This is a genomic window from Bacteroides bouchesdurhonensis, from assembly GCF_900155865.1.
GTDB lineage: Bacteria > Bacteroidota > Bacteroidia > Bacteroidales > Bacteroidaceae > Bacteroides > Bacteroides bouchesdurhonensis.
Window position 1 is genome coordinate 2,671,947 of the sequence record NZ_LT707006.1, and the last position, 57,671, is coordinate 2,729,617.

The following is a 57,671-nucleotide window of genomic DNA, read 5'->3' on the forward strand; positions in this document are numbered from 1 at the left end:
TTGCAATGGAATGAAACTCCATTGATTTCGACATCAAAAGATGTTGTAGTATTAATATTGACACTAAGAGCTTCATAAGTCTTATCTACGAAGTTTTTTGTACCAGGAATTATTGAAATACACTGATTTTGGATGCTATTAATTTCGTTTTTGAGGCTATTATCAAGAACGAAGTAAACAGCATCCATATATTTGGCAACCTCAGGATAATCATTATTAAAGTTCGCATTTGAGTATCTAAATGCAAACATATATTTCAAGAATTCTGGATCTCTTTGGTCAAGAGATGAATAGTTTGAATCAAATGCATAATCAGTACCGAAACATAGCTCCTTTGATATAGCATACTCGTTATTAGCTGTAGAAAAAAATAGTGTTGCAGGTGAAGTAGCCCCAATGATGTGCATCTGTTTCTGTCCTGATCCCTTATATTTAAGAATATACATATTCTTCATTTTCCCAAAGTTGTATGGGTCATTTCCTAAGGCATCTTGCTTGAGGAACATGTCTAATGATCTACCAGCAACTTGGTGATTCGGATTAGGTGACAACAATAGCTTCTGCAATTCTTGATTCATATTCCAAACAACAATGTCAACCTTATCTTGCATGGTTGGATATGAGAAAAATATTTGAGCTACATCCAAGGTGTCAGATACCATTTTATGATAAATTGTATTGCCTGATAGGTGCGATTTTACATCGTCAACAGACATTTGATTTAATGTGCCTGGAATAATCTTACCAAAAGCTTCCTTTACCAATTCTATTCTCGCAAAAGGAGAAGGAATTGAAGTTATCTCGTTTTGCGTAGTTGTAGCATCAGAGATTCCATCAACATACCCATGATTATATGTTGTTGCAGTTGAATTGCTCCAATCGACGATAGTAGTCTTTGTAGCAACAATACCTGCTCTTTTTAATCTGAAAATGTGTCCCATAATTACAATTTAAGTTTGTTTTCACATATTTCCTTAAGCGTAATATAGAATAGCTCAAGAAAAGATTGTAGTGGATTGAGATTAGCGGAGATTTTACCAATGTTATCACTTAGCTTCTTGTCTATATAGTCACAGCCTTTCTTTGACAAAAAGCCATAGTGAGGTGTAATACCTACAACAATATCTAAAGCATCTACAGAAGACTTATCCGGTCTAAATGGTTCAAAAGAAATATGATTTTCTTTCATCTCATTAAGCCATTCTTCAAAGCATTGCTTATATTTGTTGTATGTACTGAAATTGGAAGATCTCCAAAAAGAATCCCCCAAGATAGAACTCTTATCTTTTGCCCATTTCTGTGAAGAACGATGTGAGGCATCACGATTGTTCAGATATGAATTTAAAATCGCCATCATAGACAATGGCTTACGTATTATGTTATTTGTTTCAATTCCAAAGTCAGCAAACATAACACTTTGTGAATCACTTTCAAGACCAAATTCATGAAAATTGGTATTTTTCACAGTGTTCTGTTGAGATTGTTTTCCGGCAAAATCAATAATAGAAAGAGCCGCAAGCATTTCTACCAAATGAGCATTATTTTGTTGATTACCACCACCGTCACAATTATCGTAACCAGCAGCTGAAAAATCATCACCTAAATAATACATATCGTCTAAAGTGTTATTACCGGTGACATTTTTCTCATAATAGTTTAAAGCCGCTTTTGCTTTTGTAATGAAAGAATCTGCTTGGATTGAACTCTTTTTGTCTGTTTTAAGATTAAAATATGGAAGAAGAGAAACTGCTCCAATTGGTGCGTTTGCTAATGCAGTATTGGAATTTGTTCTCATATTCTTTAACAAAAGAGGAAAACCACTTGCACCTGTTCCTCCAAATATCGAACTGATAATAAATACCTTGTCGCCATTAACAAAATTCGTTGCGAAAGTATTGTAGTCTTTTGAGTCGGTGAATTGGTTAAGTACAATACTGCCAATATTAGGATTACCCTTAAAACCGACATTCATATCTGAAGCCAAATTTGCATTAGAAAACAACATTCTCATGATGGCTTGATTTTCTAAAGACATAGTGCTAAGACTCAGATAATTTTCAAATGATATTCCCGAAGTTCCAATCAATGGAAGTAGATAATTGCCATCGTTATTGAGAGCACTTATTGGATTTTTGAAGAATTCATTTTTTTCATTATTGTTAAAACTAAGAGCATTATGAATATTTTCATAAGAGCGCATAATATCAACAGTGCGAACCAAATCACCGTTTGATTGATCCGGATCGACAATCATAGGGACAATTTCGTAATCGGTATGTACACCTGAAGAAAGAAGCATTGTAAGCGATCTTAAAACACGCGACCCCGACCCGCCTATTGCAAAAACATAGAGCTTACTCATATATTATGATATTAAAATTTTTGAAAAGGTACATATTTTGCTGTGCTACCCCATTTTATGATTAGTGATGCAACCACAAAGAAGATAAATGACCAAATCACATTAGTGAAGCTAAACATGGTACAATCCAAATATAACCATTCTTCTGATGGGTCAACTTCATTGTTAATTAATGGTGTCATCGTGTACCATAATGCAAATACAAAATTGATGATAGCATTTATGCCAGAATATACAAACCACCACATAGTTTGCTTGCGCACTGGAGCTAAAACATAGTAGAATATCGCACACACCACAAAAGAACAAATAAGCATAAAAGCACCTATGTGCAGATAACCTGGTATGGTTTCATAGAGATATGAATCAAGTTCTACACTATAGAAGCCATTTGTGTAATAGTAAATCGAGTTAAATAAATCTTCCATATTATTTTAGACTTAAATTAATTGTAAAAATGTTATTGTCTTTATTTTGATAGGCATTGTTTACTCCCTCAATTAGTGATTTTATACCATAAGTTGTACTATCTTTAGGAAGTGAGTTATTTTCAAAATTAGATGTGATAACCCAATTCGGTAATTTTGTTGTATAGCCAATAGTTAAATCACATGCAAAAGGTCGTCGATTAGTTGCAATTGTATAGATATACTGTCCATTACTTTCAGATTTTATATTATCAATATAGTAATCATTAGGTACTATCGTGTATTTTTGAACATCTTTAATTTCCAAGTCAGAAATTATAACCTTTGATAAATCTACTTTTATATCAACCTTGTACAGCTTGTTTTCATAACGGTCTTCTTTCCAATGCTTAACAATTATGTCTTTACCTTTATCAGTCATTCGGGCATTGTTTGTAACAACCTTTGTTGCACATGTTTCCATTGGTTGCAAGAACATTTTTGCTTCATTTTCTAATGTTACTGGCAAGTTAACCACATCTTTAACCTTTCTACTAGGGCCAAAAATCCATAAATAAAGTGGTCGTTTACCTTTATACTTTATCTTACCAGGAAAATAATACCCGTCAAATGACGCTTCGTATTTATATATGGCAATAGATAAATCGTTATATTTATTTATTCCTTTGGTGAAAATCTTGGTGATTTCTGATTTTGCTTTATCTAAATTTCCGAACCTACTTTCAAAACAATAATCGGAAAGAACAATATTTACGGTATTGTCATTAGTGCCCGATAGAATTTGCTCAAGGACCTTATCTATATCTGAATAACTTGAATTACAATTTGTGTAAATCTGGTTGAGCCATGTATTTATGTCACTTTTTTGTGGAATAGTTTCATTATTGATATAGTTCAGCGAAATAGTATCGCCATTTCCTTTGTTTTCCTCTATTCTATCATAAAACTCTTTAAGGATATTACCAGCATCATTTACATTCCCTTTAAAATAACCTTTTACACTACCTGAGTTTTCAACGTAGAAATTATATGTAGTAGGTTCTATCTCTACTTTTTCTATGCATTTGGTATTATATTCACCTTTCGACTCACCACTGCGTGGATTTTTACAGCTAGAACATATCATTAAGTATATGCAACTCAGGCCAATAATAGAACCACGTATCATAACTGACTTTTTCATTTTTATGTTGGCTTATTTAAATATTTTACTCTTTTACAACTTCAAGAAACGCATTAGGAATGTATGCTGTAGCCATAGTTAGCAAACCATCTATAACTATTCCTACTCGCTGCTGTCCTTGATAACGAGCCACAATGCCTGTTACCCCCTTGAATTTCCCTTCAACTATACGAACCGCTTGTCCCTTTTGGAATTTTTGCACCTCATCAGTAGATACAATGATATCATCCGCATCTGCTTTACAGATTATGCGAAGACTCTCTATCTGATTGTCAGGGATAGTCAGTGGCTCCTTCTCGACTTTATTGCCGATGTGGAAGTGACGATAGTAAAAACGAAGATAAGGGAGGTTTACGTTATCGTAAACAAAAGACTTAATTTCTTCTTCTGTGCCATAAGTAAAGAAGAGGTTGGGAATACGCGATTCTTCTACTGTTTTACGTTTACCATCTACAAGTTTAACGGTGAAAAGTGTAGGATAGAAGGCTGTTCCACCTTTACTTATAATATAATCGTATGCTTTCTTTTCTCTTCCGTAAGTGGTACGTAGAGCGTACCAATGAGAATTGTCTGTTTGGGAGGTGGAATGTAATGAGGGGTGGGTTACCGACAGCGCATTTCTGGTGGACACCCCTGTATCTGAGTTCTCCACCATCGTAAGCTTTAGAACTTCGGGGAGGGCATCGGAGGTAAGTCCGGTGCAGGGAGGAACTATATCACCTCCATGAGTGTTTGCATATTTAGATGCAAGTTCATCGATATTCATATCGGTGCTAACTTTATTCTAGACAGAACTCAATTAATAGCACATAAAAAAAGCGTGGAATCGTTCTGCTGTCCGTTCCACGAGTCGAGGCTCTTGCATTGCCTATTGTTGTTGAACAGACAACGTCAGAGCCCACGCCGATATGAATATAGTCTTGCCGTTAAGAGACCTGTATGAACAAAACATTGTGCCCGAAAAGGTACAATTCGTGCTTACAAGGTCTCCACGGGGTTGATATAATCACACCCGGGACATCTACCGTTGCTAAGTTCAAGACAACAATTATGAATTTGCAAGATTCGACTCGTCTTAAACAGAGCGTTAGTAAACGCCTTAAATATGTAATGGACTATTATTATCCCACCCATAGCCCGCTTCATGCAATATTTGCACTTGGCTCGGCGTAGGCGTTTCATTTGTGGCCTTAGAAGAGTACATCTTCAATAGCAACATCTGAAACTTACATAGTCCAAATGCAAATATCGGAAGAATATTTCAAAATAGAGAAAGAAAAGGAAAGAAAATAACGATGGCAATCATTTGTGGGGCATTTTTTAAGGTTTAATTAGGATTGTTTGATACGTTAAGTTATAAATTTCTTCGATTATTCGTATTTCATGCGATGCCGAAAGTCATAAGCCATTTGGAAAATATCGTCAACTAACTTGTTCCATGTCCGCGACACCGAGCAAGTTTTAGTTGATTGGCTTTGCAACTGAAGGATGCCTCAAATCCATTGCCATAGAGAAAACCTACAAGACTGCACTTTGTTCCATTTTGCAGGTTCTCACAATGGCAATAGTCTTAGGGAAATAGGTTTAGATTTGAATATTTGTCTGCAAATGTAATCGGTAACTTTGTATCGTCAAAAATCGGAAAAGTAAAATCGACATGATTAGAAAAAATAGCATTGTAATTTTGTGGTGCTAACTACTAATTACAATGCTATGACCGAGACTTCCCAATTAAAGAAGTATCTGATGTGGTACAAAGTTAAAGAATTATTTTCAACTGGCCTAAACAAGACCCAAATAGGTCAATCCTTAGGTCTCCACCGTCAAACGGTGGCCAAGTATCTGTCCATGACAGAAGAAGAGTTCATTTCCAGCCAGAGCTATGACCGTCATTACGGTCATAAACTTGACGGCTATGAATCTTATGTAGTCAATGAGTTGCGCAAGTGGCCTTTTTTGTCCGCTCCGCAGCTCCATGACCGCTTGAAGGAGCATTTTTCGGATCTTCCGTGCGTGACTCCCAAAACGGTCTTCAACTTCGTCAACCGGTTGCGTTTAACGCACGATCTTCCCAAGGAGGTTGAGAAAGGTTACCGCCCCTATGAGAAACAGCCCGAGACGGCCTATGGCGAATACGCCCAATGCGACTTCGGTGAACGGTGGATGAAGACACCTCCGGGACAGTCTTTAAAAGTGTATTTCTTTGCGATGTGCCTGAGCCGCAGCAGGTATAAGTTCGTCTTCTTTAGCCGTACACCGTTTACCACCGCTCTTGCGGTTTATGCCCATGAACTGGCTTTCGAGTTCTTCGGGGGAGTACCCCGAAAAATAGTTTATGACCAGGACAAGGTGTTTCTTGTCAATGAAAACCTTGGTGACCTGGTGCTTACCCGCGGTTTCCGCACTCTTGTCCGTGAACATGGCTTTGAGCCCGTGTTCTGTCGCAAATCCGATCCCCAGAGCAAAGGCAAGATAGAGAACGTCGTCAAATATGTGAAGTACAACTTCCTTCGCGGCCGCGAGTTGGTTGACATAGGCCTGCTCAACAAGGAGGCCCTTGGCTGGTTGGAACGCACGGCCAACGGCACGGAACACCACGGCATACGTCGTGTCCCGTCTGAGGAGTTCGAGACGGAGAAAGCACACCTCACGCCTTATAAGGGAGTTCCGACAGTCCCTTGCGAAACCCTCTTGCCGCATCACGTGCGCAAGGACAACGTGATAACCTACAGGGGCAACTATTACAGCGTTCCCACAGGCACCTACCGCGGCCATCAGACACTGGTCTATATCGAAGAAAAGGAAGGCCGGCTATATATCTACAGCCATGAGACAGGCAAAACCCTTGCCGTTCACAAAATAAGCGGAGATAAGGGACGTCTGGTAAGCAACACCTCCCACCGGCGTGACCGCGAAGCCCCGCTGGACGATTATGAGGCTTTTGTACGCAAAGAACTTCCCGTAAGCACGGTGATTGATACATATTTGTCACAACTACGTGTGCATAAGGCCCGTAATTACCGCGACAACCTCCAGTTTATAGTGCGGCGCCACGCGGCATACTCGGACATCACGCTTACCGAAGCTTTTGCCGAGTGCCTCAAGGCAGGTGTCTTCAACGGATGCAGCCTGATGGAGGTAGCCGAGACCCTCAGGATCCGTAAGGGAGAAGCCCCCATCGAGGTCCGGACGGAAACCGGGCCGGTTCCCGGAGCCGACACATCCGCCATGATCCCCGAGAAAACAGACATATCCACCTTTAACACCCTTTTCGTATGATAACGAACGAACAAATCAAGAACCTGTGCTCGCGTCTGCGCCTGTACGCCCTGCCACGCCTGCTGGAATCTGAAGCTCATCTGGCGCAGGAGCAGGGAAAAACCCATGTCGAGTTCCTGCATGACCTGCTCTCCCGCGAGGTTCAGGAAAGAGACAGCAAGGACTTCCAACGGCGGCTGAAAGCGGCGGCTCTGCCGGCAAGACACGACCTCGACCTTTTCGACCACAACTACTCGCAAGGTATAACCGCACCAAGACTGCGTGAACTGCGCCGGCTGGGGTGGCTCGAACAGAACTACAACCTGATACTCATGGGACCTTCCGGAACAGGCAAGACCTTTATCGCCGCAGGACTCGTGTACGAGGCTGTGGGGCAAGGATACAAGGCTTACATGGTCACGATGGAGGATGTCATAAACACCATCAAGATGAAAACGCTGATGCCTTCGGCCATGAGTGCATACAACCGTCTGCTCAAAGCTGATCTGGTGGCCATCGATGATATAATGCTCTTCCCGGTGAAAAAAGAGGATGCCGCAGGATTCTTCAATCTGATCAACACGCTTCATGAGAAAGCCTCACTGATAATTACCACGAACAAGGCACCCACCGAATGGGCCAAAACGCTGGATGACGAAGTGCTGGCTTCAGCAATTCTGGACAGGCTGTTATATCACTGCGAGGTCATAAAACTCGCCGGGCAAAGCTACCGCATGGGAAACCGAAAATCCATTTTTGAAGAGGAAAAAGACGCATCTTTGGCTGGGGGTACCCCCAGCCAAAGATGACCAACATTAAAATGTAATCAATAGTATAAACTGGTAGTCTCAATTATTAAATGGTGATTTAACTTTACCGAAAAATGACGATTTAAAATTTGCTTATTACAGCAAAAGCCGACTTTTTCTCCGAAAGGATAAAAACATGCTTTTTCTGACAATCATTTGAACATCGTGGTCATGACGTTTTATCCGTGCAAAGGTACTGCGGACTGGAGAAACGCCAAGTGATGCCAATACTTTCGTTCGGAGGGCTTGACGGCAGCCTTCCACAAATTTTCTCGTGCCTCAAAAATTAGGGTATTCCGTCTGCACTCTCTGAACTCACACTTGTCTTATTCTCCCTTTAGTCCGCAGTATGGAGCTTGCACGAAAAACGGTTCACCCGACCACGAAGCTTAAAGGAGCTTTACAAAAGGGAAAAGAATTGAAACCAATCAATTAAAATTGTAACAATATGGATTATCAGGAATTATCAGGAGTGACAATCTCCGAACAAGACAAGGCTTTTGCCAAAGAGTTCGCCAACTTCGTGAACGGACGGATGTGTTCCGCCGAGAATACCGGCAGGGAACTGACCAGAGCGCACCGCTATCTGCAACAGCAGATGTTCAAGGTGTTTGTCGGTTTTATGCGCCAGTTGGCATACAACTATCAGAAAGGTACTTACGATGACCGCAACGAGTGGGCTTCACGGCTTGCATCGGAAGCGTACACCTGTCTGATTGAGAGTGATTTGATTTATGACCCTAATTTCAACAAGTAGTGCTATGAATGATACAGATTTCCCGGAATACGGACGGCAATGCGAGTTAATCACCCCTTGGCGTGGCTACCATAGGGGAACAATCATCGCCCGAACTGCAAGAGGCTTTATCGTGCAGTTCAGCAGTGGCGCAGAGATAGAAGTATATGAGGACGAAATAGAATTTGATTGATATGTGCAGATTATTGACAACCCAACTACAGGAAGCCTTGAAAGGCTTTCCGCTTTATTCCCAAGACGGCAAGGGAAAGGATGCCGTATGTCGTGCGATTTTCGCGCTCGGTTCGGTTCGCTGGTTCATTCTTGAAGGCGAAGCGGACGGCAGGGACACCATACTCTTTGGCATCGTCATCGGATTGATGGAGGATGAATATGGGTATATCTCGTTGAATGAGTTGTCGGAACTGAGTTTAGACCTTACATCACAAGGCTTGGGCAAACTTCAAGTACGGCAACAACCGAACTTTCAGCCAACCCCATTGAGGAACTTGAATGACCAAAGGCTTCAATGCTTTTTGGCAGAACTTGAAAAGTAGAGTAACAACCCGTCAGCCGTAGCATTTTTGTTACGGCTGACACAATACCTGTTTATTATGAGAAGAAAGGATTTGATAGAAAAGATAGTCCGGTGTGCCGAGGATAAGGGATGGAAAGTAGATGCGGACACCAAGCAAAGTAAAGGCTCGACCCTATTTGAGTTTTCCCAATACACTCCGGCTGGGCAGGATTTTTCTTTCAGGGCAACAATGAAAGCCAACCACCTTGACAGCCTGATTACAGATATGGAGGAATACTATGAAGGTTTTGACGTGGATAGCGAAGCCTATCTGTGGCTTGACAGCAACGGACACGGCAAGAATGGCGCACCCTATCGCATGAGGGATGTGCTGGATGACATGGAGGAAGCGGAAAAGATGATAGAAACGCTCCTTGATGCAATCAAAGCTCTGGAGTGATAACTAAAAAATCAGACATGGTTTTGCCGTACCCAACTTGGATATGGCAAAACCATTCGATAACCAACGGATAACGAATAATCCCAATATAAGAATGATAGATGATAAGATTTATGCGGTTGCAGCCAAGAATGGCTGGGACGTGTCGGTAAGGTTCAAAGGAGAATACCTCCACTTTGACTTTCACCGGAAAACACTCAGCGGTGTGCCTTTCAGTTTCACCGCTGAGATAACGGACGATAAGACGGAAAGCCTTGTTTCCGAAATCGTTTCTTTCGTGGATGCCATCGAACCTGAAATCTGTGCCGAAGAATGGATGATAAAGTCGGGAGTACTGACTGCAGACCGATATTTGCAAGCCGTTACAGATATGGAGAATATCCGCACTGAAGCGTGGCTGCTTGCTTGTGAACTCTCCGAAGCTATAAGCGGAAAACCGGTATGGGCAACACTTCCAAAGAACGGAATTAACTGATTCCGTTCTTTCGCTTGCGTCCCCTTTTGGGCAGACCTGATGCTTTGTAGGCAATCAAATCGCTTCCGTTAAACATGAGTTTCCCTGTTTCCGTTACTTTGATAAAAGGTAGCGGGCAAACCGGGTGGTTGATATAGGCATAGATTGTACACCGATGAACGCCAAGGTAACGTGCTGCCCTACTGATGGAATAAGTCTGTTCCGGTTCTATCTCATTTATGAATCTCCGTGTCACCATAATTCGTTTTTTTCTTGTAAAAATACTGATGGTGAATAGCTCCCACAAGAGGTTAAACATGGGAAAATGTGGAAAATCATGGGATTTTGTAGGAATTTGAGGGACACCTATTCATTTCGTGTAGTGATTTGTTCCATAGATGAAGCACAAAAAGGGTTGTGCGTTTTTCCCGGATAGAAAAAGGCATATATTTCAGGGTTGACAGCGTTGACAAAGGTGATAGCCTTAAATCAGGTAACGAAGGCTGTGTGAAAGTCCTTGTAATACAATATATTCCTTCTTTCTAAGAAAAGAAAGAATAAGAAATCTAACTCATGGTTTGTCAACACTTGGCTCCGATATTTTGATTGGCTCCTGATTTTGTCAACGCTTGTCAACGTTTGTCAACGCAGGCTTGGAGATTGATATGGTTGACACACAGTAGATTGTGGCTTGTCAACGCTGTCAACCTCAAAATGTGTACATTTTATATTCCGAGGAATGTTTTTGTCAAGCAGATGTTCGTGAATGGAAAGGTAATGAAAGTATCATGTTCCATCTGTTCATCTTGCCTCTCTGGATATTGTTTTGCAAAGTTGCCACAGGCATCATCAAACATCAAATCCGTAGTACAAAATCTTCCTCAATCAAGTTGAGCGTATTTTCCACTCCTTGATTTGCCTTATTGACTGCCTGCATTCTGAAAAGCAAAAAATATCCCTTCGGGCAAGCTGAAAACTTGCAGACAAAAGGGAAAAACAATCAGAATGTATGGCACAGATGGACGATACAATCAGAAAGCAGTTGGAAAAGCCGCAGACATGGTTCTGCAAATATTTTCCCAAGCGCATCCGAAACGTGGGTGAAAAGGAAATAGCCGACAGGCAAATGGTTTATGACTTCAAGGATGGAAGAGCCTTTGAAACGGTGGCGCAAATGACGGCATCAAGTATGGTGGCGCAATATGGCAATTTGTGTCGGGACATCGTTTTTGTTCCGGTTCCGGCATCGACACGTCAGAAGAACGAACTCCGTTACAAAGCGTTTTGTGAAAGGGTGTGCGAACTATCTGGTGCTGTCAATGGCTACGACCATGTAAGGGTGTGCGGTGAGCGGTTGGCAATACACGAAAATCGGAAATTAGAGAAGGGAATCCGCAAGGTGAACATCATAGAGTTTGATGAAGAATGGTTTAACGGCAAGACTATCATCGCTTTTGACGATGTTATCTCACGAGGCATCAGCTATGCCACTTATGCCAACCAACTTGAAAGTTTCGGTGCGAACGTGATTGGCGGCATCTTCTTGGCAAGAACCCATTATAAGGTAAAATGAATATGGAAACACTTGAACTGAAAAAGGCTGAGTCCATAGCCTTTACGGGGCATCGGAATATTCCGGTGTCCCAGATGGATAGGGTGAGAGAACGGCTAAGGACAGCTATTTTTCATGCTTACAAACATGGCAAACGCAATTTCTATTGCGGCATGGCTCTGGGGTTTGATATGTTGGCTGCTGAAACAATCCTTTCCCTCAAAGTGGAGCTGCCCAATATTCGGCTGATAGCAGTCGTTCCCTTTCAGGGGCAGTCCAGCCGATGGTCTGCCATTGAACAAAGGAGATATAGGCAGTTTATCGCCCAAGCGGATAAGGTCATCGTTTTGAGTGAACGCTATTATCAAGGATGCTTACTCAGAAGAAACGACTATATGCTGGCGCACACAAGCGGTGTGATAGCCTACTTTGACGGCAATCCGCAAGGTGGCACATATTATACTTGTAGGGAAGCCCGGCACAAAGGGATGGATGTGGTCAACCTGTATAGATGACGGAGGGTTGAAAATAAGCGTATAAACGAACGGTTTTATGTCTTTTTGAAAATTAAAGTGCGGCTCCTGTAATTGTATTGCAGGAACCGCACTTTAATTTACTCATCTGAAAATCAGATGATATACCTTGATATTATAGGAGCTTTTCCGGATTTTCCAATTCCATTACAAGCAAATCAACCGTTGTGCATGGCTTATGTTCCTTATAGTCTTCATCACCTTCGAAGAAGGAGCGAAGCCGTTCTGCATACCGTTTGGCCAAATCTTCATTACCGATAGTTGTCAGCATCTTATAGACAGATGCGTCATTCTTCTTGTATTCATAGTTTTCATATCCGGGATGCTTCCGTATTTCACTTTGCAATTTTTCGATGTAGTCATGTCGGCTGATGCCTGCATCCAGATATTGGAAATGTAAGAAATACCAAAGTTCAAAAGCTTCATTCGTCCATGCACTTTGAAACGAATAGGATGCGGCCAACTTGATGGCTTCATTGAAGTCCGTAAAATCATCCTTGTCAAAAACCACCCAGACACGGTCGAATGGCAACTGACGCTTGCGCTCCAGTTCATCCTTGATTTGGAGTGTCCGTTTTACGAGTGCACAGGTCGATTTGCCTTCACCTACTATTTTTTCATCCCGGACTTCCGAATACCGGTCTCTGACCAATGCCTGAAAATAGTTGGGTTCGGTACGTGAGCCTTCACAGACAATCAAGAAACGTACAATTTTTAAACGGGTGTTTTCCTTACGTTTCTTGGCTGCCTTGGCTTCCCGTTTCTCACGTTTGAGTTCTTCAATCTTATATTTCGGTAATAATCCCATGATAATATCATTTTAATTCAGGAAAGGGATAGCTCCATAACGTCCGTTGATATAATCCTTTTGCACACTTCGGTCATTTCTGATTTTCGTACCGTTTTCGTCCTTGAACTCAAGCAAGGAATAAAGGTCGGACGATTCAGTCTTGTCTTTCTCGGTAAACCAAATCTGATCACGACGCAGGTAAGCAAGATTGAGCAGATTCGTATCGTGGGTGGCAAAAATGAGCTGGGCACCGTGGGGGTTAGTCTCAGGGTTCATAAACAGTTGAAGGATGCTACGGGTGAGAAGGGGATGTAATTTGGCATCCAGTTCATCGACAATCAGCACTTTGCCTAATCTGAGCGTGTCAAAAATGGGACCGGACATTTCGATAACCTTTTTCGTGCCTTCCGATTCCATCTCGTCCTTGTCAAACGTGCCGATTCCGCTTACATTGCCTTGTTCATCATAGATGTTATGGGTAGTCTTGGCTTCCATTATCTTTTTACCCTTCAGTTCTTCCACCAACTTGGAACGCAACGCTTCAGGAATTTGCATCTTACCGGAAAGACTCTCATCAGAGAATGACTTTTCAGTAACCAACAGCTCGTTAAAACCGAGTTGGGCATGATGGAAAAATTCCAAAGCCTGCTTGCATCCCTCCAAACGGTTGCTGAACATTTGGAGAGTGAAACCTTCATATCCTTGGCTGTCCATTCCTGAAAGGTAATTGCAACTATTGAACCAGTCCAAGATGCGCATGGATTTTGCACCGTTTAATTGAGCCACCAATGAAACGAACAGACGATTGGAGGGGGTGGCTCCCTCTTTACCCAGTCCTTCCGGGAAACGGGTCTTGGACACTTCAAATTCATTGTCCACACGCAGAAACAGGTTGAACTCACGTTGTCCGGCACACTTCTCATACAGCCACTCCTTACAAATATGTGTCTTGTCATAATCAAATCCATACCGATATTTTACATCGTCCAGCAGGAATTGGATTTCAAAAGAAGTCGGAGCATTGGCCGAGGTCAAATCCAACTTGAAAGGCTGAAAATATAATTCATCGGTAGGGTTCAGACGGACACTGCCCAGCAAGACACTTCTCATGGTCATCAAGGCCAGCAGTACATTGCTCTTTCCGCTCGAATTGGCACCGTACATTACGGCAGTCGGCAACAAGCGGTAAGATTCCTTTTGGATAACAGACTCTTTCAATTCCTTGATTGAACCAGCTTCCATACTGAGCGTTTTTTCGTCTCTGAATGAACGAAAATTCTGGAAAGTGAAGTTTACTAACATTGCATTCGGGTTTAACGTTTGCACAAAGGTAGCGAATATAATCGGTTTTGGTATCATATTTCGTGAATATTTCTCATTTATTAGCATCTGCTATTCAGTTTCCAGTGTTAGCGACAGCGTTTTTTGAATAAATCAATGCGCATTTTCAATAATGTCCTTTACATGTCTTCTGAATCTTGGGTATCTGCCACTACTTCCGTTTCCAAATCCAATCCAAAAGAGTCTTTCAGTTGGAGATAATCGAAACACAGGGCTTTGGGACGGTTGACTTTTACTTTCTTCACTTGTTCGCCATTAATCAACTCAAACGAATAGTCCGGCAATCCGCTCGGTAGCAGGATGGTGAAACGGTCTTGTTTCAAGCCCAAGAAAGAGGAGTGCGATTTCAGATAGGATATGATAGTAGACCAGTTGGAACGATTGGCGGTGGTATTCATGTTCCGGCTATTGAACAATGAAGCCACTGCTGCCGTATTCAGATAGAGGATAGGACGTGCCTCCTGAAACTCTATATCTTCTCTGGCTGAGAGAGGACGAAATGCTTTCAAATACCGGATACGGTAATGTGCCTGTTCGATGCATTTCCCTGATGTCTGGAATCCCTGAAGCATATTCCAAAAGTCTGCCACTTCGGAACTCTCTTGTGCCAGTTCATTTTGATTGCGTACTCCACGAATGGCCGTATCAAACAGTTCGGCATAACTGAACGGCACATCAATGACGGTTTCCAAGGTGCGAAAGGTGGCCAAAGGGATGACCCAGTTACCGAAAATACGGTCATGAATGACTTCATTTTCCAGTTTGGTAGCCAGCTCACGTTTGGTGATGGAGTAGATTTCCGGGAAATTTTTCTCAAATAGCCCGCGATGGCTTAATATCTCAATGGTCAGATGCGTCAAACCGAGATTGCAGGTAGAAACCAAATCCTCATACTGCCGCTTCTCCTGTTGGCTGAACGAAGTCTTTGAGAAAGCCAAGAAGAGGACACGGGTGTAGAGTGCCATGTCTTGGGTGGGCTTGTCCTGTCCGCAAAGGGCTACACCTGTGGTGACAATGGTTTGTGCGGCCATGCCATCCGTATTGGTGTTCTTCTTTGTCTGTCCGCCACCTCCCCAAAGTCCTTTGAGGTAGGCTATCTTACGAATGTCGAGGTCGTTTTTGTATTCGTCCAATACCACCAATGTATTGACAGCCTGAGATACCCGGTCGTTCATGGCCGGTACCGATGTTACACCCAAATTGGGTGGGTCGATACCGTGCAAAAAGAACGACTGGAGCGATGTCGCCAACGTGGTTTTACCCGTTCCTTTTTCACCGAACAGGTTGAGTATGGGGAAATGACGGGTACGGTGAAAGACAATGTCCCGGAAAAGAGTCGATAACAAGTAGCAAAAAGCGATTCTTGCATTCTCTCCAAATACATCCGTCAGCCTTGATACAAAATCAAAAAATCTTACTCCGTTTCTGTTTTCATGAATCATTAATCGTTCAAACTGGAATATCTCCTGATTGTGGAGATAGATTTTGGAGGTTGCCGGGATGTAGAAGGCTTTTCCATTGATGCCCCGTACAATCCCCAAGTCATCGACAGGTCTGAACGTGCCGTCAGTCAAGATGCCGTTACCGAAAGCAAAGAAATCCTCATTTGCGTTCCAACCCAATTTCCGGATGCGTTCCGCCGTGTCTGTTTTTGAATAGAGGTATTCTTTGACACGGTTGAGTTTGTCAATCTTGGCAAGCCATACATAATTGCCCAACGAGCCGACTTTTTGTTGAAAGTTGCTCAATGAACATAATTCGGACTCTTTCAGTTCAACGACACGGCACACGTTGTACATATTCCGCATACGAAAAATACGAGTACCGTTGCTTTCATCTTCGATGTGGAATAGCGGATCCATGATGAAGTTGGATATTCTGGCTGGATCTTCCTCCTCTTCTCCGGTGGAGTAGTAGCAGTTCTCCCGGATGAACAACCCGAATTGGCGCAACAGTTCCGCTTCACGTTGCAAGTCATTCATGGAGGATACTTTCTCACTCTTCTTCTTCGCCTCTCCACGGGCTTGCGCCACAGCATCACGCCACAGTTTTACCTTGCCGTGAAGTTTCGCCAGTTGCTCAATACATTGGTCAAACACCAACTGGTCTTTGATGTAGCGGAGCAGGTCGGCTATCTCTGCCACATACTTCCGTTCTTCCATCAGCGAACCGGCTACCAAGAAACGTTTCTGGGCAAGCCATACGATGAAATGCTTTTCTTTGAGCGATGTGTAATCTTCCCTACAACGGATGTAGCTGTCCGCATCGTTCTTCAACATTTTTTCGCCCGAAGCAGGGTGTTGGGCGAACGGCAATTCCCGAACGGTTACATAGAAGCCTTTTCGTATGGCGGCGGTCCCATTGGTCATGACCGCTTCAAATCCAGGCCCGAAGGTTTTACCTTCCGCTACATCCGAATCAGGAATAAAACATAAGGAGGAGGTATATGGCTTCAGTTGGTCGAACTGGCTTTCACTCCATGATGTACCGAGGGTGGCAACTGTATTGTCAAAACCAACCTGTTGCATTCGAAGCACATCCGGCGCACCTTCTACGATAATATAATAATCCGTGTCACGTTGACGATAGGCGTGGTCGATGCCGAACAGTGTTTCCCCTTTGGAATAAAGAATACTGGTTGCCGAATTGATGTATTTGGGAGTATTCTTGTTTTCACCGATGTACCGTGCTGTGTAAGCGATGATTCGTCCCCATTTATTCCGTATCGGAATCATGATACGGTGACGAAACATCGCATACACACTACCATCTTCGCCACGTTTGAACAGTCCCAATTCAAACAAGGCTTCTTCATTGAGAGATTTATTACGGCAATAATCAATGAAGTCATGCCCGTCTTTAGGAGCATAGCCTATTCCTGCTGTGGAGCAGAACTCTTCCGTCCATCTGCCATAAGCGTAATCACGAGCCATCCGGCTTTCATCTCCCATGTTTGTTCTCAGATTCTCCAAGAAGTATTTCTGGACGCAATCCAAGATAACGAACAAAGACTCCTTGTGTCTGGTCTCGGCTCTCTGCTCATCCGTTTGTTCTTCATCTATGTACTCGATGGGGATATTGTGGTTCTTTGCTATGAACTTTATAGCCTCCCCAAAAGAAAGGTTCTCCTTTTCCATGATAAAGGTAATGGCATCACCGCCACGGTTACAACTGAAACAGTGGAAAAGATTCTTATGGGCAGTCACGGAAAATGAGGCTGTCCGTTCCGAATGGAAAGGGCACAAGCCCATTAACGTCAAACCCTTTTTTGAAAGTTCAACGTATGGTTTGAGGACATTTTCGATGGGAAGATTCCTGACTTTATTTATAGTGGACTCGCTAATCATAACTTACTCACAATGTCCCAGCAATCAATGATTGATTGTCCGGTGTATTTAGGGCGGCAAACATTAGTGGGGTTAATCGGTCTGATATAACCACACTCTTTGTATTTGTACAGCGTCTTGTTGCTGATACCCAATTCGGCACAGGTCTGTTTGACGGAATAAACGCCGTTTGGGTTACATGTCGGTCTTAATTCTTTCATCTAAAGACATTTTATTATGAATATTCCGGTTTGTCTATAAACCGAACATATTCCGATTGTAATACTATTTGCGACCCAATGGAAGAATTTTGCTATGACTGCCTATTGAAATGATTGTCGCTCAAAATGTAGCCATAATAATGTTTATTTCTTTGGCGCATTATACTCTTTCTTTACTTTTTAATGGAATTATTGAAATAATCCTGGGTGGTACGTTGAAGGAGCCGAAGGTCGGCAGTCCTATATTCAACTTTTCCCGGACGTTTGTAAGATACCACTTTCCCTTGTTGTTTCCAACGCTCTACATTTCTACGCCCGAATAGTTCATAAGCCTTGCGCTGGCTTATGAACTCAGGGTCATTGTTGTCTGATTTCAACAACCTGACAATTCGGGCAGAAAGGTCGTTAATGAATGTGTCATAGGATATAAGGTGATCCATAAACTGAAATGATGCCATACTACATAACTTTGGATTTTAAGAGATCCGTGAAACGGTAATTGTCTGGTTCTCGCGGTTGGTTTTCGTTTTGAACCTGCGATTGAAGATAGCACCCAGTTCAGAGGCTTGGGTACGGACGCTTTTCAGACGTGAGATAGGGAACACGACGGCATCGCCAACTTCGAGGGCGGTGAGAGCAGGACGGATTTTTTCCAAGTTTTCTACCATAATCTTTGGATGTTTAATATTTAATGTTTAACTTTGCACTCAGCAAGGTGAGTGTTAATGCTCGCAAAGTAACACAAAAAGGTTTATATAGCCAAATATTTATTTGATAGTTTCTATTTAATCTTTAATAATTGATGATTCTATTATGGATATAGACATAAAATTGGTGCATATTGGGCAAGCGATTGACAAACGCCGCAACGAGCTTGGACTTAGTAAATCCGAACTCGGTCGCAGGATTGGTGTGCCCCAGCAGCATATCAATCGCATCCTTGAACGGGAAACAATGGAAACCAGCAAACTTGTCAAAGTGAGCCAAGCCTTGGATTATAATTTCTTTGCGCTGTTCTGCTCGATGTCACATCAAATATCCGCATATCTTGCGGCTGTCACATTGAACGGTAATGCACATAATGCTATTGGTGATAATGAACTTGCGACACAGCTTTCCAAAGAGCAGGCTGTCGTTGAATCTCAAAAAGAAATTATCAAGCTATTAAAAGAACAGATTGATAATTTGAATACGCAGATAAACCGTCTTGATTCCAACTTGAATGATAAAGACGAAATCATAAGACTATTAAAAGAAAGGGGGCAATAACGGAAGGATACAATTATAACTAACATGTATAAAGAGCAGGTTGGTTTAGCATCTAAAAGTAGTGTAATGAAACCCTATATTAATATGTAGGGGTCTGAAAATTAAGAATGTTGTCATATTAGTGCCTTTAGAGAAAGGTTAAAACAATATTAAATCAATATTCGCTTACAAATAGCTTACAATGAGCTTTTAAGTATCTGAGTATTAGATTTATATTAATGAGGCGCAAGCAGCTATAGAGGGGTAACTCCCTCAGTTAAAACAATATTAGATAAATATTCGCTTACTGTAGGCTTACACCTAAAACCGAAATAATTGAATATCAAATCTGTATTGAAACGGCGCAGGCAGCAATTGAAGAATGATGATTAGCTTTGATAGTATTTAATATTAATAGGAAAAGGATTTGCTCTGAGAGTAAGTCCTTTTTTGAAAAGTATAATACCCAGAGGAATAAAATTATCAATTAGGGATTAAAGAAATGCAACAGGAAGGGCTTTAAAAAGCAGTTATATGACACTTGCATTATACGCTTGTAGCCTCTAATTCACAGCTTTTTCATTTAAGAAAAATTGTTCATCGCTTGTTATTGCAGTAAAAATCCTTATATTCGTGCGCGACGATGCTGAAGCACCGCCTTAGGTGTTTCTTCTTATCGTTCATTTTTAATTTTTTGTAGGCGGAATTCAATAAGATATGGTGTTGATATTGTCTTCCGCCTTTGTTTTTGCGATAGCAAAAATACGATTTATTTCATTGATATACAACTTTTTACACATAATACTGTAAAGAAGGGACACCTTGACTGTCTTCGTGGCAGCATCCTGACTCATTTGAGAGAATTTGTATCCTCAGTCCCTGAATACCGCAGAACAAGCAGGGGAAACTTCAAACACAAACTTGAAGGCATACTCATGCTTGTCATATTGGGAAGGCTCAGCAAGTGTATTACCAGAGCTGAAATACTTCAATTTGGCAAACGTCACTTGAAACGCCTGCAGGTCAAAGGGTTATTTCAGTATGGTTTACCGTCAGAAGCTACGCTTTGCCGTGTGTTTCAAAGCATAGACGATGAAAAGAAGGCTGATCGAATGTCTGCTTTTGCAGACGTTTTCCGCAAGGAAATATCCTCTTCGTCAACTGATATCATTTGTATTGATGGCAAGACCATGCGAGGTACCTTGTACGAAAACGGACGTAACCCTGATATCGTATCTGCATATTCACTTGGTTCGGGCTTTACTTTGGCTACTGATGTTTGCAAGGAGAAAAGTAATGAAATCAAATCCGTGCCCCGGTTATTGGACAAACTAGACGTGTCAGGATGTGTAATCACCGCAGATGCCATGTCATTCCAAAAGGTAATAATAGACAAGATTAGAGAGAAAGGAGCAGACTTCGTGATCGAACTCAAGGCGAATCAAAGATCTTTGCGCTATGGACTTGAAGACTCTATAAAGACCGCCACCCCGACTGATGTCTACAAGGAAGATTTCGACGAGGTACGTGAAGAGTCGAAGTTGGCCAACCGCCACCCCGACTGATGTCTACAAGGAAGGCCCATACTTGGAACACGGCAGGATTGAGTCAAGGATATGCCGCATATACCGTGGGGAAGAACTTATTGTCGACAAGGAAAAATGGAATGGCAATTTGACAGTCATAGAAATACTCACATCTACAGAAAAAAAGCCTGATAGTAAGACTGCATCTGAACAGCGACTGTACATTTCAAGCCTGGATAGCAGCAGAGCGGCTTAGTCAGATAACCAAACAGCATTGGGCTATTGAAAGCATGCACTGGGAACTTGACCGCAACCTCCGGCAGGACAGCATAAAACGTAAAGCCGAACGGGCGGCTAGGAACTTGGCAATTCAAAGGATGGTCTTGGCACTGATTGCTGTTTGGAAGAACAGAAGGAAAAAAATATCAGATAAGCGAAAAGGCACGGCTGAGATAATAAGGGAGCTATCGGTAAGCTTCACTAAGGTGTTACATTTTCTGGCTCAAAAATGAGAGAATTTTAGATTTGATATATTCGTAATTTGTTGATTATCAATAACAAGATCAGCACCCATGCCGTATTGGCATGGGTAGGGGGATTGTATCCATAAATCAAAGTTTAAATGAAAAAGCCGTGTTTACGTGAGATATGGAATGCAATCTTTTAGCTAGTGAAAACAGGGTGCCAACGGCGTATGCTTCCTTCTGATTATGCTCCGTGGGAGTTGGTTTACTATTATTATCGCAAATGGTGCTCTTTGGGTGAATTTGATTTGTTATTGAATAACTTACGAGAAAAGGTGCGTGTCCAAATGGGACAAAAAGCAGAAGCTAACTTTCGGCAGAGTCTTCTCTAGTTGTCAAACCATGCAAATGTCCTTTCCACCATCCATCTTTTTCCAATTGGTTTAAAGACATTAACCTTATCTCCGCTTACCACAACTTCAAGGATATATCCGAAAACTGTTTTTATTTTGTCTGCTATTTCCCCACGATAACCAGCATCAGCTAGTATGATTTTGATATTGCAACAAAGCTCTCTGAGATACCTTTCTAATAATTATGGCAGGCTATTGTGACCATCACAGTTAGTAGGAAACAATTCTTAGCAACTACTACATGACGTTTAACTCCTTTTATTTTCTTATTCCCATCAATGCCGCTGAGAGAACGATTATTATTACCCCAACGTACACTTTGACTATCCATAATACCCAGTTATGAATTGACATTTGATTCGGCAGAAGAAATGGTAAAACTAGCAGCTATTAGGATGCTATTGAATAAAATTTAAACAGGCTCTAAAAAAGTTGAAAAACTGATTTTTACTTCTGTATAGGTGTTTGTAGAGGAAATAGTTATAAAAATTTCTTTTTTTAGTCAGACTCACGATTATACTTTTATTTCAATTATAAATGCTCTCTTGTTAGGTTTTTATTTAATGACTACTATTCTTTTAAATTATATAATATTAGTATAGGATTTGACTCACTATTTACAACTTCGAAAGAAGTTTCTCTTAATTTGTTGAAGATGTTATCGGGTAATTCGCTTGGTACAATTTGGTATATAAGTTTTCCTTTCGAAATATTTATGATTTCAGGTAATGGTGAAACTATCGTTTTTTCATCATGAACAACATCAAAAGTATAAATTTTCATCTTTGAGTTTTTTAATGAGATATAGCAATTATATCCTTCATAAGGCATATTGTTACTAGAAGCATGGTTAAAAGAAAAGAATAAATGATCTCCATAAAGGTGAACATTGTGGATGTGTCCTTTATAATTATCTGTGTTTATGTCTTCTGATTCTTTGTTTTTACCAAAATCTAGCGCAATAAATGGAGTAATGCTATCTTTCTGTATTTTATAAATAGTATCATTATATTGATAATGAAATATTGATTCATTATTTTTTTCATTTTTAGAGAAATTATTAGTAGGGAGTAAGGGAAGAACTTTATCACTTCTAAAACATCCTTGCTTTATTTTTTGAAGATTTTTATCTAATAGTATTAAATTGTAATGATCTTCGTTTTGATGTGCATTAATTCCCCAACAACCTTCTGGCACCATATTAAATGTATATAAATAATATTTTGATTGAATTGAGGAAATAAATTTTCCATAGATATCGTATTTTATTATCCTTCGAGTTGCTACATCTAATATACAGATGGTGTCATTATTTATCTGAATATCTCCAATATTGATATATTCTTCAGGAGAAGGACCTTTACTTCCTATCGAACGTTGGTATTGACCTATGTTATCGAAAATTAAAACGTTATTGGAACCTTTATCCCATACAATAAGGGATGAATCAGTTAAGAGTACTTTTCCGATAGAAGTTATTAAGCATTCGTCTTTTGTTTCCAAAGGTATTATCCTATCGAGGTCCGCTATATCTTGTAAATTAAGTTTTGATACTTTGTCTGCGTTTATTTTAAAAGAATAAACCGGAGAAACTTGTTTTATTATATTTGAATGGTTATTACAAGCACTTATTATGCAAACCATAAAAACAAATAGGAGGTTTATAATTGCTTTCATCTTAGTTATATTGTATTCTTGCACTACTCAGTAGTGCAAGAAAGTCTTAATTTTTTGTGAATATTAATTCTCACATAGAGGATTAGTGCAGTCTAAGCTCCCATTAGCACAACATGATTGTTTGAATTTTTCTGTTCTAATCAATCTTCCTTGATCATTGTAAAAATATTTTGTAATTTCTTTAGATGTGGGTAAACCTTTCTGGTTTGTGCTTTCATCAAAGCTTGCCAAGGCTTCTATATTTGCTAGTGATAAATTGGTGAGCATTTTTTTATTAACTTTTTGATTGTAATGGGTTACTACTGCAATAGTACATAATAAAATAATGCTAATTGTTATAATTTTTAATTTCATAAGTATTTGTTTTTTATGTTAAATGATATTTCTAATAATTTGATAAAAATCGGTTTATCCAATCTTTCATTTAATACATTTGTGTATTATCCCTTTTTAATACATCTCCTTTTCTTTATTGTATTAAGTTAAGAATAACTTAAATGTTAGTGTGTTATATCATATACAAAAAAACAAGTTATAATTTTGCAATAAAACAATCACATTTACAAATGTATAACAAAAGTGTTGAATTTGCAAGCAAGAATAAGTAAATAATAAAATATATTTGGAAATGCGTTTCTATGACTGTCAAATTGCCATTCCATTTATCCTTGTCGACAATAAGTTCTTCCCCACGGTATATACGGCATATCCTTGACTCAATTCTGCCGTGTTCCAAGTATGGACCTTCCTTGTAGACATCAGTCGGGGTGGCGGTCTTTATAGAGTCTTCGAGCCCATAGCGCAAAGATCTTTGATTCGCCTTGAGTTCGATTACGAAGTCTGCTCCTTTCTCTCTAATCTTGTCTATTATTGCCTTTTGGAATGACATGGCATCTGCTGTGACTACACATCCTGACACGTCTGGTTTGTCCAATAACCGGGGCACGGATTTGATTTCATTACTTTTCTCCTTGCAAACATCAGTAGCCAAAGTGAAGCCCGAACGATGTGAGTATGCAGAAACGATATCAGGGTTACGACCGTTGTCGTACAAGGTACCTCGCATGACCTTGCCATCAATACAAATGATGTCAGTTGACGAAGAGGATATTTCCTTGCGGAAAACGTCTGCAAAAGCAGACATTCGCTCAGCCATTTTTTCATCGTCTATGCATTGAAACACACGGCAAAGCGTAGCTTCCGAGGGTAACCCATGCGGAAATAGTCCTTTCGCCTGCAGGCGTTTCAAGTGACGTTTGCCAAATTGAAGTATTTCAGCTCTGGTAATACACTTGCTGAGTCTCCCCAATATGACAAGCATGAGTATGTCTTCAAGTTTATGTTTGAAGTTTCCCTGGCTTGTTCTGCGGTATTCAGGGACTGAGGATACAAATTTTCTCAAATGAGTCAGGATGCTGCCACGAAGACAGTCAAGGTGTTTCTTCTTTAGTAATATTATGTGTAAAAAATTGTATATCAGGGGGGAATAAACCGTATTTTTGCTATCGCAAAAACAAAGGCGGAAAACAATATCAACATCATATTTTATTGAATTCCGCCTATAAAAAAAATAAAAATGAACGATAAGAAGAAACACCTAAGGCGGTGTTTCAGCATCGCTGTGCGCGAATATAAGGATTTTTACTGCAATAACAAGCGATGAACAATTTTTCTTAAATGAAAAAGCCGTGCCTCTAATTATAAAAAACTAACAAAAAATTTGTTTCATTAAAAAAAGAGGTATACTTTTGTAGCTCGAAAACAGCCCCATATTTATATGGGGTTTATTTGTTTAACTAAAATAAAAATGAGATGAAAAAAGGATTATTAGTATTAGTTGTATTATTAGCCACTTTGGCTGTAAAAGCACAGGGAGTTTATGTTGGTGGATCTTTTAGTATTTGGCGTGCAAGCACTGAAAACTCTACATCTTTCATGATTGCTCCAGAAATTGGTTACAACTTTAATGAGAAATGGGCGTTGGGAGCTGAGTTAGGTTATTCACACGATTATTTGAAAGGAGCATATATTAATTCATTTGCTGTGGCTCCTTATATTCGTTGGTCATACTACCAGAACGATATTGTACGTTTATTCTTGGATGGAACCGCTGCAATTGGTTTCAACAAAATGAAGGACAGTGATACTACTAAATACGGTCAGATTGGTTTAAGACCGGGGATTGCCGTTAAACTGAATGATCATTTTTCTTTTATTGCTAAATACGGCTTTTTAGGATATCAAAGAAACATGCGTTCTGACGGAGATGCTTTCGGACTTCAGCTTACTAGTGAAGATCTTTCCATCGGTTTCCACTACGAGTTCTAAACTATAAATAATAAAGATAGGAAAGAAGGTGTCCGACATGGATACCTTCTTTTTAGTTTATATCTAACTTTTATATTTCTCAGTCAGCTAGCTTTTTCAACTTTTTGAAATGCCTAATAACTGCTAGATAATCCTGATCTGAACAAGCGTCGAATCTGTTCCATAAATCTCCTAATATAGCAGCACCACCAAATCCAAAATCCTTTATTTCTAATAGATTATCAGCGTTGATCCCTCCCAGTGCTATCACTTTGGAATCAATTACTTTTGCTTTCTGTGCTTCGCGTAGTTCTTCTGCCGTATAGGTGGAATAGTAATTCACTTTGGAAATACTGTCATAAATGGGACTCATAAACACATAATCGTAAAAATGTTTTTTATTTTTCACTTCTTCCACAGAATGACACGAGCAACTGACGTGACCATCATAATCATGTGGTTCATTTGGGTTGCGGGCATTTAAGTGAATTCCCATTAGATTATATTCTTCTTTAAGATAAAAATGTTCATGTGTAACGATGCGTCGGTGATATTTCTCAGGAATAAGTGTCAATAAGCGTTCTGAATACATAGCCGGAGTTTCCGGTTTTCTAAGATGTAGAATATCCAGTCCCTCTTCAAAAAGAGCGGTAATAATCTTATCTTCTTCAACGAAGAAAGTAGGGGGAGTAACTACAATTAATTTCATTTCTTTTGTTAAACTGTAAAGTTTAGCAAAGTTAGTGATTAGGTACTTCAGAAACCAACGTTTATAGTGAAAATATGTTAGTTTGTAATGTCCGCAGATCAATTGTCCATAATTTACCTGACAAGGTATCACCAAATCCACAGATTACTTTCAAAACTTCGGTTGCTTCAATACTTCCCACTACAGCAGGTGTAATTCCTACGACACCTTTGAAAGGAGAAGGCATGCGTTTCATTTCTTCCTCATCAGGATATAGGTCGCGATAGCTTTTCCTGTTCTCTCCTTCGTTAAAAACAGAAACTTGTCCTTCAAATCCGCATATTGCTCCATAAACATATGTTTTTCCTAATGTGATACACGTATCATTCATGAGATATCGAGTAGTAAAATTATCACAACCATCTACTATTATATCATAGTTCTTAATGAGTTCGAGTGCATTATCGATACTAAGTTGTGTAGGATAAGAATGAAGGCGAATTTCACTATTGAGAGAAGAAAGTTTTTCTGCGGCACAAACTGCTTTGGGACGGTCGATATCAGCTTCGGTATACAATATCTGACGTTGTAAATTGCTGATACTTACCTTATCATCATCTATCAGCCCGATAGTGCCAACACCTGCTCCAGCTAAATAGAGAGCGATGGGAGAGCCTAACCCTCCCACGCCTACAATGAGGACTTTTGCTTCTTTCAGTTTGGCTTGACCTGCTTCTCCAATTTCAGGAAGCATGACTTGTCTGTTGTATCGCATAAGTAATAATGTTTTATGTTTGGAATGGCTATGAGATTCCAGAAACTCTCCCTTTTGGGAGTTGGTCGAAACTCTGATCCCAGTCTTTCCAGATCGGTTCACGTCCGAGTGTTTTTAAGTCACGTTCCACTTCTACCGCTTTTCGTTCATCACTTACGTGGAATTGTTCCAATGTCTGCGGATAGCTGTAATATCCTCCCGGTTCGGTTTTACTTTCTGCACTCATGGTTGTTACTCCCAAAGTTGCCATATGATTACGAAATTCTGCACTTTCACGGGTTGAATAGGAGATATCTACATCATGGTCAAAGATGCGCATGGCAAAAGTAAGCTGTGCCAGTTCCCGGTCATTCATAACGACGTTAGGCTGAAATCCTCCATTCTCAGATGGACGCATACGTGGAAAATTAACACTGTATTTTGTTTTCCAATAATGTTTTTGTAAATAACGGAGATGATAAGCCATCATAGTAACATCTGTCCGCCATTCTTCCAAACCGATCAACACTCCCATACCAATTTTATGGATACCTGCCTGACCCATCCGGTCAAAACCATTGACACGCCATTCGAATTTGGACTTCATACCTCTTGGGTGATAGATCTTATAATTAGCCTTGTTATAAGTCTCTTGGAAACAAATTACACCATTCAAACCGTGATGTGTCAGTTCCTCGTATTCTTCAGCTTTTAGAGGCATTACTTCAATTTGCAGATTGCTAAAGTAAGGTTTTGCCAAATCTAATGCACGAGCAATATATGGAACTCCCGCTGCGGCTGGATTTTCTCCTGTAACGAGCAATAAGTTTTCAAAAGGAGCTAGCTTCTTGATAGCTTTATATTCATTGACAATTTCTTCTTCGGTCAGTATGGTTCTTTTCATTGGATTACTGATATGGAAACCACAATAAACACATGAATTAGTGCATGAATTGGTAATATAGAGCGGTACAAACATAGAGATGGTTTTACCAAACCGTTCCATTGTATATTTTTGGCTAAGACGTGCCATAACTTCCAGATAAGGAGTAGCAGCAGGAGAAATCAGTGCCATAAAGTCATTGACATCCAAGTGCTCCTTTTTGCTTAATGCACGACGTACATCAACATCGGTTTTGGAATAGATGGCTGTTGTCGTCTCTTCCCAGGATATTTTTTCTAATTCGTCTGAGAACATAATAAAATATAGAATTAAAATTTAAATATGAAGAAATTAGGATTATTCCCTGTTCTTCTTTAAATCACGTGACAATCGCATAGCACAAAAGTTAGGACCACACATCGTACAATACTCTCCATCTATGTGATGTCCTGCACGAAAATAAGCCTGTGCACGTTCCGAGTCAAGAGACAAGTCGAATTGATCCTTCCAACGGAATTCGTAACGTGCTTTACTTAGTGCATTGTCCCTTACTTGTGCACCCGGGTGACCTTTTGCTAAATCTGCTGCATGGGCTGCTATTTTGTAAGTGATTACACCTACGCGAACATCTTCTTTGTCCGGTAGGGCAAGATGTTCTTTGGGAGTGACATAACACAGCATAGCAGTACCTAACCAGCCAATTTGTGCAGCTCCAATAGCTGAAGTGATGTGGTCATATCCCGGTGCTATGTCGGTTACCAATGGACCGAGGGTATAGAAAGGTGCATCGTGGCATTTCTCAATCTGGCGTTCCATGTTTTCTTTGATTTTGTGCATAGGTACATGACCGGGACCTTCGATAAAGGCTTGTACATTCTTTTCCCATGCACGAAGAACCAATTCTCCCATAGTGTCTAATTCTGCAAATTGAGCTTCATCGTTAGCGTCGTGAATAGAACCCGGGCGTAATCCGTCTCCCAATGATACTGCGACGTCATATTGTGCCAAAATATCGCAGATATCATCAAAATGTTCATACAAGAAACTTTCACAGTCGTGTTCTAAACACCATTTACTCATGATACTTCCTCCACGACTAACAATGCCACATAAACGTTTGTCAGCAAGATGGACGTTATGACGACGGATACCAGCGTGAATAGTGAAATAATCTACCCCTTGTTCGCATTGTTCTATTAAAGTATCTCGGTATATTTCCCAGGTCAGGTCTTCTACAACACCATTTACTTTTTCCAATGCTTGGTAAATAGGTACAGTGCCTACCGGAACAGGACAGTTACGGATGATCCATTCACGTGTTTCATGAATATTCTCACCGGTAGAGAGGTCCATTAATGTATCACCTCCCCATTTGCAGCTCCATAGTGCTTTTTCTACTTCTTCGTCAATGCTGGAAGTAGTTGCGGAGTTTCCGATATTTGTATTGATTTTCACCAGAAAGTTACGGCCGATGATCATTGGTTCCGCTTCCGGGTGATTGATGTTGGCTGGCAGTACGGCACGTCCTTCTGCTATCTCCTTGCGGACGAATTCGGGCGTTATATGAGTCTCGATGCCTAGTTCTTCGCAATTCATATTTTCGCGGATAGCTACGTATTCCATTTCAGGAGTAATGATTCCCCGTTTGGCATATGCCATCTGAGTGATTGCTTCTCCTTGCTTTGCACGATAAGGCAGGGTGATATGTTCAAAACGTAGATGGTCAAGACTGGAATCATCACGTCTCATCTGTCCATATTCTGATGTAATTTCAGAAAGCTGTTCTACATCACCTCGTCCGACGATCCATTCTTCCCGCATACGTGGCAATCCTTTTTTCAGATCAATACTCATATCCGGATCGCTGAACGGTCCACTGGTGTCGTATATATATATTTCCGGATTGGGTGTTACAATCTTTTCTTCTCCTTCAAAACAGGTGCTGGGAACTTGTTCTACTTTCCGCATAGCTACACGGATATTAGGATAAAGCTTACCGGGTAGATATACTTTATGAGAGCGAGGAAATTTTATTCTTTGTTCCATATATAATGTTTTTCAGTTGAGTAATAAATATCAATTGAAGTATTCATTTTTACTTATTCAAGAATGCAGTTAAGGGTGAACTGGCTTCTGCTACGAAGTTGTCTGCTTGTAATCCTAAACCTGCTTCGTATGCTTGCCGTCCGGCCTCAGTTGCAGCTTTGAATGCTTTTGCCATTTCTATCGGATTTCCGGCTACCGCTATTGCAGTATTTACCAAAACGGCAGATGCACCTAGTTCCATTGCTTCTGCTGCATGACTTGGTGCACCGATACCCGCATCTACAACTACAGGAATGCCAGCTTGCTCAATAATAATTTGCAGGAACTCTTTGGTTTGTAATCCCTTGTTGGTACCGATCGGAGCTCCGAGAGGCATTACGGTGGCAGCACCAACTTCTTCCAGACGTTTGCATAGTACAGGATCTGCTTGGCAATAAGGAAGTACAATAAAACCAAGTTTCACTAATTGTTCTGTTGCTTTCAGAGTCTCCATAGAATCAGGGAGTAGATAACGCGGATCAGGGTGAATTTCGAGTTTCAGCCAATTTGTTCCAAATGCTTCTCGAGCAAGTTGTGCGGCAAATACTGCTTCCTCTGCATCGCGTACACCGGAAGTATTAGGCAACAACTGGATATGGGGGTGAATGATATGTTTCAGCATATCATCCTCTTTGTTGTCCATGTCGATACGTTTCATTGCTACGGTTACCATCTCTGTGCCTGAGGCTAGAATGGCCTGTTCCATTACTTCATTGGAGTTGAATTTTCCTGTTCCCAGGAAAAGGCGGGAATTGAACTCACGTCCCGCAATTACTAACTTTTCCATATTATGGTAATTTTGAATGATGAATTTTCTAAATGATGGATGACTCTTTGTATGATGGAGTGAACAAAGAAATTAATAACAGTTCAGAATCCTCTTAGTCTCTGCCACTGGATTTTCTGCTCGTAAAATAGTACCTGAAAGGGCAATTCCGTTTACACCAGTTCGGAGTATATCAGGAATGTCCTCATAGGTGATTCCTCCTATTGCAACTACCGGCAATTCTATATTAGCCTCTCTCATTTGTGAAATGATAGAAGAATAACCTTCTAGTCCCAGAACAGGACTTAAATTCTTTTTAGTGGTAGTAAATCGGAAAGGACCTATACCCAGATAATCAGCTCCGGCACGATAATGTTGTAAGACGTCTTCAAATGTATTAGCAGTACCACCAATGATGAATGCTTCACCAAGGATTTGTCGGGCTTGGTCGATAGGCATGTCTTTCTTGCCCAGATGGACCCCGTCTACTTCTAGCTTTTTAGCTAATTCGACATGATCGTCTAACACTAAGATAGCATTGTGTTCTTTACAAAGTGGCTTTAATTGGAGTGCCACGGCTTCAACTTCTTCAAGAGGAGTATCTTTCATACGTAGCTGGATCCACTTACATCCTCCTTCGAGTGCCAGGCATGCCGATTTAAAATAAGAATATACATCGGTCTGATGAGTGATAAATTGTAGGCTAATCATTGGGTTACCCTCCGCAGGCTGCTTTAATAATTACCAGATTATCATTCTCTTGGAGTGAAAAACATTCCCATTCAGTACGAGGGATCATCTTGTTGTTAATGGCAACAGCAATCCCTTGGGACGGAAGTTTCAATTGCGTAATCAGTTGTGTAAGGGTAGAAGCTGAATCAATTTCCACCTCTTTGTTGTTTACTTGTACTTTCATTTTCCTATTAATCTGAATAAGTTGAAAGTAAATACAAAGAGCGTGCTTTTATTGAAGGTGATAAGAAGAAACACAATCCCTACGCCAGTGCTAACTGTATCAGGTTATTAGGGTATAATCTCAGCCTTTGGGGCACCCCTTTGTCTTTACGACGGCAAAGTAAATGAAAAAGAAGCAGAAAAACATCAAATCGACTGATTTTTTTTCATATTTCTGTTGATTCCTGTTTTATGATGGGATGAGAAAATACAAATCTTGCTCCATTCTTATAATTTTTATCAATCCAAATGTCTCCTCCCAAACGTTGTGTCATTAGTTTACAGATAGCCAATCCGAGACCTGTTCCTTGTACAAATTCGTTGAGCTTTTCAAAACGCTGGAATACGACTTCTTGTTTGTCTTCAGGAATTCCTGAGCCTGTGTCAGTTACTGAGAATAACAGACATTGATTTTTCTCATCTACTTCATAATCTAAAATGATACTTCCGCCATCAGGAGTAAATTTTATAGCATTATTAAGCAGATTAATAATGACTTGTTGCAAACGAAGAGAATCAGTGTAAAGCAGATACGGTTCTTTGGGCATTTGTAATTTGATGTCTATATTCTTTGTTTTATTGCGGTTTGTCAAAATTATCATATTCTGACAGTGATTCATCAATTCGCACCATTCAAAATTGAATTGCAGCCTTCCGGATTCTAGTCGCGAAATATCCAATACATCATTGATAAGCTGAAGCAACAAGTCTGAATTCGTTTGGATAATATCTGCGTATTCCTTTTGTTCTTCTGTTTTATCAATACTATTGATAAGCAGTCCTGAGAAGCCGACAATTGCATTTAAAGGAGTTCGTATTTCATGACTCATATTCGAAACAAAAGCACTTTTCATGCGATTAGCTTCTTCGGCTTGTTCTTTTGCATATCTTAGTTGTACTTCCGATTCTTCCAGTTTCTTTTTGTCTTCTTGTAATTGGAGAGTTGTTTTTTCAAGATGGTTTTTAAGTATTTTAGTCCGGTAGTAATAATAGAGAGAGATGATTAATCCTGCAATTAATACAATAAATACAAGGAGAATCAGACGTACTTCCGTTTTATAGGCTTCTAGGAAAGGTATTGGTTGATTGATTATAACTGAATTTGGAGGTAGTATCTTGGACTCGAATCCCCATTCTTTTAATTTGTTTGCATCAAATTTATAAATATTGGGTAGAACTTGAACCTCCAGAGGTGCGTCATTCCCTTTGTCTAAGTACTGAAATGCTTTTTCGCCCATTGTTTTTCCTACTCCTTCGTATTGAGGAACATAGCCACCGATAGCCCAATAACCAATTGCGGTGGAAGTCATACTGAATATAGGTAAGGAAGGGTTGGCTTGCGAGAAAGCATAGGCAGAATTATTCATATATGTGATTCCTAGATTATCTATCCTCCAGATGCCAAGTAACATGACTGAATTGCCGGGTAAATTATATAATTGATCCACCGCCATATCAAGATTATGAATGCGTCCATCAATAAATGTAGTTGATAATTCAGGATAATGTTTCATGTTTTTCTTCATCCAGGCATTCTCAGTAAGTCCGTTGTATGTATTATCCGATACGAATACGATATTTTCCATATTCGGATAGAAACTTTTTATAAGTTCTATATCCTTATCTATATCATATTGATAAGTGCTACAGAATTTTACATTATATATTTTCATTAATTTTGTGAAGTCAATACTTTGTGGCTCATACGTTTCTATATCAATGGAATCTTCGGGGATAGTAATGCCATAACGGGAGGACATTGCGCAGAAAACAGGAATTTTCTTATACTTTTCTTCTTTAAGACTAAAGAAACTGGTCCATGCTTCACCACCTAGTAGCACTACAAGTTTAGGACTTGGGTGTTTATCAAGGATGCTTGTAAGCGTTTTTCTCCATATTGGTGCTTGTTTTAAGTCGGTGGCATTCATATTCTCGACAACAATAGGCGATTTACCTCCTAAATTATAATAGGTTTCTACAAATGTATTGATGTTGTCATAGGTATATTGAGTATCGGAATTATAAGAAGTAATAAAAAGAATTTCATTCTTCTTGTTCATTATTGCTGAAGCATTACAGAGTGAAGCGAGCAATAGAAAGAGGGTAGATATTATAATGTATCTTTTATTTCCTTGATGTCTGGGCATAATTTGCTTTGTGAGTGATCAGAGTGTCGCAAAAATACAATTAATAGCTTTAATATGCAATAAAATAAGTAAAAAAGAGGTCGTTGTGTAATTCTCCACAACGACCTCCCTAATAATTTAGTTTGATTTTAAAAAGATCTGTTACATTCTTTTTTCTACCACATCCCAATCAATGATGTCCCACAGTCCGTTCACGTGATCGGCACGACGGTTCTGGTAATCCAGATAATAGGAATGTTCCCAAACATCAAATCCGAGAAGAGGTTTCAATCCGGCACGCACCGGGTTACTACCGTTAGCTTCTTTGGTGATATGGAGTTTACCGTTCTTGTCTACTGATAACCAGGCCCAGCCGGAACCGAACAAGCCAACCGCAGCGGCATTGAATTCTTTCTTGAAGTTATCGAAACTTCCGAAATCACGTTTGATAGCTTCTGCCAATTTTCCTGTGGGTTCCTTCTTCGAAGGTTTAGGAGTAAATTGCAAGAAGTATAAATTATGATTCAATACCTGTCCGGCATTATTGAAGATGGCTCCATCAGGAGCGGTTGCAACAATTTCTTCCACTGTTTTACCTTCATATTCTGTTCCCGGCACAAGGCTGTTAAGGTTATTTACATACGTCTGCAAGTGTTTACCGTAGTGGAAATCAATAGTTTGCTGACTGATTACAGGTTCCAACGCATTGTTTGCGTATGGAAGTTTAGGCATTTCGTAAGTCATGGTCATAAATATTAAAGACATTAATATAGTATTCATATTGTCCAAATTTTAAATGGATGTTTTATATAGTAATAACAACTCCTTAGATAAAAAGTTCATTACCTCTTTTCTCTACTTATAAATATGTTGGATACGAACCGTATCATTGGGGTTATCATAATTAGTCCGGCATATCCATTGCCCGGTATTATCATATTCATAATAGGAGTTACCATCAATTCGGTTGCCATATTCATCGTATATGCAGGTTAGGTATCCATCAGTCTTTTGGTTATTGCTGGAAATCCGTTGATAGACTATCCTCTTCAGATAACCATATTTATCATACTCATATATTTCTTTTTGTGAAAGTATCGGAGCAGGAGAGTTGGTAAACTGTAGATTCTGATATTGTGATTCCAGCAATCTTCCTTTATCATCGTATTTATTGGTGGTAGATGTTTGCAGTTCTCCATTTTTATTATATTCTTTCACTTCTGTTAGTAATCCTTGCTTGTTATAATTACTGGTAACTAATTTCCCATCTATATACTTAAGCGAATCGCTTTCAATACTTCCATCAGAATTGAAGTGACGTATTCTTCGGTATAAATCTGTTTGAGTTTTGGGGTCCGTTTTTACTTCGAAGATACAATGTCCAAGTGGGTCGTATAACATACTGGTTTTTGTTTGATTAACGGTTTGACCATTTTTCTCAGTGAGAGTTACAATTGATAAAACTTGTCCTTTATCATTGTACGAGTATGTTGTCGAACGAATGCCAGTACTATCGTTTTCACTTACTTTTGTCAAGCGACCTTGGTTATAGCATTTCACACAATTGGGAGTAGAGACGATTGATTGCAAAATAAATCCTTGACGTAATGCATTTGCCTGATCGCGAAATTCCTTATATTTATGTGTTGCAAGGAATTTTTTTAATAGATGGAGTGATTCGGAACTAGTTAAATTAGGTTTTAGTAGCTCAAAATCCGCCTGCTCACTGATAAACTCAAGTTCGTTTAAATGAGTTTGTTCGGAAGGGGTCAGGTATGGAGAATCTTTATATTCGTCAATGATTTGCCGGATAGCGGTTGCATCTCCTTTCTTTTGAAGTGTATCGATATTCTGAAACAGATAATCATCATAAAGTGTGCGGACTTCACTAAGATAAGGGCGTGGTCCTTTATCTTGGAAAAACTTTTGCATTGCTTTGTCTTCAAAGAATGCTTTGAAATTATCCGGATTTGGAGTGCTCTTTACAAGCTGGTAGAGCCGTTTGTTTTCTGTTATATTGACTTGAGAGAGATATTTCCCGTTTGGGTATTCTTTGATATAAATTTGATATGTTTGAAGAGTAGGTGTACTCACCATATTTTCCATCAATGCTAATTCGCGGATACTTTTTATTTTCTCCAGCATGGTAGAGTCCATTGGATAACCAGTAGTACGGATACTGTCCAGAAGTACTCGGCTGAAAGGTATTTTATTTTTCGATACCTCTAAAATGTCGATAATTGATTTATCGGCTCTGTTTCGTATATTAGATGAATCAATATTCTCTGCTTCACAGATTGCAGGAAAGTAAGCTTCGGTTGCTCTTTCATAACGTCCGAAATAGTTGGTAGCAGCTTGTTCACTTTGCTTATTCCATAATTGATCGAGAATATCCATTAAAGACAGGGCATCCGCATAATATGTCTGCGTCTCATTGTCAAGCTTCTCCCGATTTTTTTGCCACTTCGCAGTGTCATTATCATTCAGATACCTTAGAAGTTTTTCCATACGGCCTTGTTTTTGTGCCATAGCCTGTGGGATACACATGGTAAGGCAAAGACCCCAAATGAATGTTAACAATATATTCTTTTTCATTGTTTTGGAGGTTAGGTTAAAATTGTTAGTGATGAAAATTCACAAAAATATCTTCATTGTCAAATGATTATTATACTTTTGTCCTATTGAAACAATTTAGGACGCTAAGGGTTTGTTAAAAATCCCCATAGTTTTTATAATGCTGTTATGAATACCAATTATATAGAGGAATTAAATGAGAGTCAATATAATGCAGTGACTTATGATGACGGACCTTCATTGGTAATAGCCGGTGCAGGTTCCGGAAAAACGCGTGTGTTGACTTATAAAATAGCATATTTGTTAGAGAAGGAAAATGGTTATAATCCATGGAATATCCTTGCTCTGACTTTTACCAACAAAGCTGCTCGCGAGATGAAAGAGCGTATAGGCCGTCAAGTGGGTATGGAACGGGCACGTTATTTATGGATGGGGACTTTTCATTCTGTATTTTCACGTATTCTTCGTGCAGAAGCACACCATATAGGATTTACTTCTCAGTTTACTATTTACGATTCGGCTGATAGTAAAAGTCTGCTTCGTTCTATTATTAAGGAAATGGGGCTGGATGAGAAAACCTATAAGCCGGGATCAATACAAGCACGTATCTCCAGTGCTAAAAACCACTTGGTTTCTCCTGCCGGTTATGCAGCAAACAAAGAGGCTTATGAAGGAGATATGGCAGCTAAAATGCCTGCTATTCGTGATATCTATAGTCGATATTGGGACAGATGCCGTCAGGCAGGAGCAATGGATTTTGATGATTTGTTGTTCTATACTTATATTTTATTTCGTGATTTTCCGGAAGTGTTGGCTCGTTATCGCGATCAATTTCGTTACGTTCTTGTAGATGAGTATCAAGATACAAATTTTGCTCAACATAGTATTGTCCTGCAATTGACGAAAGAGAATCAGCATGTTTGCGTGGTAGGAGACGATGCACAGAGTATCTATTCTTTTCGTGGAGCCGATATTGATAATATTCTGTATTTCACGAAAGTATATCCTAACACGAAAGTATTTAAGCTTGAACAAAATTACCGGTCTACCCAGACCATTGTTTGTGCTGCTAATAGTTTGATCGAGAAGAATGAACGTCAGATTCGGAAAGAAGTATTTTCGGAGAAAGAGAAGGGCGAACCGATAGGAGTATTCCAAGCTTATAGTGATGTGGAAGAAGGGGATATTGTAGCGAATAAAATAGCGGAATTACGACGAATGAATGATTACGGTTACGCGGATTTTGCCATTTTATATCGTACCAATGCACAAAGCCGTATTTTTGAAGAGGCTCTTCGAAAGCGGAGCATACCTTATAAAATCTATGGTGGGCTTTCGTTTTATCAACGTAAGGAGATAAAAGATGTGATTGCTTATTTTCGTTTGGTGGTCAATCCGAATGATGAAGAGGCGTTCAAGCGTATTATTAATTATCCTGCCCGTGGCATTGGTGATACCACTGTGGGGAAAATCATAACAGCAGCTACAGATAATGGTGTAAGTCTTTGGAACGTACTTTGCGAGCCATTAAGTTACGGCTTGGCAATAAATAAAGGAACTCATACAAAATTACAAGGATTTCGTGAGTTGATAGAGGGATTTATTGCAGACCAATCAGATAAGAATGCATATGAGATAGGTACGGATATCATTCGCCAATCGGGTATAATCAATGATGTTTGCCAAGATACTTCACCTGAGAATCTCAGTCGTAAGGAAAATATTGAGGAGTTGGTAAATGGTATAAACGATTTCTGTGCTTTGCGTCAGGAGGAAGGAAATCCTAATATCTCACTGACAGATTTTCTTTCAGAGATAGCTTTGCTTACAGATCAGGATTCGGATAAAGCCGATGATGGAGAAAAGATAACTTTGATGACCGTACATTCTGCCAAAGGACTGGAATTTAAGAATGTTTTTGTAGTTGGTTTAGAAGAGAATTTATTTCCTAGTGGTATGGTAGGAGATTCTCCTCGTGCATTGGAAGAAGAACGCCGTCTGTTTTATGTAGCCATTACTCGCGCGGAAGAGCATTGTTTTTTGTCTTTTGCCAAAACTCGTTTTCGTTATGGAAAGATGGAATTTGGAAGTCCGAGTCGCTTCTTGCGTGATATTGATATGCATTATCTTCAGTTACCACATGAAGCAGGAGTCAGTCGTTCAGTTGATGAAGGGGCGGGACGTTTCCGACGAGAGATTGAAGGAGGATTTACTCGTTCTGCTTCATCTAAACGTACACCATTGGGCAATTTTTCTTCAGAACAGGAACGGCGTCCGAAAGAACAAATTATTGCACCTACGGTGCCGAGAAATCTGAAGAAAGTAAGTCCTGTAAGTAATAATAATACTTCTGCTACTTCATCAAGTCAGTCTCCTATACTGGGAATCAGTGCGGGACAGATGATTGAACATGAACGTTTTGGTTTGGGAGAAGTTGTAAAAGTGGAAGGTACGGGTGATAATGCAAAAGCAACTATTCACTTCAAAAATGCAGGTGACAAACAACTATTGCTGCGTTTTGCACGTTTTAAAATAGTAGATTAAAAAATACTCAAATATTATAGGTGTCATGAAGAAACAAGTAACAGTGATTTTGCTTTCCGCTCTGATTTTGAGTGGATGTGCATCGGGACGTATGGGAAATCCGGGAGCAATTATGGCGGGTGCTGCCATTGGCGGCGGTTTGGGTAGTTCCATTGGTGGACTGATTGGTGATAATAATCATGGTTGGAGAGGTGGATATCGTGGCTCTGCTATTGGAAATATTGTAGGTACCATTGCCGGTGCTGCAATTGGTAATGCTTTGACGACTCCCAAACAAGAACCGGTAGAAGAGTATGCCTATGTTCCTGAAGTGAGAGAGGTTTATACAAAATCCCGCACTCGTCCGCAGATACAACGCCCCTCACCTCAGTTGAAGTTGCGCAAAATTCGTTTTATTGATGATAACCGTAACCATGTGATTGACGCAGGAGAGAGCAGTAAAATTATTTTTGAGGTAATGAATGAAGGGAAGACTCCCGTATATGATGTTGTTCCTATTGTGGAGACTGTTGGTAAAGTAAAGCATATTGGTATTTCTCCGTCTGTAATGGTTGAGGAAATTCTACCTGGTGAAGGATTCCGTTATACAGCGACCATTTATGCCGGTCCTAAATTGAAAGACGGTGAAGTTACTTTCCGCGTAGCTGTGTCCGATGAAAATGGAAATATTTGTGATGCACAGGAGTTTGCATTGCCTACTCAACGTGCAGAACGATAATGCTGGAGATAGATTGATCAAATCTACAATCATAAACAACAGATTTGAATTTAGGTATTATATTATTGCAGTAGTGGATTAAGTCTTAAATTCTACCTCCACAGTAAAAATCTCATTTTCTCTATCAACCTATCACCAATCTTCTATAACACTTTATTCATCGATGTTTTGGTGGTGATAGGTTGAAAAATAACCTATCACCCCATCTATCACCTATCACCCGATTTATTATCCATACGGTAAGCGTCTCCGGAATGGCTCTTGTGTATATTAATCATGTTATATGAAAGGCACTTTTTATCCCTGTTTTGCTCCATTTGTCAGATGAAAAAAGAACCTGTTATTCTATCAGTTTCATACCTTGAAACTAAAAGTTTCACCGCATGAAACTATTAGTTTCAATAGAGTGAAACTGATTGTAGTTATAGGTGTATCTCTGTGTTTGTTCTTGATTATGAATAAATATGAGCTATTTTGATTTTCATGTGAAGTAATGATGTGAAACTTGAATATTTTATTTTCTTATTGGTATTAACCTTAAAATGAAAAAGTGTTGTATTTTTGCAGACACGTTAGAATTGAACGTTTTTATTTAGATAAGAATTACATATGATAGATTTTACCCAATTTCCTTCTCCTTGTTATATCATGGAAGAAGAACTACTCAGAAAGAATTTAAGTTTGATCAAAAATGTGGCTGACAGGGCAGGAGTGGAGATTATTCTGGCTTTTAAGTCATTTGCCATGTGGCGTTCTTTTCCTATATTTCGTGAATATATTGATCATTCTACGGCAAGTTCTGTTTATGAAGCTCGTTTAGCATTCGAGGAATTTGGGAGCAAGGCACATACTTATTCTCCGGCATATACAGAACAGGATTTTCCGGAAATAATGCGTTGCAGCAGTCATATCACATTTAATTCTTTGTCACAATTTCAACGTTTTTATCCGATGATAGTAGCAGAGAAGAATGACATCTCATGCGGTATACGCGTTAATCCCGAATATTCGGAAGTAGAAACGGAACTTTATAATCCTTGTGCACCCGGTACTCGTTTCGGTATTACTGCTGATTTACTACCTGAGACTTTACCGGAAGGTATTGAAGGCTTCCATTGCCACTGCCATTGTGAATCTTCTTCCTTTGAGTTAGAACGTACCTTGCAACACCTGGAAGAGAAATTTGCTCGTTGGTTTCCCCAATTGAAGTGGTTAAACCTGGGTGGCGGTCATCTAATGACTCGTAAAGATTATGATACAACACACCTGATAAAACTGTTACAAGGGTTAAAAGCACGTTATCCTCATTTACAAATTATCCTTGAACCGGGTTCGGCCTTTACTTGGCAGACAGGAGTACTGACTTCTGAAGTCGTAGATATTGTAGAGAGTCGTGGAATTAAAACTGCTATCTTAAATGTTAGTTTTACTTGTCATATGCCCGATTGTCTGGAAATGCCCTATCAGCCGGCTGTTCGTGGTGCGGAAATGGGAAATGAAGGGAAGTATATCTACCGCCTTGGTGGCAACTCCTGTTTGAGTGGGGATTATATGGGACTTTGGAGTTTCGATCATGAACTGCAGATTGGTGAACAAATTGTGTTTGAAGACATGATTCATTATACGATGGTGAAGACAAATATGTTTAACGGTATCCATCACCCAGCTATTGCTCTTTGGACGAAAGAAGGGAAGGCTGAAATATACAAGCAATTTTCTTACGAAGATTATCGTAATAGAATGAGTTGATAATCAAAACGATTGTTTTGTGGTGGGTATAGAGTGGAATATATTACTGTGAAAAAAGTAAGCAGAATGTTTGCAGGTTTACGGAATTTGTCTACCTTTGCAACCGCAAACGAAAAAAATGCGGAAATAGCTCAGTTGGTAGAGCATAACCTTGCCAAGGTTAGGGTCGCGAGTTCGAGTCTCGTTTTCCGCTCATGTTTTTTTTGAAATGTTGGAAATAAATCTTTGCCCAGGTGGCGGAATTGGTAGACGCGCACGTTTCAGGTGCGTGTGTCGCGAGGCATGCAGGTTCGAGTCCTGTTCTGGGCACAGAGATTATTAACTTTAATTCTGGAGAGGTGGCGGAATTGGTAGACGCGCTACTTTGAGGGGGTAGTGACAGTTATGTCGTGGGAGTTCGAGTCTCCTTCTCTTCACAGGTAATTAAAGGATTTTGCGGAAATAGCTCAGTTGGTAGAGCATAACCTTGCCAAGGTTAGGGTCGCGAGTTCGAGTCTCGTTTTCCGCTCTTATTTCTTTGAAATATTGAAACTAAGTTTTGCCCAGGTGGCGGAATTGGTAGACGCGCACGTTTCAGGTGCGTGTGTCGCGAGGCATGCAGGTTCGAGTCCTGTTCTGGGCACCACTCATTCAGATCGCTGAAGAAGAAAAAAAGAAATTTAGTTTGCGGAAATAGCTCAGTTGGTAGAGCATAACCTTGCCAAGGTTAGGGTCGCGAGTTCGAGTCTCGTTTTCCGCTCATATAAGTCCTAGGTTGTCAATCACTTTGATTGGCAACCTTTTTTATTTATGTAATGAGTCTTATTTATTGACAGCAATGTTTTTTAATGAGTATATGATTCCTCAGCATAATATATCAAATTTTTGAGGGTCAGTCCAAAAATCCTGTGGGTATGTTATGTTAATACGCGAAAGTAATCTATCTTTGCGGTTAGATTTTAACAACAACAATCCAATGAATTCTAGTCGCACCCTACATAAGTTACTACGAGTCATCTTCCCCGAAGTTTTAATGGAGTATTTTGAGATTTCCGGTTGGCATGACGACTCTGCCAAAATCGAAGTTTGGCTTGATGAAAAGAACTACCTGGAACGTTCCGATTACAAGAGTGGAACTGTGATTTCACATGGTTTTACAGATGAGAAAGTTATCCAGGACTTTCCTCTTCGTGGCAAACCGGTTTATCTCCACGTAAGACGTCGCCGCTGGTATGACAAGGCTAGCGGGGAAACGTTTTCCTATACCTACGATGATCTTACTGCCGAAGGGACGAAACTCACTCCTGAGTTCGTTGCTTTTTTAAAAGAAGAAGATTGAAACTACGGCGGCCAGTATAAGCTCCATAGCAGATGCTTATGGGGTAAACGGTAAACAGCTAGCTTCACAGTACAAGGAGTTTATCAGCGCATACAGAGAGTGGGACCAGTTGGACCATGCCACAGACTATGTCCTGTTCAAGCAGAACCTGGGTCCCAGCCTTTGTATTGACGAGACTTCCTTGAGCTGCGGAGAATTATATACTGTTGTCACTAACCGTGCGGGGCGTGGTGGCAGAGGCACCCTTGTGGCCATGATACGTGGCACGAAGTCTGAAGACGTCATCAAGGTACTTGAAATGATTCATGTCTCCAAGCGCAAGACGGTCAAGGAGGTCACTTTGGACCTTTCGCCGACCATGATGCGGATTGTCCGAACGGCTTTTCCCAACGCCACTATGACCAATGACCGGTTTCATGTACAGAAGCTCTTTTATGAGGCAATTGATGAACTCAGGATTACTTATCGCTGGATGGCACGGGATCTGGAGAACGATGAAATTCAGCGGTGCAGGGAGCAGGGTATAGACTATGTTCCGTTTCGATATGCCAATGGCGATACCCGTAAGCAGCTGCTGGCAAGGGCTAAGCATGTACTTGTCAAGCATTTTAGCAAATGGACTGAATCCCAAAGAATACGTGCGGAAATCATATTCAAACATTATCCGGAACTGAAATCAGTTTACGACTTGGCTATAGAGTTGACCAATATATACAATAAGCACTATGACAAGGATGTGGCACGTGGAAAGCTTGCCTTGTGGTACAATAAGATAGAAAAGCTTGGATACGGATGTTTCAGAACCGTAACGAATACCATGCAGAACTATTATGAAACAATACTAAACTATTTCGTTAACAGGGAAACGAATGCATTTGCAGAATCATTCAATGCAAAAATCAAAGCCTTCAGAGCACAGTTTAGGGGAGTCGGAGATATACCTTTCTTTATTTTTAGATTATGCAAACTAACTGTATAGATTTAACATACCCACAGGATTTTCGGACTGACCCATTTTTGAGAGATCCTATTAGGGCTTTATGATATAAGGAAAAGTGATATTAACCCTCTTGCAATTGCTGGAAAAATAATTTACTGCATTATTTCATTCTTATTATATAGATTCGATTTCTCAGTTTTCTTTCTTCTCTATTATTTCTTATTTTTTTGTGTTATGCAATATGTGTTAAAAGCCGGAAGCGAATTAATTTTGTTTTTTGTCATGAATTGTATCATATAAAAAGTAATGCAAATGAAAAATAGAAATGGATTTAGTCAATGTGCTGAGCAGTACATTGCACGTTTACGGAAAGAAGGCCGTTATTCAACAGCACATGTATACAAGAATGCGCTTTATTCTTTCACTAGTTTTTGCGGTACTATACATGTATCGTTTAATCAGATAACTCGGGAGTGTCTGCGACATTACGGACAACATCTTTATGGATGTGGATTGAAACCTAATACAATTTCTACGTATATGCGGATGCTTCGTAGTATTTATAATCGAGGAGTAGAAGCGGGAAATGCTCCTTATATTCCTCGTTTATTTCGTGATGTGTATACTGGAGTGGATGTACGTCAGAAAAAAGCTCTGCCTGTTGGAGAGCTCCATAAGTTACTTTATGAAGATCCCGGTTCAGAGCAACTACGGCGTACACAGGCTATGGCTGCTCTGATGTTTCAGTTTTGTGGGATGCCATTTGTAGATTTTGCCTATATGGAAAAGTCTGCTTTACAACAGAATGTGCTACACTATAATCGTGTGAAAACTCGGACACCGATGAGTATAGAAGTTTTGGATACAGCAAAAGAGCTTATAAACCAACTCCGTAACAAACATATTCCATTGCCTGGTTACCCTGATTATCTGTTTAATGTATTGAGTGGGAATAAAAAGAGAAAAGAAGAAAGTGCATATCGTGAATACCAATCGGCTCTTCGGCTATTCAATAATCGTCTAAAAGGACTTGCCAGAGCTTTGCACTTAAGCTCTTTAGTTACTTCTTATACGCTTCGCCATTCGTGGGCGACTACTGCAAAGTATCGGGGAGTGCCTATTGAGATGATCAGCGAATCATTAGGGCATACGTCAATCAAAACAACGCAAATCTATTTGAAAGGCTTTGGATTGAAAGAACGTACAGAAGTAAATAGGTTGAATTTATGTTACGTTAAGAGATGTATGACAAACTAATCTGTGTGAGTTAAAAACTTGAAAATCAATATTAAAGTATGTTTGTTACTTCTTAGGTAACGGAATTAAATCTGCCGCAAAGATATACAAAAATATAAATAACAAGCAATTTTTTATCTGTTTTTTTCTTTATCTCAATGATTTAGGATAAAAAAATGTCAGAGCATGAAATTATCTGATCTTCATACTCTATAATTTATTTGCTTTATTTTTTAATCAGTATTCCTTTCACTAAAGATAAATACCCTTCTAACATTGTATTTGTCGATGTTTTTCTTTTTTTCATTTGATATGGTTTTGTTTTTGTGTATTCCGTTACCTAAGAAGTAACGGGCAAGTATGGGGTAAAAAATATGATTTCGAGGGAATAGAAATCAATGAATGGTGGGGCATAGATAGAAATAGGGGAGTAGGTTGCATTTTTGTAACCTTAACGGGCTGTGTTTAATTGTTTAATAATGATGAGTTAATGAAAGTATGGGTATGTGTGTGCTCTGTCACATTGTTGTTGATGTCTTGCCAATCGTATAAGAATGTGCCTTATCTGATAGATGCAGAAGAGGTATGTCAAAGGACACAACAGGAGAAACTTTATGATGCTAAAATTATGCCTAAAGACTTGCTGACGATTGTAGTGTCGTGTACAAGTCCGGAATTGGCTGCTCCTTTTAATCTGACTGTAGCTACTGGGAATAATGTCGCTTTGAATTATACAACAACACAGCCCGTTTTACAACAATATCTGGTTGATAATGATGGAAAAATTAATTTCCCTGTGCTTGGAGAATTATCCGTAGGAGGGTTGACTAAGAAGCAGACAGAGCAATTGGTAGTGGAAAAATTAAAACCTTATTTAACGGAAACTCCTATTGTTACTGTACGTATGGTGAACTATAAAATCTCGGTAATTGGTGAAGTGGCACATCCCGGTACATTTATTATTTCGAATGAAAAAGTGAATCTTTTGGAAGCATTGGCTATGGCAGGAGATATGACAGTGTACGGGCTTCGTAATGATATCAAGTTGATTCGTGAAGATACTACCGGTAAGCAAGAGATAGTATCTTTGGATTTGAATAAAGCAGAAACGATTTTTTCTCCTTATTATTATCTGCAGCAAAATGATATTGTCTATGTGACTCCGAATAAAGCTAAGGCACGGAATGCTGATATTGGAAGTAGTACAAGTTTATGGTTTTCGGCAACTTCCATTTTAATCTCTCTTGCCAGCTTGTTATTTAATATTTTAAAATAGCTTATATAATGAAAGAGAATTCATATGGGGAGGTAAACGTGGTGAATGAAGAAGAGATTGATCTTCGGGAATTAATCTTTAGTTATTTGGCTTATTGGCCGTGGATTATTACATCTGTATTTCTTTGTTTCGTAGGTGCCTGGTTGTATTTATATTTCACTCCTCCTGTTTATCGTGTCTCTGGTTCTATTATTATTAAAGATGAAAAAAAAGAAGGGAACGTGGGAACTGCTATCGGATTGGAGAATTTAGGATTGGGTGGTATGATTACGGCTTCGCAAAATATGGACAATGAGTTGGAAGTATTGCGTTCCAAGTCATTACTTAAAAGAGTGGTGAACGATCTGGAACTGTATATAACTTATAAGAATGAGGATGAATTTCCAGCGAAGGATCTGTATAAATCTTCCCCTGTCATAGTTAGTTTGACTCCACAAGAGGCTGATAAATTGTCGGAAAGTGTACTTATTGATATGAAGTACTCATCAGTGGATGGTTTAGAGATCAAAGTGAATGTTGGAGATAGTCTATATAGCCGTCACTTTAATCAGTTGCCGGCAGTATTACCTACAGATATCGGAACTTTTGGCTTTATATTAAATGATTCCTTTCAGTCAGGAGAGGGAAAAGAAGTCTTTCATGTCAGCGCAGCGATTTCTCAACCGATGAAAGTGGCTAAAGGATATCTCAATGCTTTGACTATAAAACCAACATCCAAAACAACTTCTGTTGCTATCATTTCTTTGGAAAATACTAATTCCCGGCGTGGACGTGATTTTATCAATAAATTATTGGAGATGTATAATCGGAATGCTAATAATGACAAAAATGAATTAGCAGAGAAAACGCGTGATTTTATCAATACCCGAATTGAGATAATTAATAAAGAACTGGGAAATACTGAAGAAAAACTGGAAACGTTCAAGAGAAATGCCGGATTGACAAATATAAGTAATGATGCAGAATTGGCATTGGAAGGAAATGCGGAGTATGAAAAGAAACGAGTGGCAAACGGAACACAAATTAATTTGATACACGACTTAGTTGCCTATATCAATGACTCTTCGAATGAGTTTGAAGTACTTCCGGGGAATATTGGTTTATCGGATGGTGGTCTCTCCACACAAATCGACCGTTATAATGAGTTGATTCTTGAACGTAAACGGCTTTTGAATACTTCTACAGAAAATAATCCTACCATTATTAATCTGACTGCAAGTATTCAGGCTATGAAAACGAATGTACGGGCGACTATGAATGGAGTTCTGCAAGGGTTGCTTATAACAAAAGCTGATTTGGATCGTGAAGCTAAACGTTTTTCGCGTCGTATTAGTGACGCTCCCGGACAGGAACGCCAATATGTGAGTATTACCCGTCAGCAAGAGATTAAAGCGGGACTTTATTTAATGCTTTTGCAAAAACGGGAAGAAAATGCTATAACATTGGCTGCTACTGCCAATAATGCTAAAATAATTGATGAACCGATTGCGGATGATGTCCCTGTTTTTCCTAGACGGCTAATTATTTACATTATTGCATTGATATTAGGAATGGGAATACCGGCGGCAGCTATTTTCTTGATAGGATTGCTTAAATTCAAGATTGAAGATTGTATCGATGTAGAGAAGCTGACTAAAGTCCCTATTGTTGGTAGTATTCCTCTAGCAGATGGGAAACAGGAAAAGCAAGGTTCGATAGTTGTATTTGAGAACCAAAATAACTTGATGAGTGAGGCTTTTCGTAATATCCGAACTAATCTTCAGTTTATGTTTCATGATGGTGGAAAAGTGATAATGATAACTTCGACCATTAGTGGTGAAGGAAAATCGTTTGTTGCTTCCAATCTCGCTATCAGTCTTTCATTAATGGGTAAGAGAGTGGTAATTGTTGGACTTGATCTTCGTAAGCCGGGATTGAATAAAGTATTTAGCATTTCAACTCAAAAAAGTGGGATCACTCAATATCTGGTAAATCCGGCTACCACAGAACTAATGGATTTGGTACAACCTTCAGGAATAAATTCTAATTTGTATGTTCTGCCGGGCGGAATTGTTCCTCCTAATCCTACGGAATTATTGGCTCGTGATACTTTGGATAAAGCTATTCAGACGTTGAAAGAGCGTTTTGATTATGTAGTTCTTGATACCGCTCCGATAGGTATGGTAACTGATACATTGCTAATTGGTCGTGTTGCTGATTTATCCGTATATGTATGTCGTTCCGGATATACACGTAAAGGGGAGTATATGTTAATTAATGAATTGGCAGAAGGTGGCAAGTTGCCGGATTTATGCACTATTATTAATGGAGAAGATTTGGCAAAAAGGAAATATGGATATTACGGTTACGGTAAGTATGGTGGTAAATATGGTTATGGAAAGGGGTATGGTTACGGCTATGGGCAGAATGTAAGTAAATAGAGTTAAAAGTTCGATATTCCGATTTATGTGTAACTTTTCTCAAAAGAAAAGCCCCGAGATGAAATAAACCCAGAAAAATCGACATTACTTTCGGGATTAGTTCATACAAGGGCTTTTTTAATCATTAGGAATGTTTTTTTATCCCTTAGCCTCCTGATACATGAATCGTTTGATTGATTTCTTTGCTGTTTTTTCAAACTCTTCAAAGTGTATTTTAATTTTGCTGATTTGACAGTAACCAGGAAGTTGCTGGTTCAACTCTATACGATTGGCTTCCATCATTTTTTCAACGTCCGTTTGCTGTAATCCATGTGCAAAAGCATCGTCGAAATCCGGGTAAATTAGTGCCACCAACTTATCATGTTGCAAGACGATCAGTGATTCCGATATATACGGCATATTGTTTAGCTTACTTTCTATTTCCTCCGGATAGATATTTTGCCCACTGGAAGTCAGTAGCATGTTTTTGCTACGTCCGCGAACTGTTACATGTCCGTTTTCGTCAATTGTTGCAAGATCGCCAGTATGAAGCCATCCATGAGTATCTATTATTTGAGAGGTAGCTTCCGGATTCTTATAATAACCTAACATAAGGTTCATACCTTTACAAACAATTTCTCCTGCATGAGTTTTGGGGTCCGATGAATCTATACGTACTTCCATCCGGCTGGCTGCTTTTCCGCAAGAAGCCAGTTTTAGGGTATCCCAACGACTAGAACAAATGATCGGACCACATTCGGTCATACCGTATGCAATGGTATAGGGGAATCCTATTTTCTTGAGAAAGGCTTCTACTTCTGCATTAAAAGGAGCACCGCCGATAATGATTTCATCAAAGTTACCTCCAAAGATTTCCATGGCGGCTTGACATGCTGCCGCTTTTATTTTATCATTTATAATAGGAACTCTCAGCAGAAGCTTGCCTATTTTACTATCTACTTTCGGAAGAATCTCTTTTTTGATAATCTTCTCGACGATTAATGGTACGCAGGAAATAACCTTTGGTTTTATCTCTGCGAAAGATTGTGCAATAATCTTTGGAGATGGCATACGTGTTAGGAAGTAGATATGGGCACCTGATGAGAATCCATACAAGAAGTCATATACCATACCGAATACATGTCCCATAGGTAGCGTCGATACAATGTGATCACCGGGTTTTACAGGAAGCATTTCATGGCAGTAGGTTACGTTAGACCATAGACTACGGTAGGGTAGCATTACACCTTTAGAATAACCTGTGGTTCCAGAAGTATAGTTGATAACGGCAAGCTCTTCCGGTCGATCTTTCCGGTAACAAATGTGTTCTTGACGGAAACATTTCGGATAACGTTCTCCGTAAATGGCGTTACGATGTTCGAAAGCATAACTCAGTTTTTCGTTGCGTGATACCAATGGAGAAAAATCGGTAAGTGAAGCAATACCTTCTAACAGAGGCATTAGGTCTTCATTTAAATTTTCCCATACTTGGTCGCCAACAAAAAGCAGTTTAGCTTCGGAGTGATTGACGATATTATGAATATTGTCTGCCTTAAATTCATGTAGAATAGGAACGATTACAGCTCCATATGTAATGGTTGCAAGAAAAGCAACACCCCAATGGGCACTGTTACGTCCACAGACTGCTATCTTATCACCCGGCTGAATACCGGCACTCTCGAGTACGATATGAAATTTGGCTATCTTACGTGCTACATCTTTATATTGTAGAGTGATTCCTTTGTAGTCTGTCAGGGCGTTTCTATCCCAATTCTTGATTATACCTTGTTCAATATAATCAATGAACGGTTGTTTTTGTTCCATGTCGAATTTTTGCACATTTGGTTTTAAACTGCGCAAAAATAATATTTCATTAACATAAACTGAATTTTAATTCTAAGTTTTACGGTTAATTAACGAGGGAGATTGGTGGTATCTTTAATTGCGGACAGGTGAAAGAAAATTAGCTATTAGCATAATAAAATATGCTAATAGCTAAACTGTTTTTGTTAATACCTTAAGGAATACTCTTCCATACGTTATTCTGAAGTAATAACTTCTTCTTTTTGTTTTTCGGAAATAAGTAGCAGTTTATCTCCTTTATGCAATTTCAGTGTTCCGTTAGGAATCAAAAACTCATCTCCGCGTTTTACGATCATTACCAATGTGCCTTTAGGTAAGTTCATATCCTTCAATGTATCTGCTTCTTCCAGCATTTTTTCTGTGACCGTCATATCACTAAGATCCGAGTCTATTTCTTCGGGAAGTTCTACTCCGAAGTCATTGCCCGTTTTAGGAAGTGGTTCGGAGAGATGTAACAAACGGGCTACCGAGGAAACAGTTGTTCCCTGAATAATCAGTGAGACGATCGTGATGAAAAATACTATATTGAAGATGATATTTGAACCTTCTACGCCTGCAACTACCGGATAGGTGGCGAAAATAATAGGAACTGCTCCGCGCAATCCTACCCATGAAACGAAAAGACGAGATTTCATTGTGATCTTCTTAAAGGGTAACAAGCATAGAAATACACTTAAAGGACGACCGATGACGATCATAAAGATTCCGATCAACAATGCTACAACAGCTACTTCCAACATTTCATGCGGATTGACAAGCAGTCCCAAGCAAAGGAACATGATAATCTGAAACAACCAAGTGAGCCCGTCCATAAAAGTGTAAATCTCTTTACGGTGCATGATTTTGTTGTTTCCTACCATGATACCGGCAATGTATACGGCAAGATAACCGTTACCTTTCAGTAAATCTGTGATAGAAAAAGTAAAGAATATGAATGCCAGCAATAGGATAGGATATAAAGCTTGGTTATCGATATTGAGTTTATTCAGCATACGTATGGCCAGTTTGCCAAGTAAGTATCCTGCAGCTGCACCTATGATGAATTGGATGGCAAAGGAGAAGATAATGGAGCCTACTCCCATACCTGCCGATTGGATAAATTGTATCAATACAATGGTCAGCATATATGCCATCGGATCATTACTACCACTTTCAAGTTCTAGCATGGGACGAAGATTATGTTTCAAGTTCATCTTCTGTGAGCGTAGTATAGCGAATACTGATGCGGAATCGGTTGATGACATGGTGGAAGCTAATAGCAGGGAAGTAGTGATAGGCAGGTAAATGTTTGTCCAGCTCATACCGGAAAGCCACCATATAAATAGTCCGGTAAATAGAGCTGTGAGCAGAACTCCGACTGTGGAAAGAACAATACCGGGAACTAGTATAGGCTTTATTTCTCTGAATTTCGTATCCATACCTCCAGAGAATAGGATGATACTTAATGCAACCATACCAATAAATTGTGCTTCCTTCGCATTATGAAACTGGAGTCCGAGTCCGTCGCTACCAAATAGCATACCTACTACAAGGAATAGTAATAAAGCAGGTACTCCGAAACGGTATCCGGTTTTTCCAACTACGATACTGACGAAAAGTAAGATAGAGCCAACAAGTAAGATGTTTTCTGCTGTAAAAATCATAGACTATACTTATAAAAGTTATATAAATCTTAAATTAGTGTTCACTGTGCGAAGTTACACATTATTTAAAACAAATAAAAGTCCTGTTTGGATGTATTTTTCGAGGAAAAGGTAGTTAAATTGTTTGAAAGCATTGATTTTGTACCCAATTAATCTACTTCGTACTTATGGATTCTAACAATCTTACTCCTTTGCGGAAGGGGGGGTAGGAGTATAATTCTTATTTTTCATGCGGTTACTAAGGGAAAAGTTCCTATATTTTTAGTATATTTTATAACCACTGGAACTTTAAACCAAAAGACAAACTCAGATAATCGCGTGGACGCAGATAATTGTTGGTGACAGCACTAATCAGATACAGGTCACATGTGCTTAGCTCATAAAATAAGGTCACAGACTTTGCTAGGAATCGACGGCGAGGATCGATTTCGTAAGTTAACCGTTGTCCCAGATAAATATGGATACGTACTTTGCTTGAGAATCCGTAATAACCTTTTGGATAACGATCAGGCTCGTGTACCCAGAATTGGTCACCGAATACCGTATTCAAATAGAGTCCGCAGGATAAAGGCTCAGTAGAGAATCCCTTTCCTAAATCCAAGCTCCAAGGCATATAATTTTGTTTCAGCGTCATTGTAATCTTAGCCTTTTTCGACGAATATTTTGGTAGAAATCCGAGTAGCAGATCCGTTTCCCATTGATTATGCTTTCCGTAGTCCCAACCCGTTCCGAAAGATAGCAATCCCATGTTTCCCGCAAATTGTATCTTTGAATGAGTGGGAATGATGCGCTCCCAATTCTTACGCATACGGTGTACTCGTTTGTCATAACGGGTATGCCCTATACTTTCTTTTGTGTTCGAAATTACCGAGTCGGCCTGAAGAATCGTAAATAGAGAATCACCAGTATGGTAAGCAATGACTGAATCGGATTTGATAACTATCCGTACAGAATCAGGCTTATAATTTTTGATAATAGTATCTGTCCCGCAAATAGCTGATGCCAGACAGGGAATAAGCAGAAGAATATTCAGTACTCCTGCACGAAGTATATATTTAGAATTCGACCAATTCATATTCATATTTTTCCGGGGTTATAGTAAATACGATATAGCTGCGATGTTTCATACAGTCACTTATGATGTAATGCATCCCATCATCAAAAAAAACTTTGTCTCCAAAACCATGATCATGGGCAGCAGTACAGAACTGTATGCCCGGATACTGAAGAATGTAATGTTCGAAAACTTTGCCTACATTATCATTAAAAACATCAGCGAAGGGAGGAGCGTGCATACTTACTACACTCTTTTCGAACTCATCTTTCCGGTTTGTCAGTTCGTTTTCCATAAATGTGAAATCGGGGATAGGTTCGGAATAATCGTATTCCAATGCATTTGTGTTGAGACAGATAAATTTCACGTTGCCTGCAATAAAAGAGAAATTGGATGGTCCGAATACTTTTTTATATGTCTCTGCCCCTGTACCTAAACAATCATGATTACCCATCAATACGACATAAGGAACCTTTAGCTTGTTCATGATATCCCTTTGCCAGAGAAATTCTTTAGTAAGACCGAAATCACTCATGTCCCCACCATGAATGACGAAGTCGATATCATCCCGTTGATTGATTTCATTTACGAAATCTTCTGTTTCGTCGTACCAGCGTTGTGAATCTCCCATTGTGATAAAACGTAGAGTAGTTTTGCCTTTGCAATTTATCTCTATCTGCTCGATATTATGAGCATTGACATCTGTCTCACCACTGATACGTACATCGTATGGGTGGTAATCTATCATATCGCAACCTGCGAGTATTAGGCATGATAACAATGTGTATAAACCTCTTCTTAACATAAATATTTGTATTGGAAAACTTGGCGCAAATGTAGAGTTTTCTATTTGGATAGGCAAAACCTTCTGATAAATTGAGGACACTATGAACAATAAATAAGAGAAATTGAACAGTAAATCAAAGAATCAAAGGGGCACTGTTATCAATATAAGACTTTACTTTTATTTAATTAAGTAGATATGGTGGGTTTTCTTCAATTTAGTTGAGAATTTGGAGAGTACTTATTGTTGCACCTGCTTGGATACCTTTTTTATATAGATCATCAGACTGATAACTGCTGTTGTGAAAGCTAATGCATCTGATACGGGCATACTGATCCAAATACCTTTCAGTCCCCACCAATTAGGGAATAGCAGCAAGCAAGGCAATAGATAAAGTAATTGTCTGGTCAATGAAAGGAAAATACTGACTTTCGCTTTGCCAATGCTTTGGAAGAAGTTACCAATAACAATTTGTGCTCCTACAAATGGGAACATCAATACAGCTAGACGTAATCCTTCTACGGCAAGATCAATCAATTCGTCATTGTCGGTAAAAAGTGCCGATACGGCATGAGGAAATAGTTCGCAAATCAAGAAACCGCTGCTCGTGATAATTACACCGGAAATGATCCCTAGTCGTAACGTTTGTTTTACGCGATCAATTTTCTGTGCTCCGAAGTTATAACCTATAATTGGTTGCATACCCATGGTAAGTCCTAATACAATCATCACATAGAGCGTCAATAATCGGTTGATAATGCCATAAGCACCAATAGCCATGTCTCCTCCATATTCTTGAAGACTGTTATTGATGATGATAACAATTGCACACGCACATACATTCATCAGGAACGGTGACATGCCGATAGCGAAGATACTATCTACGATCCGCTTTTTCATCTTCCAGATCTTACCTTCGAAATGCACTGTGTTCTCTTTATTGATGAAGTGACTTACCACCCAAACCATTCCGATAAACTGTGAGATAACTGTTGCTGTTGCTGCTCCACGCATACCCCATTCGAATTGGAAAATAAAGATAGGAGCAAGGATGATATTGGATACTACTGTTACCATGGAGGTAAGCATTGCTTTCTTCGGATATCCCGTGGCACGCATCACATTGTTCAAACCGATCATGGTATAGGTAATAGGGGTTCCTAGCAGGATAACTTGCATAAAGCTGCGAGCATAAGGTAATGTATCGCTACTTGCTCCGAAGAAAACCAAGATATCATCCAGAAAAATAAACGATAATATACCGAAGAAAACAGAATTGGTGATGCAAAGCATGAGGGTATGAGATAGTATTTCCGTAGCTCCTTTCAGATCTTTCTGTCCCAGCCGGATAGAAGCGATTGTAGAACCACCGGCAGAAACTAACGTGCAAAAAGCGACGACAAGATTCATCAAAGGGAAGCTGACTGCTAATCCGGCAATAGCCATTGGACCTACACCATGCCCTATAAAGATACTGTCGATAATGTTATAGATAGAGGTAATTGTCATTCCGATAATGGCTGGAATAGAATATTGCAACAACAATTTCCCGATATGTTCCTTCCCTAATATGTGTGGGTCGTTTTTACTCATGTGCAAGTACGAATTTTGTTGGATGAAAACGTGAGTTACGTTTTTTTAAGTGGGGCAAAGTTACGAATAATTTGTCTGATTCGATGATTATTCGGAACTTTGCACACTCAATACACAAGGTTTAACGTTTTAGGTAGAAAGAAAGTTTGGAGATATGGATGCAACAAAAAATATAGCAGCACTTTTTGATTTTGATGGAGTGATCATGGATACAGAAACTCAGTACACTGTTTTCTGGAATGAACAAGGGCGCAAATATCTAGGACAGGAAGATTTTGGTCGTAATATCAAGGGGCAGACATTGTTTCAAATCTATGAAAAATATTTCTCCGATAAGCAGGAAGCTCAACGGCAGATTAATTCAGATCTCAACGTTTTTGAGAAAAATATGTCCTACGAATATATTCCCGGAGTGGAAGCTTTTATGGCTGATCTTCGTAGCCATGGAGTAAAAATAGCAGTAGTGACTAGTTCTAATGAAGAGAAGATGCAAAACGTTTACAACGCCCACCCTGAATTTAAAGAAATGGTAGATCGCATTTTGACCGGAGAGATGTTTGCTCGCTCAAAACCTGCTCCCGACTGTTTCCTTTTAGGTATGGAAATCTTTAACGTCTCACCGGAGCGTACTTATGTTTTTGAAGACTCTTTCCATGGATTGCAAGCGGGAAATACTTCGGGTGCTACTGTTATCGGTCTGGCAACTACTAATTCTCGTGAAGCGATTGCCGGAAAAGCGAAATATATAATAGATGACTTTACTGGGATGACTTATGAGAAACTGCTGGCTATTTAGTTAGCAGTTCATTAATTCTGTTTATTAGCTCCTGTTTTTGACTAGGTTTTGGAGCATGTCTATCTATTATATTTCCTTCTTTATCAAGTAGTATGAAAGTGGGGAAAGAATTAATAGAAAGAAGTTTCTCCAGTAATCTTTGTTGATCGTCAGGAAGATTATAGTGTACTATATTAGGACCTGTCAGATGATTCTCCTTTATAATATTCTTCCAGGAATCTTCCGTAGAATTATTAGCCAGATACATGAAAATCACTTCTTTGTCTTTCAACGCTTCTTTGATATCGGGGGTATACTTCATTTCAGCTTTGCATGGAGAACACCATGTACCCCAGAAATCCATATAAATGACTTTTCCTTTATATGGAGCAATAATCTGTCTTAATAACTCGTTTGCATCCGATATATTTTTTAGACCATCATTACTTTTAAGACTTTCTACATTTTCCAATTTTTGTTTGGCAAGGTGCGCATATACTTCTTGCTGTTTTAGTACTATCCTCCGAAGACTTTCGTTGCTTACAAGGCTTTTGAAATAATCAATTGTAGAATTTCTTAATGGTGTTTCTATATTATGCATATATTCGCAGAATGTTTTGGTAGCTATCAATTCTTTCAATATCGGAGTGGCGGCAATTGAGTCAAAACAAATGAGTCCTTCTTGTATTTGCATTAATTCCATTATTTCATTATTCATTGATTCATATTTTTTACAGAGTTCTATAATATTCTTTTCTTGTAAAAGTTGTTTGCCCCGTTCGAAAGCTTCTTTATATGGTTTAGTGACTCTTTCTATTTCTAATGAATCTACGCCAAAATATTTTCCTAAGTTTCTTTCTGACATGACGTGTTCATAAGCGGATAAATCATTTTTCTGCTGGGTTGTCAGTTCATATTCACCTTTCTTATTAGCATATTTGATGATTGTTGTTGTATTTGAGAGGCAATTGGAACTCATGGTATTATTGTAATATCCCAAATAATCAGTCAAGAACCTATTCCCATATATAGTATATGGTTGGGGAAGTTGATGATACAGTTGATCTACATATGCCATATATTCAGAGTTGAAAAACTCTTTATTGAAATTGAAACGTAACGCGAATCGTCTTTGCATTAGAGAACTTGCATGTAACATGAATTCACTGTTATGTTTAATCATTTTGAACTTATCTGATAGTTGTGGATGCCGAGATATGTATTTTTCCACTATCTTCGTTCTTTTATCATATATTTTTTGTTGTTCAGCCAGGTATACGCTATGATCCATTTTCGCATCGTAACGAAGACTATATTTATATAATTCATTTGTAGAAGGATCTC

General features: G+C 39.4%; 55 protein-coding genes, 6 tRNA genes and 1 riboswitch (2 of these 62 cut by a window edge). Of the genes, 29 read left to right on the forward strand and 32 right to left on the reverse strand.

Translation table 11 applies throughout. The features are described 5' to 3' along the window. The 5 genes in view from CZ225_RS11115 to CZ225_RS11135 are tightly spaced (at most 25 nt apart) and all read right to left on the reverse strand, a layout consistent with a single transcriptional unit that may run on beyond the window. Window positions 1-941 carry the 5' end (the start) of a hypothetical protein gene (locus tag CZ225_RS11115; RefSeq protein ID WP_077154101.1) on the reverse strand. The gene continues 2,542 nt to the left of window position 1, outside the view, so 941 of the gene's 3,483 nt are visible here — the first part of the coding sequence; the start codon lies at window positions 939-941; its stop codon lies off the left edge, out of view. Between the two features lie 2 nt (window positions 942-943). Then, entirely contained in the window at window positions 944-2,362 is a 1,419-nt protein-coding gene (locus CZ225_RS11120) for a hypothetical protein (protein ID WP_077154102.1), read from the reverse strand. 11 nt (window positions 2,363-2,373) lie between these two features. Continuing rightward, window positions 2,374-2,790, reverse strand: a complete 417-nt coding sequence (locus CZ225_RS11125; protein ID WP_077154103.1) for a hypothetical protein — start codon at window positions 2,788-2,790, stop codon at window positions 2,374-2,376. Window position 2,791: 1 nt separating this feature from the next. Continuing rightward, a complete protein-coding gene (locus CZ225_RS11130) occupies window positions 2,792-3,973 on the reverse strand; it encodes a hypothetical protein (RefSeq protein WP_077154104.1) in 1,182 nt (393 codons plus the stop codon). A 25-nt stretch (window positions 3,974-3,998) separates the two neighbouring features. Further along, window positions 3,999-4,739, reverse strand: coding sequence for a UpxY family transcription antiterminator (locus tag CZ225_RS11135; RefSeq protein WP_077154105.1), 741 nt, complete (start codon window positions 4,737-4,739; stop codon window positions 3,999-4,001). A gap of 947 nt (window positions 4,740-5,686) precedes the next feature. On the opposite strand from CZ225_RS11135, the gene istA reads away from it, so the two are divergent. The 7 genes from istA to CZ225_RS11170 all read left to right on the forward strand — a co-directional run bounded on the left by istA (window position 5,687) and on the right by CZ225_RS11170 (window position 10,228). Continuing rightward, window positions 5,687-7,252, forward strand: a complete 1,566-nt coding sequence (gene istA, locus CZ225_RS11140; RefSeq protein WP_077155672.1) for an IS21 family transposase — start codon at window positions 5,687-5,689, stop codon at window positions 7,250-7,252. Beyond that, window positions 7,249-8,040 (forward strand): IS21-like element helper ATPase IstB, encoded by a 792-nt coding sequence (istB, locus tag CZ225_RS11145; RefSeq protein WP_077152941.1) that lies wholly within the window; start codon window positions 7,249-7,251, stop codon window positions 8,038-8,040. Before istA ends, istB begins: the two co-directional genes overlap by 4 nt. Window positions 8,041-8,488: 448 nt before the next feature. Then, window positions 8,489-8,797 (forward strand): sulfide:quinone reductase, encoded by a 309-nt coding sequence (locus CZ225_RS11150; RefSeq protein ID WP_077154106.1) that lies wholly within the window; start codon window positions 8,489-8,491, stop codon window positions 8,795-8,797. Between the two features lie 4 nt (window positions 8,798-8,801). After that, complete coding sequence (locus CZ225_RS11155) at window positions 8,802-8,969, forward strand: glyoxalase (protein WP_077154107.1); 168 nt, start codon at window positions 8,802-8,804, stop codon at window positions 8,967-8,969. A 1-nt stretch (window position 8,970) separates the two neighbouring features. Beyond that, complete coding sequence (locus CZ225_RS11160) at window positions 8,971-9,333, forward strand: hypothetical protein (RefSeq protein ID WP_077154108.1); 363 nt, start codon at window positions 8,971-8,973, stop codon at window positions 9,331-9,333. 57 nt (window positions 9,334-9,390) lie between these two features. Then, window positions 9,391-9,753: a hypothetical protein gene (locus CZ225_RS11165; protein WP_077155790.1), complete on the forward strand. Its 363-nt coding sequence runs from the start codon at window positions 9,391-9,393 to the stop codon at window positions 9,751-9,753. Window positions 9,754-9,796: 43 nt separating this feature from the next. Then, window positions 9,797-10,228: a hypothetical protein gene (locus CZ225_RS11170; RefSeq protein ID WP_234983037.1), complete on the forward strand. Its 432-nt coding sequence runs from the start codon at window positions 9,797-9,799 to the stop codon at window positions 10,226-10,228. Here CZ225_RS11170 and CZ225_RS11175 read toward each other — a convergent pair. Beyond that, entirely contained in the window at window positions 10,221-10,466 is a 246-nt protein-coding gene (locus tag CZ225_RS11175; protein ID WP_077154109.1) for a MerR family transcriptional regulator, read from the reverse strand. The two genes, CZ225_RS11170 and CZ225_RS11175, sit on opposite strands and share 8 nt — an antisense overlap. 750 nt (window positions 10,467-11,216) lie before the next feature. Between CZ225_RS11175 and CZ225_RS11185 the strand changes: the two genes are divergently transcribed. Both CZ225_RS11185 and CZ225_RS11190 read left to right on the forward strand, forming a co-directional pair. Further along, on the forward strand, window positions 11,217-11,780 hold the full coding sequence (locus CZ225_RS11185; RefSeq protein WP_077154111.1) for a ribonucleotide-diphosphate reductase subunit alpha: 564 nt from the start codon (window positions 11,217-11,219) through the stop codon (window positions 11,778-11,780). 2 nt (window positions 11,781-11,782) lie between these two features. Then, complete coding sequence (locus CZ225_RS11190) at window positions 11,783-12,274, forward strand: SLOG family protein (protein WP_077155792.1); 492 nt, start codon at window positions 11,783-11,785, stop codon at window positions 12,272-12,274. 133 nt (window positions 12,275-12,407) lie between these two features. Here the strand turns inward: CZ225_RS11190 and CZ225_RS11195 are convergent, their stop codons facing one another. The 6 genes from CZ225_RS11195 to CZ225_RS11220 form a co-directional block, all read right to left on the reverse strand. Continuing rightward, window positions 12,408-13,100 (reverse strand): RloB family protein, encoded by a 693-nt coding sequence (locus CZ225_RS11195; RefSeq protein WP_077154112.1) that lies wholly within the window; start codon window positions 13,098-13,100, stop codon window positions 12,408-12,410. A gap of 12 nt (window positions 13,101-13,112) precedes the next feature. Next, complete coding sequence (locus CZ225_RS11200) at window positions 13,113-14,384, reverse strand: AAA family ATPase (RefSeq protein WP_077155793.1); 1,272 nt, start codon at window positions 14,382-14,384, stop codon at window positions 13,113-13,115. Window positions 14,385-14,542: 158 nt separating this feature from the next. Then, window positions 14,543-17,770, reverse strand: a complete 3,228-nt coding sequence (dnaG, locus tag CZ225_RS11205; RefSeq protein ID WP_077154113.1) for a DNA primase — start codon at window positions 17,768-17,770, stop codon at window positions 14,543-14,545. After that, complete coding sequence (locus tag CZ225_RS11210) at window positions 17,767-17,970, reverse strand: hypothetical protein (protein WP_077154114.1); 204 nt, start codon at window positions 17,968-17,970, stop codon at window positions 17,767-17,769. Before CZ225_RS11210 ends, dnaG begins: the two co-directional genes overlap by 4 nt. Before the next feature lie 173 nt (window positions 17,971-18,143). Next, window positions 18,144-18,428, reverse strand: coding sequence for a hypothetical protein (locus CZ225_RS11215; RefSeq protein WP_013613741.1), 285 nt, complete (start codon window positions 18,426-18,428; stop codon window positions 18,144-18,146). 18 nt (window positions 18,429-18,446) lie between these two features. Then, entirely contained in the window at window positions 18,447-18,638 is a 192-nt protein-coding gene (locus tag CZ225_RS11220; protein ID WP_013613740.1) for a hypothetical protein, read from the reverse strand. A 145-nt stretch (window positions 18,639-18,783) separates the two neighbouring features. On the opposite strand from CZ225_RS11220, the gene CZ225_RS11225 reads away from it, so the two are divergent. From CZ225_RS11225 to CZ225_RS22980, 4 genes are all read left to right on the forward strand, one after another. Beyond that, window positions 18,784-19,239 (forward strand): helix-turn-helix domain-containing protein, encoded by a 456-nt coding sequence (locus tag CZ225_RS11225; protein WP_077154115.1) that lies wholly within the window; start codon window positions 18,784-18,786, stop codon window positions 19,237-19,239. Window positions 19,240-20,072: 833 nt separating this feature from the next. Then, entirely contained in the window at window positions 20,073-20,783 is a 711-nt protein-coding gene (locus CZ225_RS24335) for an ISAs1 family transposase (RefSeq protein WP_234983038.1), read from the forward strand. A gap of 251 nt (window positions 20,784-21,034) precedes the next feature. After that, a complete protein-coding gene (locus tag CZ225_RS24340; RefSeq protein ID WP_234983039.1) occupies window positions 21,035-21,256 on the forward strand; it encodes a hypothetical protein in 222 nt (73 codons plus the stop codon). A gap of 158 nt (window positions 21,257-21,414) precedes the next feature. Then, on the forward strand, window positions 21,415-21,600 hold the full coding sequence (locus tag CZ225_RS22980) for a hypothetical protein (RefSeq protein WP_234983040.1): 186 nt from the start codon (window positions 21,415-21,417) through the stop codon (window positions 21,598-21,600). Between the two features lie 196 nt (window positions 21,601-21,796). Here CZ225_RS22980 and CZ225_RS24345 read toward each other — a convergent pair whose 3' ends face one another. From CZ225_RS24345 to CZ225_RS11255, 4 genes are all read right to left on the reverse strand, one after another. Further along, the gene (locus CZ225_RS24345; RefSeq protein WP_234983041.1) at window positions 21,797-21,952 is read right to left on the reverse strand and encodes a hypothetical protein; all 156 of its coding nucleotides are present in this window, start codon (window positions 21,950-21,952) and stop codon (window positions 21,797-21,799) included. A 239-nt stretch (window positions 21,953-22,191) separates the two neighbouring features. After that, the gene (locus CZ225_RS11245; RefSeq protein ID WP_077154116.1) at window positions 22,192-23,298 is read right to left on the reverse strand and encodes a 6-bladed beta-propeller; all 1,107 of its coding nucleotides are present in this window, start codon (window positions 23,296-23,298) and stop codon (window positions 22,192-22,194) included. Window positions 23,299-23,361: 63 nt separating this feature from the next. Then, complete coding sequence (locus tag CZ225_RS11250) at window positions 23,362-23,652, reverse strand: NVEALA domain-containing protein (protein ID WP_077154117.1); 291 nt, start codon at window positions 23,650-23,652, stop codon at window positions 23,362-23,364. A gap of 178 nt (window positions 23,653-23,830) precedes the next feature. Then, a complete protein-coding gene (locus CZ225_RS11255) occupies window positions 23,831-24,700 on the reverse strand; it encodes an ISAs1 family transposase (RefSeq protein ID WP_234983042.1) in 870 nt (289 codons plus the stop codon). A 410-nt stretch (window positions 24,701-25,110) separates the two neighbouring features. On the opposite strand from CZ225_RS11255, the gene CZ225_RS11260 reads away from it, so the two are divergent. Beyond that, window positions 25,111-25,626: an outer membrane beta-barrel protein gene (locus tag CZ225_RS11260; protein ID WP_077154118.1), complete on the forward strand. Its 516-nt coding sequence runs from the start codon at window positions 25,111-25,113 to the stop codon at window positions 25,624-25,626. 79 nt (window positions 25,627-25,705) lie between these two features. Here the strand turns inward: CZ225_RS11260 and CZ225_RS11265 are convergent, their stop codons facing one another. The 10 genes from CZ225_RS11265 to CZ225_RS11310 form a co-directional block, all read right to left on the reverse strand. Further along, window positions 25,706-26,314, reverse strand: a complete 609-nt coding sequence (locus CZ225_RS11265) for a thiamine phosphate synthase (RefSeq protein ID WP_077154119.1) — start codon at window positions 26,312-26,314, stop codon at window positions 25,706-25,708. Window positions 26,315-26,375: 61 nt separating this feature from the next. After that, entirely contained in the window at window positions 26,376-27,068 is a 693-nt protein-coding gene (locus CZ225_RS11270; protein WP_077154120.1) for a HesA/MoeB/ThiF family protein, read from the reverse strand. Between the two features lie 28 nt (window positions 27,069-27,096). Next, window positions 27,097-28,245, reverse strand: coding sequence for a 2-iminoacetate synthase ThiH (gene thiH / locus CZ225_RS11275; protein WP_077154121.1), 1,149 nt, complete (start codon window positions 28,243-28,245; stop codon window positions 27,097-27,099). A gap of 42 nt (window positions 28,246-28,287) precedes the next feature. Then, window positions 28,288-29,976 carry a phosphomethylpyrimidine synthase ThiC gene (thiC, locus tag CZ225_RS11280; protein WP_077154122.1) on the reverse strand — a complete coding sequence of 563 codons (1,689 nt, stop codon included), beginning with the start codon at window positions 29,974-29,976 and terminating at the stop codon, window positions 28,288-28,290. A 49-nt stretch (window positions 29,977-30,025) separates the two neighbouring features. Beyond that, window positions 30,026-30,802: a thiazole synthase gene (locus CZ225_RS11285; protein WP_077154123.1), complete on the reverse strand. Its 777-nt coding sequence runs from the start codon at window positions 30,800-30,802 to the stop codon at window positions 30,026-30,028. A gap of 72 nt (window positions 30,803-30,874) precedes the next feature. Then, on the reverse strand, window positions 30,875-31,492 hold the full coding sequence (locus CZ225_RS11290; RefSeq protein WP_077154124.1) for a thiamine phosphate synthase: 618 nt from the start codon (window positions 31,490-31,492) through the stop codon (window positions 30,875-30,877). 4 nt (window positions 31,493-31,496) lie between these two features. Further along, window positions 31,497-31,697 carry a sulfur carrier protein ThiS gene (thiS, locus tag CZ225_RS11295; RefSeq protein ID WP_077154125.1) on the reverse strand — a complete coding sequence of 67 codons (201 nt, stop codon included), beginning with the start codon at window positions 31,695-31,697 and terminating at the stop codon, window positions 31,497-31,499. A 59-nt stretch (window positions 31,698-31,756) separates the two neighbouring features. Continuing rightward, window positions 31,757-31,847: riboswitch (TPP riboswitch) on the reverse strand. Between the two features lie 55 nt (window positions 31,848-31,902). Continuing rightward, the gene (locus tag CZ225_RS11300; protein ID WP_077154126.1) at window positions 31,903-33,882 is read right to left on the reverse strand and encodes a sensor histidine kinase; all 1,980 of its coding nucleotides are present in this window, start codon (window positions 33,880-33,882) and stop codon (window positions 31,903-31,905) included. Between the two features lie 141 nt (window positions 33,883-34,023). Continuing rightward, complete coding sequence (locus tag CZ225_RS11305) at window positions 34,024-34,641, reverse strand: superoxide dismutase (RefSeq protein WP_077154127.1); 618 nt, start codon at window positions 34,639-34,641, stop codon at window positions 34,024-34,026. A gap of 75 nt (window positions 34,642-34,716) precedes the next feature. Beyond that, entirely contained in the window at window positions 34,717-36,456 is a 1,740-nt protein-coding gene (locus tag CZ225_RS11310; RefSeq protein ID WP_077154128.1) for a hypothetical protein, read from the reverse strand. Between the two features lie 147 nt (window positions 36,457-36,603). Here CZ225_RS11310 and CZ225_RS11315 point away from each other — a divergent pair, with 147 nt between their 5' ends. From CZ225_RS11315 to CZ225_RS11385, 14 genes are all read left to right on the forward strand, one after another. Next, window positions 36,604-38,979: an ATP-dependent helicase gene (locus CZ225_RS11315; protein WP_077154129.1), complete on the forward strand. Its 2,376-nt coding sequence runs from the start codon at window positions 36,604-36,606 to the stop codon at window positions 38,977-38,979. Between the two features lie 25 nt (window positions 38,980-39,004). Then, on the forward strand, window positions 39,005-39,697 hold the full coding sequence (locus CZ225_RS11320; protein ID WP_025073571.1) for a COG1361 family protein: 693 nt from the start codon (window positions 39,005-39,007) through the stop codon (window positions 39,695-39,697). A 609-nt stretch (window positions 39,698-40,306) separates the two neighbouring features. Beyond that, window positions 40,307-41,446 (forward strand): carboxynorspermidine decarboxylase, encoded by a 1,140-nt coding sequence (nspC, locus tag CZ225_RS11325; RefSeq protein WP_077154130.1) that lies wholly within the window; start codon window positions 40,307-40,309, stop codon window positions 41,444-41,446. Between the two features lie 120 nt (window positions 41,447-41,566). Next, window positions 41,567-41,639: transfer RNA gene (locus CZ225_RS11335), tRNA-Gly, on the forward strand. A gap of 34 nt (window positions 41,640-41,673) precedes the next feature. Further along, window positions 41,674-41,755, forward strand: a tRNA-Leu gene (locus tag CZ225_RS11340). A 23-nt stretch (window positions 41,756-41,778) separates the two neighbouring features. Further along, window positions 41,779-41,862: transfer RNA gene (locus CZ225_RS11345), tRNA-Leu, on the forward strand. A gap of 19 nt (window positions 41,863-41,881) precedes the next feature. Further along, window positions 41,882-41,954, forward strand: a tRNA-Gly gene (locus CZ225_RS11350). A 32-nt stretch (window positions 41,955-41,986) separates the two neighbouring features. Beyond that, window positions 41,987-42,071 (forward strand) — tRNA-Leu (locus CZ225_RS11355). Window positions 42,072-42,112: 41 nt separating this feature from the next. Beyond that, window positions 42,113-42,185, forward strand: a tRNA-Gly gene (locus CZ225_RS11360). A 216-nt stretch (window positions 42,186-42,401) separates the two neighbouring features. Next, a complete protein-coding gene (locus tag CZ225_RS11365) occupies window positions 42,402-42,764 on the forward strand; it encodes an ISAon1 family transposase N-terminal region protein (protein ID WP_077153107.1) in 363 nt (120 codons plus the stop codon). Between the two features lie 25 nt (window positions 42,765-42,789). Next, window positions 42,790-43,743, forward strand: coding sequence for an ISAon1 family transposase (locus CZ225_RS11370; protein ID WP_449374845.1), 954 nt, complete (start codon window positions 42,790-42,792; stop codon window positions 43,741-43,743). Between the two features lie 273 nt (window positions 43,744-44,016). Next, window positions 44,017-44,961: a tyrosine-type DNA invertase cluster 3b gene (locus CZ225_RS11375; RefSeq protein ID WP_083714724.1), complete on the forward strand. Its 945-nt coding sequence runs from the start codon at window positions 44,017-44,019 to the stop codon at window positions 44,959-44,961. Between the two features lie 469 nt (window positions 44,962-45,430). Continuing rightward, complete coding sequence (locus CZ225_RS11380) at window positions 45,431-46,216, forward strand: polysaccharide biosynthesis/export family protein (RefSeq protein WP_077154133.1); 786 nt, start codon at window positions 45,431-45,433, stop codon at window positions 46,214-46,216. 8 nt (window positions 46,217-46,224) lie between these two features. Beyond that, window positions 46,225-48,636, forward strand: coding sequence for a GumC family protein (locus CZ225_RS11385; RefSeq protein ID WP_077154134.1), 2,412 nt, complete (start codon window positions 46,225-46,227; stop codon window positions 48,634-48,636). A 138-nt stretch (window positions 48,637-48,774) separates the two neighbouring features. Here CZ225_RS11385 and CZ225_RS11390 read toward each other — a convergent pair whose 3' ends face one another. From CZ225_RS11390 to CZ225_RS11410, 5 genes are all read right to left on the reverse strand, one after another. Then, window positions 48,775-50,439: a long-chain fatty acid--CoA ligase gene (locus tag CZ225_RS11390; RefSeq protein WP_077154135.1), complete on the reverse strand. Its 1,665-nt coding sequence runs from the start codon at window positions 50,437-50,439 to the stop codon at window positions 48,775-48,777. A 215-nt stretch (window positions 50,440-50,654) separates the two neighbouring features. After that, window positions 50,655-52,121, reverse strand: coding sequence for a potassium/proton antiporter (locus CZ225_RS11395; protein ID WP_077154136.1), 1,467 nt, complete (start codon window positions 52,119-52,121; stop codon window positions 50,655-50,657). 271 nt (window positions 52,122-52,392) lie between these two features. Further along, complete coding sequence (locus CZ225_RS11400) at window positions 52,393-53,196, reverse strand: hypothetical protein (protein WP_129585794.1); 804 nt, start codon at window positions 53,194-53,196, stop codon at window positions 52,393-52,395. Then, window positions 53,177-53,980 carry a metallophosphoesterase family protein gene (locus CZ225_RS11405; RefSeq protein WP_077154137.1) on the reverse strand — a complete coding sequence of 268 codons (804 nt, stop codon included), beginning with the start codon at window positions 53,978-53,980 and terminating at the stop codon, window positions 53,177-53,179. The genes CZ225_RS11400 and CZ225_RS11405 overlap by 20 nt, the downstream gene beginning before the upstream one ends. 219 nt (window positions 53,981-54,199) lie before the next feature. Beyond that, the gene (locus tag CZ225_RS11410) at window positions 54,200-55,552 is read right to left on the reverse strand and encodes an MATE family efflux transporter (RefSeq protein ID WP_077154138.1); all 1,353 of its coding nucleotides are present in this window, start codon (window positions 55,550-55,552) and stop codon (window positions 54,200-54,202) included. 154 nt (window positions 55,553-55,706) lie between these two features. Here CZ225_RS11410 and CZ225_RS11415 point away from each other — a divergent pair, with 154 nt between their 5' ends. Beyond that, on the forward strand, window positions 55,707-56,348 hold the full coding sequence (locus CZ225_RS11415; protein ID WP_077154139.1) for an HAD family hydrolase: 642 nt from the start codon (window positions 55,707-55,709) through the stop codon (window positions 56,346-56,348). Here CZ225_RS11415 and CZ225_RS11420 read toward each other — a convergent pair. Beyond that, window positions 56,341-57,671, reverse strand: partial view of a TlpA family protein disulfide reductase gene (locus CZ225_RS11420; RefSeq protein WP_083714630.1) — the 3' portion only. It continues 724 nt past the right edge of the window; only the last 1,331 of its 2,055 coding nucleotides appear in the window; the start codon falls outside the window, past its right edge — the gene reads right to left on this strand; the stop codon is at window positions 56,341-56,343. The two genes, CZ225_RS11415 and CZ225_RS11420, sit on opposite strands and share 8 nt — an antisense overlap.

Bases quoted from the DNA above. Each gene is read 5' to 3' on its own strand.
- CZ225_RS11120 (WP_077154102.1), bottom strand. From the start codon at position 2,362: ATGAGTAAGCTCTATGTTTTTGCAATAGGCGGGTCGGGGTCGCGTGTT.
- CZ225_RS11125 (WP_077154103.1), bottom strand. From the start codon at position 2,790: ATGGAAGATTTATTTAACTCGATTTACTATTACACAAATGGCTTCTAT.
- CZ225_RS11130 (WP_077154104.1), bottom strand. From the start codon at position 3,973: ATGAAAAAGTCAGTTATGATACGTGGTTCTATTATTGGCCTGAGTTGC.
- CZ225_RS11135 (WP_077154105.1), bottom strand. From the start codon at position 4,739: ATGAATATCGATGAACTTGCATCTAAATATGCAAACACTCATGGAGGT.
- istA (WP_077155672.1), top strand. From the start codon at position 5,687: ATGACCGAGACTTCCCAATTAAAGAAGTATCTGATGTGGTACAAAGTT.
- istB (WP_077152941.1), top strand. From the start codon at position 7,249: ATGATAACGAACGAACAAATCAAGAACCTGTGCTCGCGTCTGCGCCTG.
- CZ225_RS11150 (WP_077154106.1), top strand. From the start codon at position 8,489: ATGGATTATCAGGAATTATCAGGAGTGACAATCTCCGAACAAGACAAG.
- CZ225_RS11155 (WP_077154107.1), top strand. From the start codon at position 8,802: ATGAATGATACAGATTTCCCGGAATACGGACGGCAATGCGAGTTAATC.
- CZ225_RS11160 (WP_077154108.1), top strand. From the start codon at position 8,971: ATGTGCAGATTATTGACAACCCAACTACAGGAAGCCTTGAAAGGCTTT.
- CZ225_RS11165 (WP_077155790.1), top strand. From the start codon at position 9,391: ATGAGAAGAAAGGATTTGATAGAAAAGATAGTCCGGTGTGCCGAGGAT.
- CZ225_RS11170 (WP_234983037.1), top strand. From the start codon at position 9,797: ATGGCAAAACCATTCGATAACCAACGGATAACGAATAATCCCAATATA.
- CZ225_RS11175 (WP_077154109.1), bottom strand. From the start codon at position 10,466: ATGGTGACACGGAGATTCATAAATGAGATAGAACCGGAACAGACTTAT.
- CZ225_RS11185 (WP_077154111.1), top strand. From the start codon at position 11,217: ATGGCACAGATGGACGATACAATCAGAAAGCAGTTGGAAAAGCCGCAG.
- CZ225_RS11190 (WP_077155792.1), top strand. From the start codon at position 11,783: ATGGAAACACTTGAACTGAAAAAGGCTGAGTCCATAGCCTTTACGGGG.
- CZ225_RS11195 (WP_077154112.1), bottom strand. From the start codon at position 13,100: ATGGGATTATTACCGAAATATAAGATTGAAGAACTCAAACGTGAGAAA.
- CZ225_RS11200 (WP_077155793.1), bottom strand. From the start codon at position 14,384: ATGTTAGTAAACTTCACTTTCCAGAATTTTCGTTCATTCAGAGACGAA.
- dnaG (WP_077154113.1), bottom strand. From the start codon at position 17,770: ATGATTAGCGAGTCCACTATAAATAAAGTCAGGAATCTTCCCATCGAA.
- CZ225_RS11210 (WP_077154114.1), bottom strand. From the start codon at position 17,970: ATGAAAGAATTAAGACCGACATGTAACCCAAACGGCGTTTATTCCGTC.
- CZ225_RS11215 (WP_013613741.1), bottom strand. From the start codon at position 18,428: ATGGCATCATTTCAGTTTATGGATCACCTTATATCCTATGACACATTC.
- CZ225_RS11220 (WP_013613740.1), bottom strand. From the start codon at position 18,638: ATGGTAGAAAACTTGGAAAAAATCCGTCCTGCTCTCACCGCCCTCGAA.
- CZ225_RS11225 (WP_077154115.1), top strand. From the start codon at position 18,784: ATGGATATAGACATAAAATTGGTGCATATTGGGCAAGCGATTGACAAA.
- CZ225_RS24340 (WP_234983039.1), top strand. From the start codon at position 21,035: ATGCACTGGGAACTTGACCGCAACCTCCGGCAGGACAGCATAAAACGT.
- CZ225_RS24345 (WP_234983041.1), bottom strand. From the start codon at position 21,952: ATGGATAGTCAAAGTGTACGTTGGGGTAATAATAATCGTTCTCTCAGC.
- CZ225_RS11245 (WP_077154116.1), bottom strand. From the start codon at position 23,298: ATGAAAGCAATTATAAACCTCCTATTTGTTTTTATGGTTTGCATAATA.
- CZ225_RS11250 (WP_077154117.1), bottom strand. From the start codon at position 23,652: ATGAAATTAAAAATTATAACAATTAGCATTATTTTATTATGTACTATT.
- CZ225_RS11260 (WP_077154118.1), top strand. From the start codon at position 25,111: ATGAAAAAAGGATTATTAGTATTAGTTGTATTATTAGCCACTTTGGCT.
- CZ225_RS11265 (WP_077154119.1), bottom strand. From the start codon at position 26,314: ATGAAATTAATTGTAGTTACTCCCCCTACTTTCTTCGTTGAAGAAGAT.
- CZ225_RS11270 (WP_077154120.1), bottom strand. From the start codon at position 27,068: ATGCGATACAACAGACAAGTCATGCTTCCTGAAATTGGAGAAGCAGGT.
- thiH (WP_077154121.1), bottom strand. From the start codon at position 28,245: ATGTTCTCAGACGAATTAGAAAAAATATCCTGGGAAGAGACGACAACA.
- thiC (WP_077154122.1), bottom strand. From the start codon at position 29,976: ATGGAACAAAGAATAAAATTTCCTCGCTCTCATAAAGTATATCTACCC.
- CZ225_RS11285 (WP_077154123.1), bottom strand. From the start codon at position 30,802: ATGGAAAAGTTAGTAATTGCGGGACGTGAGTTCAATTCCCGCCTTTTC.
- CZ225_RS11290 (WP_077154124.1), bottom strand. From the start codon at position 31,492: ATGATTAGCCTACAATTTATCACTCATCAGACCGATGTATATTCTTAT.
- thiS (WP_077154125.1), bottom strand. From the start codon at position 31,697: ATGAAAGTACAAGTAAACAACAAAGAGGTGGAAATTGATTCAGCTTCT.
- CZ225_RS11300 (WP_077154126.1), bottom strand. From the start codon at position 33,882: ATGCCCAGACATCAAGGAAATAAAAGATACATTATAATATCTACCCTC.
- CZ225_RS11305 (WP_077154127.1), bottom strand. From the start codon at position 34,641: ATGAATACTATATTAATGTCTTTAATATTTATGACCATGACTTACGAA.
- CZ225_RS11310 (WP_077154128.1), bottom strand. From the start codon at position 36,456: ATGAAAAAGAATATATTGTTAACATTCATTTGGGGTCTTTGCCTTACC.
- CZ225_RS11315 (WP_077154129.1), top strand. From the start codon at position 36,604: ATGAATACCAATTATATAGAGGAATTAAATGAGAGTCAATATAATGCA.
- CZ225_RS11320 (WP_025073571.1), top strand. From the start codon at position 39,005: ATGAAGAAACAAGTAACAGTGATTTTGCTTTCCGCTCTGATTTTGAGT.
- nspC (WP_077154130.1), top strand. From the start codon at position 40,307: ATGATAGATTTTACCCAATTTCCTTCTCCTTGTTATATCATGGAAGAA.
- CZ225_RS11365 (WP_077153107.1), top strand. From the start codon at position 42,402: ATGAATTCTAGTCGCACCCTACATAAGTTACTACGAGTCATCTTCCCC.
- CZ225_RS11375 (WP_083714724.1), top strand. From the start codon at position 44,017: ATGAAAAATAGAAATGGATTTAGTCAATGTGCTGAGCAGTACATTGCA.
- CZ225_RS11380 (WP_077154133.1), top strand. From the start codon at position 45,431: ATGAAAGTATGGGTATGTGTGTGCTCTGTCACATTGTTGTTGATGTCT.
- CZ225_RS11385 (WP_077154134.1), top strand. From the start codon at position 46,225: ATGAAAGAGAATTCATATGGGGAGGTAAACGTGGTGAATGAAGAAGAG.
- CZ225_RS11390 (WP_077154135.1), bottom strand. From the start codon at position 50,439: ATGGAACAAAAACAACCGTTCATTGATTATATTGAACAAGGTATAATC.
- CZ225_RS11395 (WP_077154136.1), bottom strand. From the start codon at position 52,121: ATGATTTTTACAGCAGAAAACATCTTACTTGTTGGCTCTATCTTACTT.
- CZ225_RS11400 (WP_129585794.1), bottom strand. From the start codon at position 53,196: ATGAATTGGTCGAATTCTAAATATATACTTCGTGCAGGAGTACTGAAT.
- CZ225_RS11405 (WP_077154137.1), bottom strand. From the start codon at position 53,980: ATGTTAAGAAGAGGTTTATACACATTGTTATCATGCCTAATACTCGCA.
- CZ225_RS11410 (WP_077154138.1), bottom strand. From the start codon at position 55,552: ATGAGTAAAAACGACCCACACATATTAGGGAAGGAACATATCGGGAAA.
- CZ225_RS11415 (WP_077154139.1), top strand. From the start codon at position 55,707: ATGGATGCAACAAAAAATATAGCAGCACTTTTTGATTTTGATGGAGTG.